This is a genomic window from Actinomadura montaniterrae, assembly GCF_008923365.1.
In the GTDB taxonomy this organism is placed as follows: domain Bacteria; phylum Actinomycetota; class Actinomycetes; order Streptosporangiales; family Streptosporangiaceae; genus Spirillospora; species Spirillospora montaniterrae.
This window is the reverse complement of sequence record NZ_WBMR01000028.1, coordinates 1-55,486: the sequence shown is the minus strand read 5'-3', so window position 1 is coordinate 55,486 and position 55,486 is coordinate 1. Positions and strand designations below refer to the sequence as shown.

The window sequence follows — 55,486 nt, the reverse complement described above, 5'->3', positions numbered from 1 at the left end:
TTCCATGTCAGAGCTCCTTCGCGGCGGCGCCCAGTCGCCGGTCGGCCATCGTGCGGTGGGCGGCGCCCACGGCCAGCTGGTCGAGGCCGGACACGATCGCCCAGGGGAGGGCGAACCCGAACCGGGTGAAGGACATCCGGCGCAGGGCCGGCGCGATCCCGGGGGCGGTGGATGAGGTTAAGGCGGTCACAACGATCCCTTCGAGTAATCAGTGGACAGAGAATTGATGCGGTACTGTCTCCGGCGCTTCAGCGGCGGGCACCACAAACCCGGACCGGCCCGGCGCACGGCCGGGGGCCGGCTGGGTGCCTCGGCGCCGCTTCCTGCGGCATCGGCGTCAGTCGCGCCGTGCCGCGACAAGGACGGGTCCTCCCGGCACTGTGGGGAATTGCCGTGCATCCCGCAGTCCGTGCATGGTGAGGGTCTTCGTCATCCGGTCCGCGCCGTAGGCGTTGCCGCCGTTGCGTGTGGCGTGCCAGCCCGCGACGGCCCGGCGCAAGGGGTCGGGGGCCGCCGGGTTGGTGCCGACGACGATCCAGGCGCCCGGCTTCAGAGCTTCGATCAGCCGTGGCAAGGCCCGGGTCAGGGCGGCCTCCGCCAGAAAGGGCGCGGGCAGCCAGACCATGTCGTAGGCGGCTTGCTCCGCCACGTCCACGGCGTGGGCGTGACGCAGGGTGATACGGCCGGCAGCCTCGGTGCCCGCGCCGGCCAGTTCCTTGCGGGCAAGTCCCAGCACGCGCTCCATGACGTCAATGCCGACGACCTCGGCGCGGGGGAACGCCTCCGCCAGGGCCAGCGCCAGAGCCCCGATCCCGGTGCCGATGTCCAGGATGCGGCTGCCCCGCCCCTCCAGCCGCTCCGCGAGACCGGGCAGCGCGGGGACGACCTTGCCGGCTATGGCGCGGCCGGTGCCTGCGGACGCGCGACCTTGATTGCGCAGCACCTCGTCGTCCTGGTCCGCCCAGCCGCCGGCCTCGCCAGGCTCCCCCGCAGCCGCCGCCACTGCTTGCCGCAGCGAACTCAGACGCGCCTGCGCCGCGCTGCGGTTCGTCGGGCCGTCGGGGTACTGGTACGACGAGTGCAGCATCAGTGTCTCGCCGTCTCGCTGTATCAGCCCTACCGCTTCCAGCACGGCTGTGCGCTGCGGGTCGGCCGCCAAGACGTCGGCCAGCGGCTTCGTTGCGGCATCGTCCAAGGTGGCGATCAGGGCCGCCAGTGCCCAGGTCGCGGCCTCCAGGCCGCCGGACGGGTCGTCGCTCAGATCCAGGGACAGAACCGAGGACGGAGATGGCTTGGACATGCGCGGTCCTTTGCTGATTGTGGGCTGCGAGGGAGGCCTTGGCCAGGACGGGGCCGGTGAGGTTCAGCGGTTCGCGGAGAAGGCAGTGCCGATTGCGCACGGCGCACCACCGTGATCGGCTAAAAGGTGGCGTCAGACCGTCGTCGAAGCGGTCCCCTGGGCGTCGTTGGGGAGCGGTGTGCCGACGAACACCGAGTCCGGGTCCATCGCGGATTTGATGGCGAGCAGGCGTTCGGTGTTAGGCCCGTAGGAGCGGGCGACCTGATCGGGGGTCTCCGGCCCGAGGAAGTTCACGTATCCACCCGGCAGCGAGAACGGCTCGAGCGCTGCATGCAACTGCTCGACCCAGCGTAGATGGCGTGCCTCGCCGTCGTCGTCGACAGTGATGTCGGCGTCCTTCTCCCACAATGAGATCAGCTCCGCCATCTGGTGCGGTTCGCGCCGGCCGAAGGCCGTCGCGTCGAGCGGTACCCGGGCGGCGGCCCCATGGAACTGGTGCAGCAGGATCGCGGAGAACGGTGAGGTGAACGCTTGAGCGCCCTGCACCAGAACATCGGTGATGGAGCCTGAAATCCTGGATATGTTGCGGGAGCGAATGGCGCCCATCCGCCCGACCGGGAACATGGCATCCGTCGCAGCCAGCCCGGCGGAACGAGTGGTCCGCCCGATGTCGACCAGCGATGGCGTGCCCAGCCGGGTCAGCGCGTACACCGGCCCGTTCTCGGCGGCTCCTTCGTCCAGGTTTCCCGACCACGTGGGCGCGACGTAGACCACAGGGGCTCCGTCCGCCCCGGGAAGAAGACCCACGTCCACCGTCAACTCGTCCGGGCAGCCCTGGAGGATCTCGGCGAGATCGGCAAGAACGCGAGGGGCCTGCGAAATCGGGTAGAGAATGGTTCCGGCCACGACGGTCGGTACGGGGTGCAGACGGATCCGCGCCGACGTCACGACACCGAAGTTGCCGCCCCCACCGCGCAACGCCCAGAACAGGTCGGATTCGTGCTCGGCGTCGGTGTCCATCCTGGAGCCGTCGGCGAGGACGACCTCGGCGCCGAGCAGATTGTCGGCCGCGAGCCCGAATCGCCCGGTCAGCGGCCCGTAGCCGCCGCCCAGCGTGAGTCCGACCATGCCCACGGCGCCGGCCGTCCCGGTGACGGCGGTCAGGCCCGCGCGCTCGGCGGCGGCCACGACGCCGGACGAGAGTGCGCCACCCTCCACCGTCGCAACGCGCCGGTCGGCGTCGACACGGACTCCGCGCATGTCGGCCAGATCGATGACCAGCCCCCCGGGGCGAAGCGCCCGCCCCCAGAAGTCGTGTCCGCCACCGCGTACCGACACCGGCACGCCGTGCTCGCGAGCCGCCCGTACAGCGGCCTGTACGTCGCCTGTGGTCCCGCACCGCACGACCACAGCGGGACGAATGTCGACCGCCCCGTTGAACAGCGTCACTGACCTGACATGGTCCGGGCCGTCGGCGAGCACGCGGTCTGAGGTGATCATGGAACGCAGGTCCGCCAACAGCGCGGCGCTCACTTCGTCGCTGCGATCGACATCGAGGCGTCGTGCCATGGTGACCTCCTATGTATGGAGCATTCGTTAAAACGGCGCCGCATGATTCCCACGCTCGCCCGGTAGTCAGGTCATGGGGGCGGCGCACACCGAGTGCACCGCCCGCCTGAGCGCTTGGCGGTGAAGGGCGTCCAACCGTTCCAGCACCGTGCCGGAACCGGCGGCCACAGCGAGTTGCACGGCGCATGCCGTCGGCTCGTCGCGCACTCCAACCGTGGCCTTGAGCTCGCGGAGCAGGTCCGCGGTCAACTGGTCGAGCCGCGTGCGGATCCGCCCGAGATCAGGACGGGTCGTCGGGGCTTCTCCGGGGTGCGCGGACCAGCGCGCGAACAACCCTTCCTGCACGAGCTTGCTCGCGGTGATCTGGTCCTGGAAGAAGGCCGTCGCCGACACCGGATCGAGTCCGAGTTCGCCGGCTCGGCTGCGCACTTGTTCCAGAACTTGCTGCTCGCGTGCGGGGTCGTCGATCGGTGAGCCGGTACCGAACTTGGACGCAGCCACGTCGTCGCTCACGCGGAGCCGCTGGATGACGAGACCGGTCAATTGGCCGAGCCCGCCGGGCGATCTGTCCGGGTCGAGGGCGTCATTCGAGGAGTCGGCGTCCATCGGTGCATTTGCAGCGTCGGCTTGGGGAAGGGGCACTTGCGCCGCGGCGAGCATCAGTGCGGTGACTGCGAGACCGCGCGCCGCGATCCTGCTCGAAATCACTGTCGGCCTTCCTCTCGATGTTTCGATCGTGACGCACCGGCCGTCTCGGATATGCCATGGCCGGCCGCCCGGACACGGTTCTGGATCAGCTGACGCTGTGTCGGCCGCCGTTCGCGGCCCGGCCGAGACGGATCGCTGAGATCAGGAAGAAGATGCCGCCGGGGATGGCGTAGCCGGCGGCGTTGGTCAGGGTCGGGTCGTCCGCGGAGGCGCCGATGATGAACGAGCCGCCGGCGAGCACGGAGATCGCACCGCTGATGATCATGGGCCACTGGCCGCCCATCGTGCGGCGGGTGACGCCCACGATCAGCTGGACCAGCCCGGCCACGATCGCCCAGGCGCCCCACACCCGCAGCACCGCCGGGATGCCGGACGCGCAGGCGGCGGCCACGCCGGCGGCGGTGAGCAGGCTGACCGCGATGTTCACGTACAGCAGCACGGGCGATCCGGTGGCGCGGGACGCGCGGGCGTCGATGACGGCGGCGGCCACGTCGAACAGCGGATACAACACGAGCAGGGTGACCGCGAGCGGACCCAGGTCCGAGGCCGTCGTGAACATCGCGAGGGCCCAGACGATGGCGAATCCGAAGCGGACGAAGTACAGCCGCCGCAGGCTGAAGGCGGTACCGGCGATGCCGCGCGAAGCGATGGTGGTCACGGTGGTCCCTTTCAATCAACGAAGAAGAACGAACGTTCTGTCTCGCTCAGCGTCGCAGCGCCACCGCACACCTGTCAAGACCGAACGTTCTACCTCTCGCTAGGATGTCCCTCATGAGGCAAGAACCCGCAGGCCGCCCCTCCGAGGCGCGCTCCCGCCTGCTCGCCACGGCGACCCGGATCTTCTACACAGAGGGGATCCACTCGGTCGGAATCGACCGGATCGTCGCCGAGGCCCACGTGACGCGGGCCACCCTCTACCGGCACTTCTCCAGCAAGGAGGACCTCGTCCTCGCCTATCTGGCCGAAGTCGACCAGGCCACCCGCGCCCAGGTGGACGATGCCGTCACCCGCAGGCTGGCGGCGACCGACACCGTCCGGGCCCTCGGCGAATCCATCGCGCAAGGCATCCGCTCCCCCGGCTTCCGGGGATGCGCGTTCCTCAACGCCGCCGCCGAATACCCCGACCCCGATCACCCGGTGCACAAGGCCGTCCTCGCCCACCGGCAATGGTTCCTGGACACCGTGACCGAGCTGCTGGCACGCGTCGGGGAGGCGCCCGCCGAACCCGCCGCCCGGCACTTCGTGATGCTGCGCGACGGCGCCATGGCCGCCGGCTGCCTCTTCGACCCGGAACTGATCTGCGAGACCTTCCTGCGAGGCGTCGACGGCCTGCTGGATGCTCATGCGGCAGCGGGCAGTGTCAGGCCGGCCTGAGACAGAAGGGATATCCGGCCGGGCTGGAGTACACCAGGGAGCCTTGCCGGGCGGAGACGTTGACATCGTCGGACGGTCGCAGCCGGCGGCCGCCGGCGTCGAGTACGCGTTTGTCCGCGCTCACCGGATCGTCCGTGGCGAGGTCGAAGTGCATCTGCCGTGAGGCACCGTCGGGCCACTGCGGCGATACGTGCCCGGTCGCATGCTGGAGCACGATCACGGGAAAGCCGCCGATCCGCGGGAAGTGGTGCATCGCCGTCTGTGACGCGTTCTTGCCTGCCTTGATGGCCAGCTTGCGGGCGATCTCGGAGACCGGGACGCCTTTGTCCTTCAGCGCGCTTGCGAAGATGGGCATGTCGTCGCCGATGGCCTTCAGCCGGCCGCCGTGGTTGCTCTTGGCAGCTCCAGCCTGCTGGCCCACCAGTGAGCTCTTTCCAACTTCAGTTGGCGTGATGGTGCAGGGTGAGGATCGCCTGGACGATGGCGGTCAGCCGGGCCGGTGAGCAGCGTGCATGGCGCGGGATGTGCCAGCGTTTGAGGGTGGCGGCGCCCTGCTCGCCCCGTGCTCGAACCTTGGCGTGGTGCCGGTTGAACAGCTTCTTGCGCCGGCCGAGTTCGCGGCCCTTGCCGCGGCGGTAGGGCGTGCCGGCCGCAACACCGGCGCCGATGTAACCCTTGTCGGCGTAACAGGCGATCGCCCATCGGGTGCCGTGGACGCGGGCCGGCGGTCAGGTCGTGGGTGGAGCCGGGCAGCGCCGCCGACGCCCAGATCAGGCGGCCGTGCGGGTCGGTGAGGAACTGGACGTTCACGCCGTGCCGACGATGTTTGCCGGAGTAGAACAGCCGGTCGTCGGTGCCCGAGAGCCGGTCGATCGACACCAGCGTGCCATCTAGAATCACATAGGCCTTCCGGGCCGCGATGCGCATGGCCGCGCGCAGGTCGGGCGCCTGTTCAGCGAGTAGCTCGATCACCTCGGTGAGGTAGCGGTGGGCCGCGGCCAGGCCGACGCCGAACGCGGCGGCCAGGGCCGGAAAGGTCTCGTTGCGGCGCACGTGCACCAGGACCAGCGGGGCTCGGCGTCCGGCGGGCAGCGCCCGACATCGCGGCCGATCCGGCGGCGATGGTCGCGGACGAGACCGGCCACATATCTACGGGACGCGGGCGACAAAATCCAGCACAGCGCGACCAGGTGCAGGACGCGGATCGACTCCGTGACACCGGTCCCGGTTTTCGGGATGGCATGGGCCTTGTCTGCAGGACGGCCTCGGCAGCAGCGTAGGAGTCCAGCGGATCAGCCTTCCCCTTGGCCCTGCGCTGGCGCCGGTCAGGTCGGTTGACCTCGACCACCCGGACCTTCTGGCAGGCCAGGCCTGCTCGGGCTCGGCTTTCTCCGGCGCCGAGACCGCGTACGGTTCACACGGCCAAGGCCTCGCGGCGCACGGAGGACGGTGCCCTGGGCTTCGGTGAGCTTGAGGTACTGCGCGGCACCGGTTGTCTTCCGGCTCCCGGAACGCGGTGAACAGGTCGTCCAGGGCCGCGCGGGTCGAACGCGCCCTGGCGTTCATCGGCACTGATGACGTGCGCGTGGTGGTAGCCGGCCAGGGCGGGTCGGTGTGCACCGGCGAAGCGGCCTCCGCCGATTCCGGCTCCGGGTGCAGCTCGGGGAACGGCCCGGGAATCCACGGCTAGCAGGTGGGCGCCGTGGCCGTCGGGGCTCGGCGGCCACGACGGCGGCGAGGTGGCCCAGCGCCTGGGCCAGCACGGCCCACGCCGGGTACAGCTCGCCGCCGGCGGCCAGCGTCTGGTCCAGGGGTGTCCAGGTCGGCGAAGGGGAACCGGGGCGTGCCGGTGGCGTCGTCGCCGGCGACGACTTTGACGGGGCGGGGGCAGCCGGGACAGGCCCGCGGTGGTGGCGGTCCAGGCGTGGTCGGTCTCGCGCGGGTCGTCGAAGTGCAGGCGCGCCAGGACCACCGGCTCGGCCTCGACGAGGTCGGCGCCGGCCCCGGCGACCACGATCGCGTCGGCGGCGGCGTTCTCGCCCCACTGGCCGAGGTCGCGGTCGGCGCCCTCGCAACGATGCACGCTGCTCCCTGAGCAGATACGCGGTGAGGTAGCACGCTTTGGGAGAAGGGCGCCTATCCGGGCTTATGGCCGAATGGACTGGCGGGGCAGCTGATTCACGCAGGCGGCCTGGTCCCTGCCGGGGCGGGCGAGAACGTCCGGTAATGCCCCTGCCGCGGGACGATCTGCACCCGCTGGCTCATCTCCCCAGCCCGTTCGAACCGTAGCTTCAGCGTCGTGTACGCACCACCGTGCACGGCCTTCCGTAGACCCTTCAGCACGACCTTGGAACCGCTCCCGGTGTTCAGCGACACGCCCTCACCGGCCGGCAGCGCGATCGTCCCGCCTTTGACGTCGGTGACGCCCGCGAAGTCCGGTGACGCCACCGCGACCAACTTGTCGCCGGGCCCACCCATCCGCGCGATCAGCGTTCCGTACACCGGCGCGTCCGCCCCGGCCGCGAGCTCAGCCGGCGGCTCCGGCCCCAGCACGATCAAGTTCCGGATCTTCACCTGCGGCGTCCGGTCCGGGCTCGGCACCGAGGTCGTGACCACCCGCGACTCCACCCGTCGTCCGGGCGCGCCGCCCGAGCACCCCGCAAGCAGCACCCCGCCGGCGGTCAGGGCCACGACCCACCAGAAACGCTGAAAGATCACCTCAGCGACCTACCCCCGCCCCCGCCCGCCCACGATCAAGCCACTCTCATCTCCTCCCCATGTCCTTCGCCCATGGGTCAGTCTGGACCCACGACCCACGACCCACGACCCACGTCCCTCACTCCCGACCGGTCACGCTCGGTCACCGTGACATCCTCCACCTGGGATCGGCCGCGGCCGCCTGTCTTACCCGCGCGCCGAGCTCCTGTTCAAGACCGCCACCGCCGCCCTGGACCCGCACGGGCAAGGCTGGACACTCCATCAACTCCGGCATTCCGCATTACAACCCCTGGCCGCCGGTAAGCGCTTCGCCGCCAAGCCGTAGGCCGGTCCCGCCACCAGCACCTGGCGGCCTCGGGCATTACATCCGTCTCGGCGAAGCCGCCTCCACCCGCATCCGCGCGACCACGACCCCGCCTGCTGGATCGCCATCATCTGACCAGGAACAGCCGCCCGATCCCGCGGTGATGTCGTACGTTCCCTCATGGTGTGCCGACTGTGGGTCCAAGATCCCCAGTACCACACGACCATCCGCGCGGACGATCGAGGCGATCCGCGTCGTCCCGAACACGCCGACAGCAGCAAAGACCAGCTCCGCTTGCGGCAGGAAGCGCTCACATCCACCGTCGGCGGCGACACCGGAGCCGACGTCGTGACGTTGTGCAACCGAGGGTTAACCTCAAGCTGAGAGCAGGGACTCGCCCGGTTGGGGGCCTGTCCGGGCGCTGGCCGAGGTGTCCCCGCCGGTCGTCTGTTTCGTTCCGCTGGGTTCGGGCATCGCCGATGAGCCCTGCCCGGTCGCGCTCTCCCCGGTGGCTTTGGTGCGTTGGAGGCGGGGTTGTGGATGCGTCGGCGCCGCGTGCTCTCCCGCCAGACCCATGACAGTTCGGGGTCGTCGGGTCCGCTCCAGCTCACGCCCACCATGGCGTCCTGGTGGTCGGGCCGGTCAGGATTGGGGCGATTCGCTTGGCGGCCTGATAGGTCTCATCGATCGGGCAGAGGGGCTGGAGTTCGGGTGAGCCGTGCCGGGCGCCGTCCCACCAGACCCAGTGCCACCATAGGGCTCCGCCTGGTCTGCGGACGCAGCGGACTTCACTACCTGCGCAACCTGCTCACCCGCGTGCCCAAGTCGGCTGCTTGATGATCAGAACCAGCAGACCGCGTCCATCTTGTGACCAGCATCCCAGGATGGAAACGGCTCAGTGTCTTCTCCCGGATGTAGTCGCGATCGAGTTGGGCGGCGACGCCAGGACCGTGAACAGCATCGCGCCGGCCCGAGTCATCAGTCCGGCGGCGTTGCGGACCAAGGGCTTCATCTCGTGCGTGGTCACGATGACCGCCTGCTCCGGCGCGGCGTCTCTGATGTCGTGGTACAGCGCCGGGGCTTCCTCCAGCTCGGGCCGGAGCTTGATCCCGGTGGATATCTCTCCGAAAGGGGGCGCTTGGGGCGCCGATGGCGTTCGACGGCGGCCGTGGCCTGCTCGGGGGTCAGCTCAACGCGGCAATCCTCGCAGAACCCTCTGTCAAAACCCGGGGGTTGTGAGAGGAGTTCTGCGAATCGCTACCTGGGCGGACGCGCCTGGCGGATGCCGTCTCGCGGGCCTGTCACAACTGGTCATGTATGCGGGTGGCGGACCGCGCGGGCAGGACTGATTTCAAGGGCCTGCATCGTCAGGCCGGTGGCCAGTTCCGCAATGCTGCGTCGGCCACCTGTTGCAGGTCCTCGCATGTCGCGCCGCCGGCTGCCTGTACGGCGACGCCGTTCGCGATCGTCATGACGTAGCGGGCGATCTTTCCCGGATCAGCGTCGGCGGGCAGGTCTCCCACCTGGACGGCTTGCCGGAACCGGTCCCGGAGCAGCGTCTGGCCGTGGGCACGCCACTCGGCCAGGGTGTCGCGGGCGACTCGTCCGGTCTCACCGGCGGCCAGTGCGCCCTGGACGCCGAGGCAGCCGGCGGGGAGTCCGGGCAGTGTGTTGGCGCGGGCCGCGCCGACCAGGAAGGCCATGGCGACCTCGCGGGCGGTGGGTGCTTGCAGCGCCTCGGTGACGTAGGCGCCCGGCCCTTCCGCGTAGCGCTGCAATGCCTTGCGGAACAGGTCCTCTTTGTTGCCGTAGGCCGCGTACAGGCTCTTGCGGGAGATGCCCATGGCCTCGGTCAGGTCGGTGAGGCTGGCGCCTTCGTAGCCCTGCGCCCAGAAGACCATCATCGCCTTCTCTAGCGCCGCCTCGGGGTCGAACGCCCGTGGGCGGCCGATTCGTGACGTGTGCACCGCCACATCCTACCCCTTCTGCACCGATCGATGCTGAAGTGGTACGGTCTCATTCTGCACCGATCGGTGCAGAAATTTGATCAGCTCAGAGCCGCTCTTGACGGCACGGGAAAGAGGAACGCCATGACCGAGAGTGATCTGCGTGACTGGTACATGCGCTACGCCGAGGCGCTCAACGCCCACGAGTTCGACCGCATGGACGAGTTCATCAACGATCAGGTGCTGCTCGGCGACCAGCCCGGCACCCGCGACGACGTCGTCAAGGTGCTGAAGGGGATCGTCGACGCCGTTCCGGACATTCACTGGGAGGTCGACGAACTGCTGTTCGACCGGGACGGCATCGCCGTCCGCGCCATCAACACCGGCACCCCGGTGAAGGAGTGGCTCGGCGTCCCAGCCTCCGGCGCCTCGTTCAAGATCGTCGAGTACGCCATCTACAAGGTCCGTGACGGCCGCTTCGTCCAGATGACCAACCTGCACGACTCGGCCGAGATGCTCCGGCAGCTGACCGCCTGACCGCCGGGAGGCTCTGGCTGATCCGCCGACCGGCCAGAGCCCCTCCGAGCGGTCAGTAGTCGTCGTAGGCCGTCCTGGCCGGTCAGCTGTTCATCGGTTCCCACAGCGGCCGGTAACCGTCCGCATCGAGCTGGGCGAGGTGCGGCCTGCAAGAGCGTGGCGCACGGTCGCGCACCTTGGGCCGACGATGGCAGGGTGAGCGAGGCGGGCAACCAGCACGCGCCGGACGGTGAAGGCGCAGACCAGGGTGGGTCGCGCGGGCTAGCGAGCGGGGTGGCGATGGCCCGTTAGGAGGTGCTGGCGCCGCGCCTGCACGAGGCGGTCCCGCCGGCGCTCCAGCGACCCGCGCGAGCGCCGCCAAGATCCACCGGGGCGCCGCCAGCGTCGCCGCTGGGCGGTCCCCTGCTACTGGACGGTCCACCGCATCGTGACCGGCGTGGACCCAGCGCTGTGCGCCCTCGCCCACGACGGCCCACCAAGTACCGCGACACCTACGACCTGGTGCACCGCCGGGAAGCCAAAGGCCTTAACGAGATCTGGCAGGCCGACCACACCGAGCTGGACATCTGGGTGATCGACGACACGGGAACGTCCTGCTGGAGGCACATGCCGCGGCCGGCGGGGTCAGACCGGCCTGAGACAGAAGGGGTGACCGGCCGGGCTGGCGTACACCAGGGAGCCTTGCCGGGGGGACGTGTTGACATCACCGGACGGTCGTAGCCGGCGGCCGCCGGCGTCGAGCACGCGTTTGTCCGCGCTCACCGGATCGTCCGTGGCGAGGTCGAAGTGCATCTGCTGTGCGGCGCCGTCGGGCCACTGCGGCGACAGGTGCCCGGGAGCATGCTGGATCACGATCACGGGAAAGCCGTCGATCCGCAGGAAGTGGTGCGTCGCCGTCCTCGTGATCGAGCCGCCGAGCAGCCGGTGCCAGAAGGAGCTTTCGCTCTCCAAGTCCGCGGCGTCCAGGATCAGTGATGTCAGGCTGAAGGTCATGCTGTCTCTCCTCGCATCGGGTGTCGGGGCGCGGCTCAGACCACGGGGATGATGCCGCCGTCGACCCGGAACTGGGCGCCGGTGAGCCACTTGGCACGGCCGGAGGCAAGGAACGCGATCATCTCGGCGACGTCCTCGGGTTCGCCCGGGCGCCCCAGCGGCACCTTCAACTCGTCCACGATCTGCTGCTTGACGGCCTCGACGCCTATGCCCTGGCCGTCGGCGATGTGCTGGAGGTGGGCGGCCGCTCCTTCGGTGAAGATGAAGCCCGGCAGGACGCACACCACGCGCACGCCGTGCCGTCCCACCTCCGTCGCCAACTGGCGGCTGTAGGCGTTGAGCGCCGCCTTCGAGGCGTCGTAGGAGGCCTCGGCGGGCTGGGGAAGGCGGCTGGAGATGGAGGAGACGTGCACCACGACGCCGGAGCCGCGCTCGACCATCCCGGGCACCAGGGCCCGGTCCAGGCGGACCGCGCTGAGCAGATTCATCTCCAGGTCGGCGAGCCAGGTCGCATCCGAGCGCTCCAGGGTCGGCATCGGACCGGTCGCGGGAGCGGCCGCGTTGTCGACCAGGACGTCGACGCCACCGACGGCGTCCACCACCCGGCGGCCGAGTTCCGCCACCCCCTCCTCCGTCCCCAGGTCGGCGGGAATGAAGGTGGCGGGCAGGTCTTCCGGAGGAGCGGTTCGCGAGGCCGTCAGCACGGTGGCGCCGGCTGCGGCGAAACGGCGGGCCGTCGCCGCCCCGAGTCCCCGGCTTCCGCCGGTCACCAGCACTCGCAGGCCAGCGAGCCCTTCGTGCTCCTGTGTCATGGCGTGCCCCCTCAGTAACATGAACCTGGCTCCGGAAACTCTACAACAACCTGAGCCCGACTCATCTTATGGAGGACCGTTGCCGTCATCACGTCCGCTGCGCGCCGATGCCCGCCGCAACCGCGACGCACTCGTGGTCGCGGCGCGGGAGGCGTTCCTCGCCGGTGACGCCGCCCATGTGGAGGACATCGCCCGCCGGGCCGGCGTGGCCGTCGGCACCCTCTACCGCCACTTCGAGACGCGCGAAGCACTCGTCGAGGAGGTGTACCGCCAGGAAGTCGCCGAACTCTGCCAGACCCCCGCCCGGCTGCTCGCCCAGCACGCCCCGGACGAAGCACTGCGCACCTTCCTGCTGTTGCTCGTCGAGCATGCGGCAGTGGGCAGAGGGATGGGCGAAGCGCTGGAGAGCATCATGGCGACCGATTCGCCGGTCTTCGACGACGCACGCGTCGAGATGGCCCGCGCCCTCGACGAACTCCTCGCCGCAGGCGTTGCGGCCGGGCTCGTCCGCGATGACGTCGAGGGACGCGTCGTGCTTCGCGCCCTCGGCGGCATTTGCGGGATGCGCGCCAAAGGCTGGAAAGACGATGCGATACAGGTCGTCACGCTGCTGTACGACGGGTTGCGCTACGGCGCGGCCAACCACGGCAAGTGAAACCATCCCATTGGCCAGAGGGCCTGCGACGTCCTTCGAAACCTCCGTACTCTGAAGATCACTCGCAGGCCGGCGTGCCGCGGCCCCAGCTCAGAGCCAGTTCCGGTAGTCGTCGTTCGGGAGCGGACGGTCAACGGGGACGACACGGGAGTGGACCGCGGTCAGGCAGCCGGGGCAGAAGAGCTGCCAGAAGACGACCACCGCGTCGACGTACTCCGACGGGTCGTGCCAGATGTGCGGACCCGCTTCGGTCGGGCGCGCGTCGCGACGCGCCAGCGCCGCGAAGAACGCGCCGCCGGACAGCGGCCCGATCCGCGTGCCGCAGTGGACGCACACGACCGTCTCGCCTTCCACCGTCTCCAGAACGGCGAGGTTGTCGCCGAGCCGGCGCACCCCGGCCAGATCCGGCGCGCCGATCGGCGTGGGCTCCGTGTGGGGCACTCCGGCACCGGGCGCGCGCCGGTGCCTGATCTTGACCTGGGGGTCAGGTGCCCCACGGCTGCGGACAGCAAAGTCTCACACGGGGCCGGCCGCAATACGCGCGCCAGGGGCAGCGCCAGGACGCCGAGCAGAAAGAACGGTGGCTCCGTCCGGTCCCCTCAGCGCTGTCTTCGCCGCTCAATGCATCAAGCCGCTCAATGCATCAACACGACGCGCGCCGGAACTCCGGTCACATACTCGGAGCGGCTATCCGCAGCTGATAGGAACACGAGTGCTTTCGAACACGACGACGAAACTCGCGAGCACGAGCGTTCCGGCGCCGCCAGGTACGCCCTCTCCGCCCCGGCACGGCGCTGGAACCTCAAGCGACGTGGCCACGCAGGCGCTGCGGGATGTCAACCGCCCCTCCCCTGGACAGATGCACCTCAGCATGATCAGCAGGCATGCTCGGGGCTGATCCGAGGTGTCCTGAGGTTCCGTGAACACGGGTATTCGGGATCGACCACGCCTGGGCGCCTGCGTTTCCCAGTCCGGCTTGGTTCGATGGGTCAGTCCATCAGTGCGGTTACGTAGGCATCCAGCCGTTGCTCTACGGCCCGCGTCGTCAGGTCGGTCCTCCCGGCCTCACGCCAGGTCTGCGCCACCAACTGCATTTCTTCTGAGGATGCCAGCGCGTCCCGGATTAGCCAGTACAGTCGCTCGCTCGCGTCCGCGGCCAGCACCCGCCGGCCCGCTCATACGCAACGTGTGGATCGCCACGAGCTGACGGGCCAGTTGAGGGATGCGCCTCCCCAATCCCTCGTCGTCGAGGACCGTCCGGCCCGGAAGGTGTGTCATGAGAAGCGATGGATATTCGCAATGCGCGGCGGTCGGATCAACCGCGACCAATCTAGGAGCCGGCCCACCCACGCCAGGGTCAACGGTCGGACAGTCGCCGCCTCGATGTGGTTGGTCACCAGGCCACCTCATCGGACGGCCGGCTACCCGCACGAACTCTTTACGGGTAGGCCGAGGGCCGTGCGGCTCCGTCGAGCATGACCAGGTGCCGGGCCCCTGCGACGTTGGCGCATCCCCCGGCGGCAGGCGGATTCCCTCCTTTATTGCCAGCGAGTAGGGACACCCCTTGTGGCGAGAGCGGTGTGGTGTTGGGGCTCTCGCTCGCTCCCCCTGTAGCCGATCAGGGTGAGCGTGAGGCGGTCTTCGTCCATGGCGGCCAGTGGGTCGCGGTCTGGGTACGTGGTGTGGGGGGAACGGCTGCTGCGGTGAGCGTGCGACCTCGCCGATGCGGGAGCGAACTTCGGCGCGTTGGCCGACCACTCCTCCCGGATCGGGTTGGCGGGGTAGCAGCCGTTGGCCAGGCGCGGCCGGGTACACCAAGGCGAGGGTGCGGGCGTTTGGTGTGTCCAAGGAGACGTTCGTCGGCTGGTCGGGGGCGGGCTGGGCATGGGGCGGTGGGTGGGGTGGGCGATTGCGGCGTGTTTTGGGGTGGGGGGTGGCACCGTGGGGGCGTGACCACTTATGCGTTCGATGAGGGTCGGCATGCGATCGTTGCGGTTTGGGAGACCGGGTCGGGCTGCGTTGCCTCTGGTTTCGCTGAGCTTGCGGGGGAGGTTTCCGGGGGTGCGGCTCAGCATCTGGCTCAGGCCATGACCCGGTTGTCCGCTCAGGCTTGGCGTGCGTATACGCGGCCTGCGGAACACTCCTTCGCGAACGTGGTGCGGGCTTTGAGCGAGCCGAACCTGCCTTCTGACGGCATGCTCGATGTGTCGTACGACCCCCTTGAGGAGTGCGCGCATCGGGTCGGCCGCGTCTTGTACGAGGTCGGGGACGCGGAGCTGAGCAGGCGCGTCGAGGTCGAGGTGCGGGCCGAGCTGGACGCGATCGAGCAGGCGGGGCTCGGCGATCTGACGGGGCGTGCCCGGCAGGCCCTGGCGCTCACCCGCGCCGACGCGTCGCCCGTCCAGGTGCAGGCCGCGGACAGGATCTTGAACCGGGACCCGCTCGGCGGCGCGAGCCTGTTCACCGAGGTCGAGCCCGCGGCGGCCGCGATCGCGGCGGCGCACTGGCTCCAGGCCGCCGCCGACGTGACGTCCGAGACGACCGGCTATGAGACCACCCAGATCCTCCAGGAGGCGGACGGCATCGAGGCCCTCGCCCACGAGACTCCGACCCTCGTGCTGGAGCGGCTCGAACTGGGCCTCAGCCCGTACGAGACGGTCACTGGTTTGATCCGGGGGGCGATGGTCGTGGCGGAGGGGCGGATCCCCGATCTCGACGAGCTGCTCGAGCATGTGTCCCAGGCCGAGACGCTCGCGCGTTTCCATGATGATCCGGGGTTCCGGAGCGCGCTGCTCAAGGAGCTGCGCACCACTCCCCTGGACCCCGAGCGGCCTGCGCACGACCTTCTGGAGGACCTTCTCGGCGGCATCCGCGGGTGCTGGCTCATTTATCAGGAGGACGCCTCGGAGGACGACGGCGACTTCGCCGAGGAGGTGCGTGCGGAGGCCAACGCGCGTCGGGAGCGGCTCACCTGAACGGTCTCACTGCGAGTCGCTGAGCCCCAGGTTGAGGTGCTCGACGTGGTAGAGGGCCTGGTCGAGGAGTTCGGCGACGTGGTCGTCGTACAGGGCGTACACGACCGAACGGCCCTGGCGGGTGCCGACGACCAGGCCGAGGTTGCGCAGTAGGCGGAGCTGGTGGGAGCAGGCCGACTGCTCCATGCCGACCTCGGCGGCCAGTTCGGTGGCCGGCAGGGGGCCTTCGCGCAGGCGCGCCAGGATCAGCAGCCGCGAGGGGGTGGCCAGCGCCTGCAGGGTGGTGGCGACCCGGGCCGCGGAGGCGGGGTCCAGCCGCGCGCGGGGGGCGGCGTCCACGGACGGCTTCGGCGCTCCATGACCCATGGCGCCATGCTACGCCGACCATGAAGGAATGAATTGTTGTTCATATGTTCCTGCTACGGTGGTCGTCGTCGGAGCCGCACATGAAGGGTCTCTTCCTTGTCTTCCACGCTGGTCACCGGACGGAGCCGCACCAGGGTCACGGCGTTGCCCGAGGCACGGTGGGCGGCGGCAGCGCTCGGGCTCTTCCTGGCCGGGTTGCCCGTTTATCTGCTGGACGGTCCGGCCTGGGCGTGGGGTGCGCTGTTCGCGGCGGCCTACGTCAGCGGCGGGTGGGAGCCGGGCTGGGTGGGTCTGCGGGCGCTGCGCGGCGGGACGCTGGACGTGGATCTGCTGATGGTGGTGGCGGCGCTGGGCGCGGCGGCGATCGGGCAGGTGCTGGACGGGGCGCTGCTGATCGTCATCTTCGCCACGTCCGGCGCGCTGGAGGCGGTCGCCACCGCCCGCACCGCCGACTCGGTCCGCGGACTGCTCGACCTGGCCCCCGCGACGGCCACCCGGCTCGCCGACGACGGCACCGAGGAGCTCGTCCCGACCGACCGGTTCAGTCCGGGCGAGGTCGTCCTCGTGCGGCCGGGCGAGCGGGTCGGCGCCGACGGGCGCGTCCTGGACGGGGCGAGCGAGGTCGACCAGGCCACCATCACCGGCGAGCCGCTGCCGGTGGCCAAGCGGGCCGGGGACGAGGTGTTCGCCGGCACCCTGAACGGGACCGGCGCGCTGCGGGTGAAGGTCGAGCGCGAGCCGTCCGACTCGGTGATCGCGCGGATCGTGGCGATGGTGGAGGAGGCTTCGGCGACCAAGGCCCCGACGCAGTTGTTCATCGAGAAGGTCGAGCAGCGCTACAGCGTGGGGATGGTGGCGGCGACGCTGGCGGTGTTCGCGGTGCCGCTGGCGTTCGGCGCCGAGCCGGCCGGGGCGCTGCTGCGCGCGATGACCTTCATGATCGTCGCGTCGCCGTGCGCGGTGGTGCTGGCGACCATGCCTCCGCTGCTGTCGGCCATCGCCAACGCCGGACGGCACGGCGTGCTAGTGAAGTCGGCGGTGGTGATGGAGCGGCTCGGGCAGGTCGACCAGGTCGCCTTCGACAAAACGGGCACCCTCACCGAAGGCGTCCCGCAGGTGGACGAGGTGCGCCTGCTCGCGGGCTCGAGCCTGACCGGGGACGAGCTGCTGGCGCTCGCGGCCGCCGCCGAGCGTCCGAGCGAGCATCCCCTCGCCGGCGCCATCGTCGGGGCCGCGCGCGCTCGGGGCCTGGCCGTCCCGGCGGCGGCCGACTTCACGTCCGAACCGGGGACCGGCGTCGCGGCCACCGTCGGCGGGCGCCGCGTCGCGGTCGGCGCCCCCGCCCGGCTCGCCGGGGACCGCGGTGCCGCCCTGGCCGAGCGGTTGGAGGAGCAGGGCCGCACTGCGGTGCTGGTCGAGGTGGACGGCGCGCCGGCCGGCGTGCTGGGCATCACCGACCGGGTCCGTCCCGGCGCCGCCGCGACCGTCGCCGCCCTGACCGCCCTCACGGGCACCGCCCCGGTCCTGCTGACCGGCGACAATCCGCGCGCCGCCGGGCGGCTGGCCGGAGAGGTCGGCATCGGCGACGTCCGCGCCGGCCTGCTCCCCCAGGACAAGGTCGCCGCCGTCCGGGCGATGGACGGACGCGTACTGGTCGTCGGCGACGGGGTCAACGACGCGCCCGCGCTGGCCGCCGCGCACACCGGCATCGCTATGGGACGCGCCGGTTCCGACCTGGCCCTGGAGACCGCCGACGCCGTCGTCGTCCGCGACGAGCTGGCCGCCGTCCCCGCCGTCATCGATCTGTCGCGGCGGGCCCGGCGGCTGGTGGTGCAGAACCTGGCCATCGCCGCGGCGTTCATCACCGGCCTGGTGATCTGGGACCTCGCCGGCACCCTGCCACTGCCCCTCGGCGTCGCGGGCCACGAGGGCTCCACCGTCATCGTCGGGCTCAACGGGCTCCGGCTGCTCGCGGGCAGCGCGTGGCGCGGCGGGCGGCACGGCCAGTAAGGGCGCGGCGGGCGGCGCGCATCTGCCTCGCGGTCGGCGCCGCGCACCTCTACTCGCAGATCGCCCGGCTCCCCGCCGAGGTCATCAGCGTCGACCGGCGGCAGCCGCTGGACGCCGCCCGCGCGGTCTTGCCGGACAAGGCGCTGCAAGGGAATCTGGACCAGACCGGTCATGCTGGCCGACGACGGCACGATGCTCGCCGCGGCACGCGAGGTGATCAGAGCCGGGGCGGGCGGCGCGCACGTCGTCGTCCTCGGCCACGGCGTCCTGCAGGGCACGCCGCCGGACGACGTGGCCCGTCTCGTCGACCTGGTTCACCAGACCCCCGCGAGGAGGCCGCGGCATGAGTCACGCCGAGTCCGTCACCGAGATGCTCCGGCGGCACCAGGACCGCCTGGTCGCCGCGTTCGAGGACCAGGACGGCGGGGCCCGCTTCCGGACGGCGCGGTGGACCCGCGACGGCCTCGGCGGCGGCCGCGCGCGGATCCTGGAGGGCGGCCGGGTCTTCGAGCGGGCCGGCGTGAACGTCTCGCTCGTCGCGGGCGACAGGGTCCCCTCGGCCGTCAGCCGGACCCGCCCGCAGCTGGCCGACCGGGGGTTCCGCGCGACCGGCATCTCGATGGTGCTGCATCCGCTGAACCCGTACGCGCCGTCCTTCCACGCCAATTTCCGCTACTTCGAGATCGACGGCGGCGAATGGTGGTTCGGCGGCGGAATGGACCTCACCCCGATGTACGGGTTCGACGAGGACGCCGTCCATTTCCACCGCACCGTCAAGGAGTGGTGCGGGCGGCACGAGATCGCGTGTTACGAGGAGTGGAAGGCGACGTGCGACGAGTACTTCTACATCAAGCACCGTAAGGAGATGCGCGGAATAGGCGGGGTCTTCTTCGACCGGATCGCCGCCGACGCTCCGCGGCCGCCCGCAGCGTACGGCGCGTTCGTGGAGGACGGGCTCGGCGCGGTCCTCGACGCCTACCAGCCGATCGTCGCGCGCCGCGCCCCGATGCCGTACGGCGACCGGGAGCGCGACTGGCAGCTGGCGCGGCGCGGCCGGTACGCGGAGTTCAACCTCGTCTACGACCGCGGCACGCTGTTCGGCCTGCAGACCAACGCCAACATCGAGGCCGTCCTGATGTCGATGCCGCCGCTGGCCCGCTGGGGCTTCGACATCACGCCGGAACCGGGCAGCCCGGAGAGCGACGTGGCGCGGTTCCTCCAGCCGCGCGACTGGGCGGCCCACAAGCCTTCGCCGCTGCTGCCCGCGCGCTGACGGCCCTGACCGCGACGGCCACCATCTCCCGGCGCTCCGCGTTCGGAAACGGCCGCGGCCAGCCATCGCGAGGAGCGTTCTTGCCGCTTCGGCTCACACTTGAAAGGGTTCTACCGACGGCACGCAGGGCCGGTTCCTGCGGCGTTCCGGCGATTCTCCGACCGCGGTCAAGGGGCAGTGGTGCGACATTCCTCCGGTGAACAGGCGCTCGACCCCGTCGGCTACGACGCCGAACTGCGGCGGCATCACGAGGTGCTGCGCCGGGCCTGGGGCGTCGGGCTTCACGACCACGTCCTCGACATCGGATGCGGCACCGGGCGGACGACCCGGGACGCCGCGCGCACGGCCCGCGCGGGCGGCGCGCTCGGGGTCGACGTCTCCGCGCCCGCCATCGAGCGCGCCCGCGAACTGGCCCGGGCGGACGGGCTCGGGAACGTCGCCTTCGAGCAGGGGGACGCGCAGCGCCACCGCTTTCCGGAGGAGCGTTTCGATCTGGTGACCAGCCGGTTCGGCACCATGTTCTTCGCCGACCCGGGCGCCGCCTTCGCCAACGTCAGGCGGGCGCTGCGCCCGGACGGGCGCCTGGTGATGATGGTCTGGCAGTCCGCCGAGCGCAACGAATGGGAAGTCGCCATCCGCGAAGCGCTCGCGGGATCCGACGCGCCGCCGCCCGCCGCCGAGGGCCCGGATCCGTTCTCGCTCGGCGACCCGCCGGCCGTCACGCGGATCCTGGACGACGCGGGGTTCGCCGACATCGCCTTCACCGACGTGCAGGAGCCGGTCTACTACGGTCCGGGCGTCGCCGCCGCCCTCGGCTGGGTCCGCGGCTTCACATCCACCAGGGTGGCACTGGAGCGGCTGGACTCCGCCGCCGCGGCGCGTGCGGTCGAGCGCCTGCGCGAAACGTTCCACGCCCATCTGTCCGGCGACGGCGTCCGGTTCGACTCCCGCGCCTGGATCGTCACCGCCCGCCGTCCCGGCTGACACCGCGCTGCGGCCGCCCTATGCCGTGCCGGCCATGCGCCGGCGGGTCCGTTCGGGAGCGGTCGCCGGCAGGGTGGCGAGGACGTCGGCGAGCGAGGTGGCGGCGAGGCTGCTCCGCCACGCCTCGTGCGCCTCGGCCATCTTCGCGGCGAGGACGCAGGTCTCCCGGCAGTCCTCGGGACGCAGCGCACCGCGGCCCTGCTGCCGGATCTCGCGGCACTCGTAGGGCGAGGCCCCGCCGTCGACCGCCTCGACGATCTGCAGCAGCGTGATCTCGGCGGCGGGACGGCCGAGCCGGAACCCGCCCCGGGGGCCCGTGGTCGCCGCGAGGACGCCGCTGCGCACCAGCGCCTGGAGCTGCTTGGCGAGGTAGGGCGCCGGCAGGTCGTAGTACTGCGCGAGCTGGGCCGCCGACGCGGTGGCGCCCGGGTCGAGCTGGGCCAGCGTCGTGGCGCAGTGCAGGAGCCATTCGGTGCTCACGGGCAGCTTCATGGCCCCGATCCTATCGGAGATATTGCGGATCCATTTAGTCCGAGATAGGGTCGTGACCGGTCCAGAGACGAGGAGAGATCATCATGCGGATCGCCGTTGCGGGTGCGACAGGGAACATCGGCGCGCTGACCGTCACCGCCCTCCAGAAGGCCGGGCACGACGTCGTGCGCATCAGCCGCTCGCTCGGCGTCGACCTCGTCACCGGCGAGGGGCTCGACGCGGCCCTGACCGGCGTCGACGCCGTCGTCGACGCCACGAACGCGACGGCCGCCGACCCGGCGGAGACGGTGGCCTTCTTCGGCGCCGTCACCCGGAACCTGCTCGCGGCCGAGGAGCGCGCCGGGGTCCGCCACCACGTTCTGCTGTCGATCGCCGGGGTCGACCGCGTCGAGGGCAACGCGCACTACGCCGGCAAGCGGGAGCAGGAGCGGCTGGTCACCGCCGGGACGGTGCCGTGGTCGATCGTCCCGGCCACCCAGTTCCACGACTTCGCCGCGATGCTCGCCGGCTGGACGGAGCAGGACGGCGTGGCCACGATCCCGCCGCTGCTCGTCCAGCCGGTCGCGCCCGCGGACGTCGCCGGCGTCCTCGCCGAGGTCGCCGCGGGCACGCCGCAGGGCCGCTGCCCCGACCTCGCCGGGCCGGAGCCGCAGGACCTGGTCGACATGGCCCGCCGCACCTACCAGGCACGCGGCCGCACGGTGAAGCTCGTGCCGACCTGGGCGGGGCTGTTCGGCCCCGAAATGGCGGGGAACGCGCTCCTGCCCGGCGAGGGCGCCCGCATCGCGCCGACCACGTTCGACGAATGGCTCGCGACGGCCTGAGCGATGGCCTGAGGCACGGCCTGAGCGATGGCCTGAGGCACGGCCTGAGCGACGCGGGCGCGGCTCCTCACTTGGACTCGACCCGTCCCAGCGGATCGTCGCTCTCCAGCAGCGCCTCGCACGCCGCCCGCCAGCCGGGGCCGTCGATGCCGAGCGCGTGGCGGAGGTAGGCCAGCGTGAGCCGCTGGACGAGGGCGAGCCGTTCCGGGTTCTCGTCCGTGGTCTCCCTGGCCTCGTAGCCGGGGATCCCGCCGAGCGAGTGCTCCGCCCCGAACACGGTGAGCAGGCTCTTGGGGCCCGGGCTCAGGTGGTAGGGGTCGGCCGTCCAGTCCGGCCCGCGGACGGTCAGCGGGAGGTCGTCCCGGTCCCCCATGACCACGAGGGCGGGCGTGGTCATGTACGCGAAGCTCGGGTTCATGAACGGATAGTGCTCGGCGGCGAACGGGGTGAGGTCGGCTCCGCCGCGCCCGGCCGTGGCGAGCAGGACGCCCGCCTTGACCCGGGAGTCGGAGAGGTCCTCCTCCTCGCCGGTCACGGGGTCGATGACGCGCAGGCCCAGCAGGTTGCCCGCCGTCTGGCCGCCGAACGAGTGCCCGGCCGCGGCGATGCGGCCGCGGTCGAGGCGCCCGCCGAGGCCGGGAAGGGCGGCCTCCAGGAGGTCGAGGTGGTCGAGGACGCGCTTCAGGTCCTCGACGCGGAAGCGCCAGATCCGAGGCGCCCGCGGGTCGTCCTCGGGAAGGCCGACCGTCCGCGAGTCGAGGTGGGTGGGCTGGATCACCGCGAAACCGCGGGCGGCCCAGTAGTCGGCGAGGGGGCCGTAGCCGTCCAGCGACGAGCCGAAGCCGTGCGAGAACACGATGATCGGCAGTCCGGTCCCGGTCGCCGGCGCGGAGACGCGCACGCGCAGGTCCTCGCCGCGGCCCGGCGCGGGGAGCACCACCGGCTTCACCGAGACGACGGGGGCGGGCGCCGCGGTGCCGGGGGCCGGCGTTTCCGTTGCAGTCATGGCTCTTCCTTCGTCAACCGCTTCAGCGGAGGGGTGCGAGTTCGCGGCTACGCTAAAAGCTGACGCTGACGTCAGAGGCAAGTAGCGTGGCCGGAGTCACACCGGGAGGCATGATGCGCATCGGCGAGCTCGCCGCCAGGACGGGCGTGAGCGTCCGCGCCCTGCGGTACTACGAGGAGCAGGACCTGCTCGCCGCGGAGCGCAGCCCGAGCGGGCAGCGGCACTACGCGGACGCCGCGGTCGACCGCGTCGGGCTGATCCAGCGGCTGTACGCCGCGGGCCTGTCGAGCCGGTCGATCCTGGAACTGCTGCCCTGCGTGGTGGACGGCGAGGCCACGCCGGAACTCCTCGACCGGCTCGCCGCGGAGCGCGACCGCATCGACCGGCGGATCAGCGACCTGTCCGGCACCCGGGACCGGCTCGACACCGTCATCTCCGCCGCCACCGCGAACCTGCGGACAGGCCAGCACTGCCAGACCCCCCGCCCGACCTGACCCCACCGGCGGACGAGCACGCCCGGCACCGGCCGGCACCGGACACTCTCGTCCGCCGTAGGGACCTCAGAAGGGCGGCGCCAGGGCCGCCACCACCGACTTCACGCGCGTGTACGTGCGGTGCGCCTCGTCGCCGTTCTCGCGGCCGAATCCGGAGTCGCCGTTCCCGCCGAACGGGACCTGGTCGCTGAGGACGCGGTAGGTGTTCAGCCAGACGACGCCCGCCCGCAGGTCGCGGGCGAGCCGGTGGGCGCGGGCGCCGTCCCGCGTCCACACGCCGGCGGCGAGGCCGTAGCGGGTGTCGTGCGCCTTGGCGAGCGCGTCGGCCTCGTCGGTGAACGGCGCCGCGGCCAGCACGGGCCCGAACACCTCCTCGCGCATGAGGTCCGAGTCCGCGCCGGCGCCGCCGAACAGGGTGGGCGGGGTGTAGTAGCCGCCCGCGAGGCGCGGATCGTCCGGGACGGGCGCCTCGGCCAGCAGGCGGGCGCCGTCGGCGCGGGCCCGGTCGATCGCGGCGAGGGTCTTGTCCCGCTGGACCGCGGTGATCTGCGGGCCGAGGTCGACGCCCGGCTCGCGCGGGTCGCCGACCTTGATGGCCGCGACGCGCTCCGCCAGCCGTTCCACGAAGGCACCGTAGACGTCCCGCTGGACGTAGAGGCGCGACCCGGCGACGCACATCTGCCCGGTGGTGGTGTAGAGGCCCGCGAGGACGCCCTCGACGGCCTGGTCCAGGTCGGCGTCCGCGAAGACGAGCTGGGGCGACTTGCCGCCCAGCTCCAGGACGACCGGGGTCAGCCGTTCGCCGGCGGCGGCCGCGATCCTGCGGCCGTTCAGGGTGCTGCCGGTGAAGCTGATCAGATCGGTGCCCGGATGCGCGACCAGCGCCTTCCCCAGGTCGGCGCCGCCGAGCGCGACCTGCACGACGCCCTCGGGGACGCCCGCGGCGTGCAGCGCGTCCAGGAGCCGGAGGGTGGTGAGGGGCGTCTCGGGGGCCGGTTTGAGGATGCAGGCGTTGCCGAAGGCGATGGCCTGCGCGGCCTTCTTCGCCGCCATCCGCAGCCCGACGTTCCACGGCGTGATGCCGAGGACGACGCCGTGCGGTTCGCGGACCGTGTAGGCGAGCAGGTCGCCGGAGACGGGGACGGTCGTGCCGGTGGCCTTGTCGGCCCAGCCGCCGTAGTACGCGAGGGCGGACGCGCTGCGCCGCACCTCGTTGCGCGTGATCGACGGCAGCTTGCCGGTGTTGTCGGTCTCCAGCTCGGTGAGCGCGTCGGCGTCGGCGGCGAACAGGCGGCCCGCCTCGGCGAGGACCCGGCCGCGCTCGGGCGCCGGGGTGCGCGCCCATTCCCGCTGCGCGGCGCGGGCCGTCGCGAACATCGCGTCGAGGTCGTCCGGCAGGGTCTCCGGCAGCTCGGCGAGGGGGTCTCCGGTGATGGGCGAGTGGACGGTGAGCATCGTCAGTCCCCCTCGTCGAGCCGGGTCGCGGTGCCGGCGAGGAGGCCGCCGTCGATGACCAGCTCGCTGCCGGTCATGTACGACGACTCGTCGGAGGCGAGGTAGACGACGCCGGGCGAGATGTCGGCGGGCGTGGCGATCCGGCCCATCGGGTAGTCCCGGACGCGCTTGGCGAGCCCGCCGGTGGCACGGGCGCGCGCGAGGAAGTCGGTGTCGACCATCGGCAGGATCAGGCAGTTGACCCGGATGCCGTCCTTGACCAGCGCCATCGCCGCGTTGCGGGTCAGCGCGCGCACGGCGCCCTTCGCCGCCGCGTACGCGACGCCGTGCGCGGGCGGCCGGACGCCGAACGTCGACGCGACGTTGATGATCGAGCCGCCGCCGGAGCGGCGCATCGCGGGGATCGCCGCGCGCATCCCGAGCCACTGGCCCTTCTGGTTGACGGCGACGACGTGGTCCCAGTTGTCCTCGGTCTCCTCGGCCACGTCGCCGGGCGTCATCATCCCGGCGTTGTTGACCAGGACGTCGAGCCGCCCGTGGCGCTCCTCGGTGAGCCGGACGGCGGCGTCCCAGTCGGCGGCGAGCCGGACGTCGAGGTGCGCGTAGTGCACTGGCAGGCCCTCGCCGCGCAGCCGCTCCGCGGTCGCCTCGCCCGCGTCGTCGAGGATGTCGCCGATGACGACGCTCGCCCCCTCGCGGGCCAGCATCTCGGCGTGCGCGGCGCCCTGCCCGCGCGCTCCGCCGCTGATGAGCGCCACCTTGCCGGTCAGGCGCATGCGTCCCCCTTCGATCTTCTGCGAGGCGCCCGGCGCGCCGCGATGCCCCGCGTCACTTGGCGTAGTCCGGGGTGTAGCCGGCGATGTCCTTGCTCTCGTGGCGGGTCTCGCTGATGGCCTTCACGCCGCCGGGGACGCTCGCGTCCGGGCGCAGCAGCAGCGACTCGGTCGCGGGCGCGTGGCCCTTGACGGAGTAGTCGAGCGGCGGGAGCAGGCCCTCGGTGTCGACGTTCTTCAACTGGCCGACCGCCTTCAGCACCCCTTCGCGCGTCAGGTCCTTGTCGGCGCAGGCCTGCTGGAGCACCTTGGCGTACACGACCGCGGACGACTGCCCGAGCGTGACGTTCCCGTCGAGCTTCGTGTTCGGGTACTTCTTCTGGTAGGCGGCGACGAAGTTCTCGACGACCGGCAGCTTCATCGACGGGACGGCCCACGACTGCGCGACGGTGACCCGGTCGAGGACGGGCTTGCGGGACGCGCCCTCCAGCAGGTCGCCGCTCCATCCCGCGCCGTTGACGACGATCGGGACGCGCAGCCCGGCGGACTCGCTCGCGACCGCGACGGAGCCGAGCTGCTTCGGCGACGCGCTGACCAGGATCGCCTTCGCGCCGGCGTTCTTGATCCCGGCGATCTGCGAGGTCAGGTCGGTGTCGGTCGGCTTGATCTTGACCTCCGTCAGCTTCAGCCCGTGCTTGCGCGCCATGTAGCGGCTGCCGCTGATGGCCGTCCCGCCGTAGTCGCCCTCCAGGTAGACGTGCGCGATGGTGTCGCCCTGCTTGACCGTCCCCTCCTGCAGCCACGCGTCCAGCGCGTTGATGATCTCGTAATCGTAGGTGGAGCCGGCGCCGAGGATGTTCTCGCTCTTCAGCAGCGGCCCGGCGCCGCTCGCCGGGTAGACGAGGACCTTGTCGCCGGCGTACTTGTCGATGAGCGCGGCGTTGACGCCGGAGCCGAAGACCTGGCTGAAGCCGAGGACCTTGCGGGCGAGGTCGGAGTACAGGGTCGTGGCCTTCTGCACGTCGTAGCCGTGGTCGACGACGTCCAGCCGCACCTTGCGGCCGCACACGCCGCCCTTCTCGTTCAGCTGGGAGAAGTACAGCTGGTGCGCGTTGGTGATCTTGGTGTCGTTGGCGGCGAACGGCCCGGTCAGGTCGGCCATCTCGCCGAGCGTGATGGTGCCGGCCGTGACGCCGGGGCCGGTCCTGACGCCGTCGGAGCCGACGGAGTCCTCCTTGACGGCCTTGGAGCTGCAGCCGGCGGCGAGCAGGGCCAGCGCGGCCAGGCCGGCGAGGGTGCGCGTGCGGTTCATGGTCGTCCTCCGCGGGGGTGGGGTGAGGTGGATGGGCTCGTCCGGACGGCGGGGGGCGCGGGGAGCAGGGCGCGGACGCGGCGGGCCACGGCGGCCAGCCCGTCCGGCTCGAAGATCATCAGCACGATGACCAGGGCGCCGTAGAGGTAGCGGGCGAACGAGGACGGGTCGACGCCGCCCGATCCCGGCTCGGCCAGCAGCGGCAGCGCGTCCACGTAGCGGCCGAGCAGCAGCGGCAGCCCGGTGACGATCGCGGCGCCGACGGCCGAGCCGCCGACCACGCCCATCCCGCCGAGGACCACCATCGCGAGGTAGTCGATGGACATCGTGAGGCCGAACGAGTCGGGGACGACCCGTCCGACGATCAGCGCGTACAGCACGCCGGCGACGCCCGCGTACACCGACGACAGCACGAACGCGGAGGTCTTGGCGCGCCGCACCGCGACGCCCATGGCGGCGGCGGGGACCTCCCCGTCCCGGACGGCCTGCAGGCCGCGCCCGGGACGTCCGGCGACGACGCCGCGGGCGAACCACCAGGCGAGCACGGCGAGCGCGACGCCGAGGTACCAGAGCAGCTCGTACTGCCCGAGCGGGACGTTGAGCACCGTGATGCCGGAGTCGTCGCCGAACTTCAGGCCGAACAGCGACAGCGGCGGGGTGGGGCGCCCGTCGTAGCCGCCGGTGAGGCCGGTCGCGCTGTAGAGGACGTGCTGGCCGATGTAGACCAGCGCGAGCGTCGCGACGCCGAGGTACAGGCCCCGCAGCCGCGACGAGATCGGGCTGAACGCCAGCCCGGCGAGCCCGGCGAGCGCGGGCGCGAGGAGCGCCGCGAGCCAGGTCGGCAGGCCGAGCCCGGCCCGGTCGTCGGTCCCGGCCAGCGCGACGTACCCGTACGCGCCGACCGCGAGGAAGAACGCGTGCCCGAGCGAGAGCTGCCCGGCGACGCCGCTGAGCAGGTTCAGGCCGATCGCGCCGATCGTGGCGGCGCAGACGAACAGCCCCATCTGCAGCAGCGAGGTGTCGGCGTAGAACGGGACGACCGCGAGGACGACGGCCGCGGCGGCGGCCAGGACGCGCCTAGACACGGGCGGCCGCCTTCGTCCCGAACAGCCCGGACGGCTTGACCAGCAGGACGAGCAGCATCACCACCCACGGCATGACGGAGCCGAAGCCCTGCCCGAGGAAGGAGAGCTGCTCCTGGTAGCCGGACGCGAGGCTCTCCGCCAGGCCCATGATCACGCCGCCGGCCAGCGCGCCGGTCATCGAGTCGAGCCCGCCGACGACCGCGGCGGGGAACGCCTTGAGCGCGGTCTGCCCGGTCGCGGCGTCCATGCCGGGCGACGGGGAGGCGGTCAGGAACACGCTGGCGACGGCGGCGAGCGCGCCGGCGATCGCCCACGCGCTGAGCGTCACCCGGTTGTGCCGGACGCCGGACAGCATGGCGGCCTCGGTGTCCTCGGCGGTGGCGCGCATCGCCACGCCCCAGCCGGTCCGCTGGAACGCGAGCCCGAACAGGCCGATCAGGACGAGGGCGGTGAGCATCGCGGCGACGCGGGTCTGCGCGATGGTGACCGGCCCGACGTTCACGACCGCGTTGCCCCACGGGTCGCCGAGGTGCAGCATGTCGGAGCCGATCCGGCGGGTGAGGTCGGTGAGCAGGACGACGTCCAGCCCGATGGTGACGATCGCGGCGACGTCGTGGCGGGCGCCGCGCTGGCGCAGCGGCCGGATCAGCAGCCGGTCGACGAGCATCGCGAACGCGGCGGTCGCGGCGACGCCCGCGAGCACGGCGAGCCAGAACCCGGTGTGCGGGGACAGCCGGGCGATGACGTAGCCGCCGCCGAGCAGCGTCGACCCCTGCGCGAAGTTGATCACGTCGGTGCTGCGGAACACCACGACGAACCCGACGGAGATCAGCGCGTACAGCATGCCGAGCGACACGCCGTTGACCAGCAGCTCGATCAGCTTGGTCACTTGTCCTCCTGGTGGTGGTCGTGGTCGCGGCCCTCGCCGCCGGCCGTGTCGCCGGGCTCGCCGCCCGGGTCGTCGCCGAGCGCGCCGCCGAGGTAGGCGCGCAGCACCTCGGGGTGGCGGCGCACCTCGGCGGGGGTGCCGTCGGCGACGAGCCGGCCGAAGTCGAGGACGGTCACCCGGTCGGAGACGTCCATGACGAGGGACATGTCGTGCTCGATGAGCAGGACGGACACGCCGGTGCGGTCGCGGACGTCCCGGATGACCCCGGCGGTGCGGGCGGTCTCCTCGTCGTTCATGCCGGCGACGGGCTCGTCCAGCAGCAGCACCGACGGCTCCATCGCCAGCGCCCGCGCCAGTTCGAGGCGTTTCTTGTCGCCGTAGGACAGTCCCCCGGCGGGGCGGTCGAGCAGCGGCGCCATCCCGACCAGCTCGGCGATCTCGGCGGCCTTCGCGCGCCCCTCGCGGGCCTCGCGGCGGGCGGCCGGCAGCCGCAGCCCGGACGCGATCACCCCGGCCCGGGTCAGCACGTGCCGGCCGAGCAGGATGTTCTCCAGCACGGTCTGCCGTCCCGACAGGGCGATGTTCTGGAACGCGCGGCCGATGCCGAGCCGCGCGATGCGGTGCGGCGGGAGGCCGGTCAGCCGGTTCCCGCCGAGCGTCACGCCGCCGCGGTCGGGGGTGTAGACGCCGCAGATGACGTTGAAGGTGCTGGTCTTGCCGGCGCCGTTCGGGCCGATGACGGCGTGCACGGTGCTGGGCTCGACGCGGAACGACACCCCGTCCAGGGCGGTGACCCCGGCGAAGCTCAGCGCGACGTCCTCGACGGCCAGGGCCCCGGTCACGGCTTCACCCCCATGTAGAGCTCGCGGACGCGGGCCGCGTCGATCTCCTCGCCGACCCGGCCGGACAGCGAGACCCGGCCGACGTCCAGGACGTAGGCGGTGGCGGCGAGGCTGAGCGCCATCGCCGAGTTCTGCTCGACCAGCAGCACCCCGGTGCCCTGCCGGTTGATCTCGTGCACGGCCTCGGCGATCCCGGCGATGATCTTCGGTGCGAGGCCGAGGGACGGCTCGTCCAGCAGGAGCAGCCGCGGCCGCGCCATGAGCGCGCGGCCGATCGCGAGCATCTGCTGCTCGCCGCCCGAGAGCATCCCGGCGCGCGTGCCGAGCTTCCTGGTGAGCGCGGGGAAGAGGGCGAGCACCCGCTCCCGCTCCCGCGCGCGCTCGCCGCGGTTCTTCAGCGCGCTGCCGCCGACCCGCAGGTTCTCCTCGACGGTCAGGCGGCCGAACACGTGCCGCCCCTCGGGCACCTGCACGACCCCGCGGCGGACGATGTCGGCCGCGTCGCGGCCGGTCACGGGCTTGCCGTCCCAGCTGATCGATCCCTGCCGGACAGCGCCGCGGTGCAGCCGCAGCGTGGCCGAGATCGCGCGCAGGACGGTGCTCTTGCCGGCGCCGTTGTTGCCGAGCAGCGCGACGACGGATCCGGCGGGCACCCGCAGCGACACGCCCTTCAGCACGCGTCCGGCGCCGCCGTACTCGACGTGCAGGTCCTCGACGACGAGGGCGGGCCCGCCGGTCATGAGGCCCGCTCCTCGCGCAGCCGCTTCTTGAGGATCTTGCCCATCGCGTTGCGGGGCAGGTCGTCGACGAACTCGACGGAGCGGGGCCGCTTGTAGCCGGCGACCCTGCCCTCGGTGAACGCGACGAGGCCGTCCTCGGTGACGTCGGCGCCCGCGACGCGCTCCACCACCGCGTGGACGCGTTCGCCCAGGTCGGCGTCCGGGACCCCGATCACCGCGACGTCGGCGACGGCCGGGTGGGCGCGCAGGGCCTCCTCGATCTCGGCGGGGTAGATGTTCACCCCGCCCGCGATGATCATGTCGGTGCGGCGGCCGGTGACGTACAGGTATCCGTCGGCGTCGAGGTGGCCGAGGTCGCCGGTGCGGAAGAAGCCGTCGGCGTCCAGGACGTCGGGGCCGAGCGGCCCCCGGCCCAGGTACTCGGGGATCATCCGCGGGGTCCGGACGAGGATCTCGCCGGTCTCCCCCTCCGGCAGCGGCGCGCCGCCGTCGCCGACGATCTTCACCTTGACGTGCCGGAACGGGCGGCCCGCCGCGCCCGGCTTGCGGCGGTGCTCCTCCGGCCGCATCCCGGCGATCATGCTGGCCTCGGTGCAGCCGTAGCCCTCGTAGAGCAGGCCCTCGCCGAAGTACTCGAAGACCCGCTCCTTCAGCACGTACGGGACGGGCGCGGCGCCGACGCTGACCTTGCGCAGGCTCGACACGTCGTACTTCGCGCGGACCTCGGCCGGCAGCGCGAAGATGCGCTGCAGCATGGTCGGGACGGCGTGCCAGTGCGTGACCCGGTGCTCCTCGATCAGCCGCAGCGTCTCCTCGGCGTCGAAGCGGCGCTGCAGGACGGCGACACCGCCGTTGCTCAGGCACGCGTTGGCGTGGTTCGGTCCGGCCGCGTGGTGCATCGGCATGTTCAGCAGCGCACGGCGGTCGTCGCCGGAGGAGAAGTCGTCGAACCGGGTGGAGTCGATGTAGCAGCTGAGGATGTCGGGGTCGGCCGTCGGGGTCTGGCGGAACGCGCCCTTCGGGCGGCCCGTCGTGCCGGACGTGTAGACGATCAGCTGCGCCTGGTTCCGCGCGACGCGCGGCTCCGCGGCGGCGTGCTCGCCGATCAGGTCGTCGAGGCCGAGGCGGCCGTCGGACGGGTCGACGTGCGCGACGAGCCCGGCGCCCGCGGCTCGCAGCGCGTCCTCCACCGGGCCCGGTTCGCGGACGTCCAGGAAGGCCGCTTCGGTGCGGCTGTCCCCGGCGATGTAGGCCAGCTCCGCCGGAGTGAGGCGCAGGTTCATCGCCACCTGGATCGCGCCGAGCTTGGCGAGCGCCGCGTTGACGACGAACCACTCGATCCGCGGCCGGACGGCCACGCCGATCCGGGAGCCGGCGCCGAAGCCGCGGGCGGCGAGCGCCGCCGCGAGCCGGTCGGCGCGCTCGTTCCAGGCCGACCACGTCAGGCTCCGCGCGCCCTCGACGAGGGCGACGGCGTCCGGCCGGGTGCGGGCGAAATGCTCGGGTCCGGCTGTCGCTTGTGCGTTCAGCTCCGCCTCCTCAGATGGTGCACACGGCGCTGACCTGCGCAGATCGGGCCCAGTGCTGTGTCGTCGATCACAATGGCGAGGACGATAACAAACTTCTTGGACATTCAGCAAGGATTCCTCCATGCTGGGCCCATGGCTGAACCCCACCCCGCGGCCCGCCGGGCCGTCATCGCCGACCGGCGCCCCTCCGGCCCGCCCGACCTGCGCGGCATCCGCTGCACGGCCTGCGGGCGGGCCGCCTTCCCCGCCCAGGACCTCGGCTGCGAGCGGTGCGGCGCCGACGGCGCCGCGCTGCGTCCGGCCGCCCTCGCCGGCGCCGGGACCGTCAGCGCCGCCGCCATCGTCCACCGCCACGACGGCCCGGGCATCGGCGCCCCGTTCACGGCGCTCGCGATCGTCCTGGACGACGGGCCCTTCGTGCACGCGCTGCTGGACGGGGACGGGAGCCCGGCGCCGGGCACGCGAGTCGAGGCCGTCGCGGCCGGGACGGACGATGACGGCGGCGTCGTCGAGGTGCGGTTCGCCCTCGCCGAACGCGCCGCGGGAGGCGCCGAGTGAAGCTGCGCGAGATGCGTCCCGTGTACGTGATCGGCATCGGCCTGCACCGTTACCGGCCGCTCAGCGACACCCCCTACGTCCGGCTCGGGCTCACCGCCGTGCGGGCCGCCCTCGACGACGCCGGCATCGCCTGGCGCGACGTGCAGGGCGCCTACACCGGGGTGACGCGGCTCGGCATGGCGGTGTCGCGGCCTATGCTCCGCCACCTCGGAGCCACCGGCATCCCCATGACGCAGGTGGAGAACGCCTCGGCGTCGGGATCGTCGGCCTTCCGGCTGGCCTGCATGGAGGTGGCCGCCGGGGTGTCGGACGTCGTCCTCGCGATGGGCGTGGACAAGCCCGCGCCCGTGCAGCGCGCCGAGTCGCTGGCCGGGCTGCCGAGCCTCGCGGGCGGGCACATCGTCCCGTTCACCAAGTACGCGCTGCTCGCCGACGAGTACATGGCCAGGTACGGCGCCTCCCCCGCCGACATCGCCGCCGTCGCGGTGAAGAACCACCGCAACGGCGCGCGGAACCCCTTCGCGCACCGGCGGAAGGAGCGCACGCCGGAGGAGGTGCTCGGTGACCGGCCGATCGCCGGCCACCTCACCCGGCTGCAGTGCTGCCCGGTCGGCGAGGGCGCCGCCGCGGTCATCGTCGCGTCCGGCGAGGCCGTCGACCGGCTCGGCGCCGACCGCGCCCGGTGCGTCCGGGTGACCGCGTCGGCGCAGCGCAGCGAGGAGCTGTACGGGCCGAAGAGCTTCGACGCCGAGCTGACCCGCGAGACGACCGCCGCCGCGCTCGCCGACGCCGGCGTCGCCCCGTCCGGCGTCGACGTCGTCGAGCTGCACGACGCGTTCTCGATCGAGGAGCTCCAGTACGTCGAGGCCATGGGCCTGTGCGGTGAGGGCGAGGCCGCCGGACGGCTCCGGGCCGGCGAGTTCGACATCGGCGGCCGGTGCGCGGTGAGCCCGTCCGGCGGGCTGCTCGCCATGGGCCACCCGGTCGGCCCGACCGGAGTCGGGCAGATCGCCGAGGTCACCCGGCAGCTGCGCGGCGAGGCCGGCGACCGGCAGCAGCCGGGCGCCCGCACCGGCATCGCGCACATGGTCGGCGTCGGCGCAGTGTGCATCGTCCACGTGCTCGAAGCCGCCGTGCGGGACGGCGCGGCCCGGTGAAGGTCGACGCGCGCCTGCCGCAGGGCCTCGCGCTCGACGACGTGGCCCGCACCGCGCGCCGCTGCGAGGACGCCGGGTACGACGGGCTGTGGGCGCGCGAGTCCGCCCACGACCCGTTCGTCCCGCTCGGCGTCGCGGCCGAGCACACCACGGCGCTGCGGCTCGGCACGTCCATCGCCGTCGCGTTCGCGCGCAACCCGATGAACCTCGCCCATCTGGGGCACGACCTGGCCTTCTACAGCCGGGGCCGGTTCGCGCTCGGCCTCGGCAGCCAGGTCCGGGCGCACGTCGAACGCCGCTACTCGATGCCCTGGAGCGCGCCCGCGCGGCGGATGGCGGAGCTGATCGCGGCCGTCCGCGAGATCTGGCGGTGCTGGGAGACGGGCGAGCGGCTGGCGTTCGAGGGCGACTTCTACCGGCACACGCTGATGACCCCGGCGTTCACACCGGCACCCCACCCGTACGGGGCGCCGCCGATCCTGCTCGCCGCCGTCGGCGAGCGGATGACCGAGGTCGCCGGCGCGGCGGCGGACGGGCTGCTCGTCCACGGCTTCACCACCCCGCGCTACCTGCGCGAGGTCACGCTCCCGACGCTCGGGCGCGGGCTCGCCGCGGCGGGCCGCGACCGCGAACGCGTCGAGGTGAGCGCCCCGGTGCTGCTCGCCACGGGCGCGACCGAGGAGGCCATGGCGGCGTCGGTGCGGGCCGTCCGCAAGCAGGTCGCGTTCTACGGCAGCACCCCGGCGTACCGTCCGGTCCTGGAGCTGCACGGATGGGCCGATCTGGCCGACGAGCTGCACGGGCTGTCGCGGGCGAGGGAGTGGGACGCGATGGCCGGGCTCGTCGGCGACGACGTCCTGCGCACGTTCGCGGTCGTCGCCGAGCCGGACCGGGTGGCCGGCGAGGTCCGGCGGCGCATGGCCGGCCTGGCCGACCGGATCAGCTTCTACACCGTCGCCGAGACCGATCCCGGGATCCTGGCACGGGCCGCGCGGGAGCTGGCCGGCGGCCGTTAGCGGCCCTCGCCCCTGGGTGACGGGCTCTTGCCCGGGGGCGAAGCGCGGGAGGGCGCGCTACGGGCGCAGGCCGTTCACGACCGACGAGACCGCGGCCTTACGCGCCGCGTCCAGGTCGAAGCCGTCCGGGTCGACGAGGAACTGCAGAGTGACGCCACGGAGGATCCCGCCCAGGTAGACGGCCGTCCCCTTCGGATCGGCGTCGCCGCGGATCGTCCCGTCCTCGATGCCGCGGACGATCCACTCCTCGAACTCGCCGCGCATCTCCGCCAGCCGCGTCGCCATGGCCTGGCGCAGCTCGGCGAGGTCGCCGACCGACTCCAGCGCCAGGACCAGCACCACCTTCGCCGGCACCGGATCGCGCCCGAGCCGGGACAGGTACGAGTCGAGCATCAGCTCGATCGCCTCCAGGCCCGGCAGGTCCCGCTCCTTCCGCTGCAGCACCTGGCTGATGTAGGAGTCGCGGATCGTCGTCAGGACCGCCTCCATCAGCCCCTGCTTGGAGCCGAAGTGGTAGCCGACGAGGCCGCGGCTGACCCCGGCCTCCTCCTGGATCCGCGCGACGGTGGTGCTGCGGTACCCCTCGTCGGCGATGATCCGCATCGTGGCGTCGACGAGGGCGCGCTTCGAGGCGTCGCTGCGTTCTCCCTGTGTGAGCTGCCGGCCCGCCACGGGTCCCCCTGCACGAATTCCCATTGGTGACCCGGTCACATTACCGGGGCGCCGCGTCACTTCCGCCAGGACGGCGCGCGTCCCTCGCCGAAGGCTTTGAGCCCCTCGTCGCGGTCGGGCGACTCCAGCGCGGGCTGCGCGACGGCCATCTGCGCGTCGAACGCCTCGTCCTCGCCGCCCCACTCGAACGCGCGCCGGACGATCTCCTTCGTGGCGCGCACCGCGAGCGGCCCGCCGAGCATGATCCGTCCGGCCAGCTCGAGCGCGGCGTCCACCGCGTGCCCGGGCTCGGCGAGCCGTCCGACGACGCCCCACCGCTCCAGGTCATCGGCGCCGTACCGGTCGCCGGTGAGCGCCATCATCATCGCCGCGTGGTACGGCATCCGGCGCGGCAGCCGGATCAGGCCGCCGCCCACCGCGACGAGGCTGTGCCGGACCTCGGGCAGCCCGAAGACGGCGTCGCGGGCCGCCACGATCAGGTCGCAGCTGAGGGCCAGCTCGAACCCGCCGGCGAGCGCGTAGCCCTCGACGGCCGCGATCACCGGCTTGCCGACCGACCGCCGCGTGAACGCGCCGACCTGCGCCTGCCTGCTCCGGTAGCTCGGCTCGCCGCGGCGCGCCGCCTTCAGGTCGCGGCCGGAGCAGAAGTTGCCGCCCGCCCCGGTGAGGACCGCGACGGACGCCGCGTCGTCGGCGTCGAACCGCTCGAACGCCTCCTGCATCGCCTCCCGCAGCTCCAGGTCGATCGCGTTGTACACCCGCGGGCGGTTCAACGTGATGATCTCGACGGCGCCGCGGCGCTCGGTCTGCACGACACTCATCTGGTCCTCCTCAGAGCGCGAACGAGTAGCCGCCGTTGACCGGGACGGTCTGCCCGGTGATCCACGACGCGGCGTCGGAGGCCAGGAACAGCACGAGGTTCGCCGCGTCCTCGGGCTCCCCGGCGCGCCGGATCACGTACTTGGCCATGATCTTCTTGAAGCGCTCCCGGTCGGCGAACCGGTCCTCGGTGCGCGGCGTCCGGGTCGCGGCGAGCGAGATGCAGTTGGCGGTGATCCCGAAGCGGCCGGTGCTCGCGGCCACGGACCGCATGAACCCGGCCGCGCCGCCCTTGGCCGCCGAGTACGCCTCGCGGCCCGGCTCCCCGACCCTCCCGGCGTCGGAGATGACGGTGACGATCCGGCCGTAGCCCTTCTCGATCATGCCGGGGAGGACGGCGTGCACGTTGTTGAGCACGCCGAACAGGTTCGTGCCGAGGTATCCGTGCCATTCGGTCGGCGTCTGCTTCCAGAACGGCCGGGTCATCTCCTCGGTGGGCTGCGGCCCGGCGTTCCCGGCGTTGTTCACGAGGATCCCGATCGGCCCGAACTCCGCGGCGGCCGCGGCCACCGCCGCCTTCACCGCGTCCAGGTCGCCGACGTCGCCCGCCACGGGCAGTGCCTTCACGCCGAGCGCGCGCACCTCGGCCGCGACCCTCTCGGCCCTCTCGGCCCGGAAGTCGTTGACCACGACCGCGCCGGCGCCGTGCTCGGCGAAGTGCAGGGCCACCCGGCGGCCGACGCCCTGCCCCGCGCCGGTGACCAGCGCCGTCCGCCCCTTGAGGTCAAGGATGTCCGCCATCGCTACCGCCTCTCACGCAACTTGTTTGCTGATCGTACAGCATAAAAAATCGCGACGGCGGTGCCGGGCGCCGCCGGCGGTGCGGCGGCACCCGGGGCGGGTCAGAGCAGGGCGTACATGCGGATGTGGACGGTCTCGGGCTCCAGGGCGCGGGCTAGGCCGACGAAGACGGTGCGGGCGAGCCAGCGGTGCGCCGGGGCGTCGGTGCGGAAGACCGGCGACGTTCGGTAGTAGTGGCCCGGCCAGGACACCTGGAGGTCGCCGTCGAACTGCTCCGGGCAGTCGGTCCCCTCGTGGTAGTAGCCGCGGTTGACGATGTCGATGACCGCGCCGTCCTCGGCCCGGAGCAGGTAGCGGGCGTCGAGCTGGCAGACGTCACCGCGGGTGTTCGACCAGTCGCCGCCGCCCGGCAGGACGGTCCCGCGCAGCAGCGGGCCGTCGACCGTGCCGCCGGTGATGGGGGTGAACTCGGTCTTCTCCCCGTCGCCGTGGCCGACGTGCAGGGTCGGGGCGAGGTCGGCGCGGATCTCGAAGGCGAAGGTCAGGGCGGGCGCGAAGGCGGGCTGAGTGTCGGGCATGGCGGCAGGTTAGCGGGGCTCCGGCCGATATACAACAGCGTTGTACATCAATGTTGTATCTCGTCCGGGCCGGCCATCGCCGCGAGGCGGCGGGCGAGGCGGGCCGCCGCCTCCCGCAGCTCCGGCGGCTCCAGCACCTCCGCCTCGAAGCCCAGCCGGACGACCCGCATCGCGAGCCAGTCCAGGTCGTCGCCGCCGACGACGAGCACGCACCACCCGTCGCGGTCGTCCTCGACGCGCCCCACCTGGGGCGGGATCAGCTCGAGCACCTCGGCGGGACGGGCGCGCATCCGGATCCGCGCGAGGTACCGGTAGGGCGCCTCGGTCACCGACCGCCGCACGTAGTCGACCGGGTCCGGATGCTCCCTCGCCGGGAAGCGCCAGGTCGTCGCCGCCGGCTCGCGCATGCGGTCCAGCCGGAAGGTCCGCCAGCCGTCGCGGTCGACGTCCCAGGCCATCAGGTACCAGCGGCGGCCGGTGGCGACCATCCGGACCGGCTCCACCGTGCGCTCGCGCTCGTCGCCGCCGCGCGCCGCGTACCGGAACCGCACCCGCAGCGCGTCGCGGCAAGCGCGCGCGAGCGTCACCAGCACATCGGCGTCGACCACGGCCCCGGGCCCGACGAGGGTCTCGGTGGCGCCGTGCACCGCTCGCACTTCAGCGCGCAGCCGCGGCGGCATCACCTGGTCGAGCTTCGCGAGCGCGCGCAGCGCCGCCTCCCCCGCCCCGGCGACCGTGCCGCCCGCCGCCAGCCGCAGCGACACCGCCGTCGCGATCGCCTCCGCGTCGTCGAGGAGCAGCGGCGGCAGCCGGGTGCCCGCGCCGAGCCGGTAGCCGCCGCCGGCGCCCGGAACGGCGTGGACGGGGTAGCCGAGCGCGCGCAGCCGCTCCACGTCCCGGCGCACCGAGCGGTCGGTGACGCCCAGTTCGGCGGCGAGTTCGGCGGCGGTCCAGGACGGCCGGCGCTGGAGCAGCCCCAGCAGCCGCAGGACCCGCTCGGTGGTCGCCTCGACGGTCACGCGCTCATCGTTCCACGTGCCGCGGAACGCCCCCGGCCGCCGGTCCCCGCCGGGTCAGAGGCACTGCGCGGCGGGGACGATCTTGGCGCGCATGTTCAGGTCCATCATGCGGAGCGCGGCGAAGCCGAGGTCGGGGTGGATGTGCGCGACCGCGTCCCGGACGACCTTGATCTTGAAGTGCCGGACGTAGGCGTCCAGGGCGCTGTAGAGCACGCACTGCTCGGTGACCTGCCCGGCGAGGATGACCTCCTCCACGCCCTCGCGGGAGAGCAGGTACTCCAGCGCGGTCCCGTAGAAGGCGCTGTGGCGGACTTTGGCCAGGAAGTCGCAGTCGTCCGGCGGCAGGATCGGCTCCACCAGGTCGGGGCGCTCGCCGTCCATCGCCCGCCGGACCAGGTCGTCCCGGTCGGCGGTGAAGTCGCCGTAGTTGTCGTTGACGTAGAGCAGGCGCACGTCGTCGCGTTCGCGGGCGCGTTCCAGCAGCCGCCGCAGCGGCTCGATGGTCCGTTCCACGCTCGCGGTGAGCAGTCCCGCGTCCTGGTGGCCGTACGGGTTCAGCATGTCGACGACGATCAGCGCACTGGTGCTCACGGCCCGTGCTCTGCCCGGCCAGAGCCGTCGCACACCTGGTCCGGGCGGCGCGGCGCAAGGACGCGGGTTGCCAAAGGTCGGCCGCCAGGATCGGGGATTCTCACCGGCCCCGGCCCGGCGCGGCGGGCTTATGGTTGCGGGTCGTCTCACTTGGTCGCCTTGGAAGGACGTGCGATGGACGAACCGCAGGGCCCTGCGCCGCGCTGGTGTTCATGTCGGGTGCCGGACGACGCGGGCGGCGGTCCCCGGGACCACCGGCACGGCCTCAGCCGCCGGCAGGCGCTGGGCGGGCTGACGGCGGCGGGCGCGCTGGCCCTCGCGGGATGGCCCGGGTCGGCCGAGGCCGCGACGCCGGCGAAGCGCGCCGGACGCGACGTGACGATCACCGTCATGGGCACGTCCGACATCCACAGCCACGCGGTGAACTGGGACTACTACAAGGACGCCGCGTACAGCGACAGCGCGGGGAACGTGGTCGGGCTCGCGCGGGTGTCGAGCCTGGTGAAGCAGATCCGCCGCGCGCGCGGGCGGGAGCGCACGCTGCTCTTCGACGCCGGCGACACCATCCAGGGCACCCCGCTGGGCTTCTACTACGCGACCGTGGAGCCCATCACCAGAACGGGCCAGACGCACCCGATGGCGTCGCAGATGAACGCCATCGGATTCGACGCGGTGGCGCTCGGCAACCACGAGTTCAACTACGGGCTGCCGTTCCTGAACAAGTGGATCAGCCAGATGGACGCGCCGGTGCTGGCGGCCAACGCGGTACACGCGGGCACGGACCGTCCGGCTTTCCGGCCGTACATCATCAAGCGGATGCACGTCCCGGGGCAGCCGCCGATCCGGGTCGGGCTGCTCGGTCTGACGAATCCGGGCGTCGCGATCTGGGACAAGGCGAACGTGTCCGGGAAGCTCGATTTCCTGGACCTGGTCGAGACGGCCAAGAAATGGGTCCCGATCGTGCGGGCTCAGGGCGTCGACGTCATGGTCGTCAGCGCGCACGCGGGCGACAGCGGATTGTCGTCGTACACGGGCGACATTCCGGTGGAGAACGCGTCGGCGATGGTCGCGCAGCAGGTTCCCGGAATCGACGCGATCCTTTTCGGGCACGCGCACATCGACGTCCCGGAGCGGTTCGTCACCAATGACGCGACCGGCGAGACGGTGGTGATGAGCGAGCCGAAGTGCTGGGGCGAGCGGCTGTCGGTGTTCGACCTCACGCTGCGGCGCGAGCGGGGCCGGTGGAAGGTCGTCGGGAAGTCGGCGACGACGGTGAACACCAACACCGTGCAGGAGGACCCGGCGCTCGTCGGACTCGTCAAGAAGCAGCACGACGCCGTGGTCGCCTACGTGAACCAGGTCGTGGCGACGTCCACCGAGGAGATGTCGGCGGCGGAGTCGTGCTGGAAGGACACCGCGATCCTCGACTACGTCAACGCGGTGCAGACCGCGAAGGTCACCGAGGCCGTGGCGGGCACCGAATACGCGTCCCTTCCGGTGGTGTCGATCGCGGCGCCGTTCAGCCGCAGCGCGACCTTTCCCGCCGGGCAGGTCACCATCAAGGACATCGCGGGGCTCTACATCTACGACAACACCCTGCTCGGCAGCGTCCTGACGGGCGCGCAGATCAAGGACTACCTCGAATACTCGGCGCGCTATTACAAGCAGGTCGCCGCCGGCGATCCCGTCGATCCGGCGTCGTGGACGAACGCCCACGACCTTCCCGACTACAACTACGACCAGTTCTCCGGCGTCACCTACGACATCGACATCGCCCAGGCGGAAGGGTCGCGGATCCGCAATCTCGCCTTCAACGGGACGGCGGTCGCGGACGACCAGAAATTCGTCGTCGCGGTGAACAACTACCGCCAGTCCGGCGGCGGGGGCTTCCCGCACATCACGACGGCGCCGGTGGTCTACAACGCCCAGGTCGCGATCCGGGAGGCGATCGTGGCGTACGCGTCCGCCGCCGGGACGATCGACCCGAAGACGTTCCACGTGGAGAACTGGAGGCTGGTCCGGGACGGCACGCCCGTCTTCTAGGTGCGGCCGCGCGCGGTGCGTGGGACCCTGGTGCCGTGACCTCGGAAGGCGGCACGGACGGCCCCCAGCGGGCCATGGGCAGGCCGCGCGCGACCTCGCCGGCCGTCCTGGAGCGGCTGGCGTTCGAGCTGTTCGCCCGCAAGGGGTTCGACGAGACCACCGTCGACGACATCGCCGCTGCGGCGGGGATCGCGCGGCGGACGTTCTTCCGCTACTTCTCGTCCAAGAACGACCTGGTGTGGGGCGACTTCGAGGGGCAGTTGCGGAGGCTGCGGGCGCTGCTCGACGAGGCGGACCCGCACGCCCCGATGATGGACGCGGTGCGCAGCGCCGTGGTCGAGTTCAACCGGTTCGACCCGCAGGACGTGCCGTGGCACCGGCAGCGGATGCAGCTGATCCTCGGGGTGCCGACCCTGCAGGCGGACGCGACGCTGCGGTACGCGTCGTGGCGGCCGGTGATCACCGCGTTCGTGGCGGAGCGCACCGGCGCGCCGGTGTCGGCGCTGGTGCCGCGGCTCGCCGGGAACGTCGTGCTGTCCGCCTGCGTCTCCGCGTACGAGTTCTGGCTGGCGTCGGGCGAGGAGACGATGCTGGCGGACGTGCTGGACGAGGCGCTGCGGCAGGTGAGCGCGGGCCTCTCGGCGGTGCTGGACGGCGCCGGCTCGGTGTCCGCGTAAGCCCTGCGGCGCGGCGGCCCCGCGGATGTCAGCCGCCCGCGCGGACGGCCCCGGCGATCACCTCGCCGATGAGGACGGCCGTGGCGGCGGGCCCGCGCAGCGGCGCGTCCGGGAGGATCGAGGTGTCGGCGACGCGGAGCCCGGTCAGGCCGTGTACGCGGCCGTGGCCGTCGACAGCGGCGCCCATCGGCACGGTCCCGCAGGTGTGCTGGGACGTGCCGAGCCGGGCGAGGATCCACGCGTCGAGCAGCGCGTCGTCGTCGAGCGGTCCGGGCGCGGGTTCGGCGGGGCCGGCGGAGACCTCGCCGAGCGCGCCGATCACGGCGGCCGCCGCGCGCACCGCCTCGCGCATCCGGCGCCGGTCGGCCTCGGTCTCCAGGTAGCCGTAGGCGATCCGCGGCGGGACGTCGGGGTCGGCGGAGACGGTGCGGACCGACCCGTTCGTGCGGGGCGCCAGCACGGACACGAGGAAGGGCAGGGGCGCGCCGGGGACCGCCGCCTTCCCGCCGACCAGGCCCATGACCGGCACGAGGGACTGGAGGATCTCCAGGTCGCCCGCCGCGGCGCCGCCGGTGGACGGCAGGTGGAGGGCGCCGCCGAGCCAGGTGCCGGACGGCGGCGGCAACGGGCGCCGCGGGGTCCATTCGACGGTGACCTGGGGATGGTCGCTGAGCGCGGCGCCGACGGCGGGCAGGTCGTGGACGGCGGGGATGCCGTGCGCGGCGAGGTCGTCGGCCGGGCCGATGCCGGACAGGTGCAGCAGGTGGGGCGAGGAGAGCGAGCCGGCGCACAGGACGATCTCGCCCGCGTCCAGCAGCGTGCGCCGCCCGCCGCGGTCGAGCACGGCCCCCGTCGCCCGGCCGCGGCGGACCACGACGGACCGCACCGCGCAGTCGCCGAGGACGGTGAGGTTGGGGCGGCGGGCCGCCTCGCCGAGGAGGTAGGCGATCCCGGTGTTGATCCGCCGGCCGTCCACGGTGTTCGACGGCACGGGCCCGAAACCGGGCGCGGCCTGCGCGTTCTTGTCGGGATCGTCGGGATGTCCGAGGGCGCGGGCGGCGTCCCGGAACGCGGCGGCGGCGGGATGGCTCAGGTCGGTGCGGCGGACCGGGATCGGGCCGTCGCCGCCGTGCAGGGCGGTGGCGCCGAAGTCGAGGTCGCTCTCCAGCGCCCGCATGGCCGGCAGCACCCGGTCGTAGGACCACAGGTCGCCGTGGGCGGACCAGCGGTCGAAGTCCTCGCGCCGCGCCCGGACGAAGTAGCCGCCGTTGACGGTGGTGGACCCGCCGAGGAACCGCCCGCGCGCCGCCGCGTAGGGCAGGCCGGGCGCGAGGAGGGCCGGGAACGTCCGGACGGCCGGGTTCCCTGGTTGCGCGCCGGGGACGAGGCGGGCGTCCAGCAGCCCGCCGGGGAAGTCCGCGCGCGCGGGCGGGACGGGCCCGGCCTCGGCGAGCAGCACCTCGCAGCCGGGGTCCTCGCTGAGCCGGGCCGCGAGGACGGCCCCGCTGCCGCCCGCCCCCACCACGAGGACGTCGGGCCGGCGCGGGACGGGCGTGCTCACCCGGGATTCCGGCGGATCATGGGGCGGGACCTTCCTTTATGGCACTCGATGCATTTAGTATCCGTCCAGGACCGATGGTACGAGCCGCACCGCGCGCCGGGGCGGCCGGGCCGTCGCACGCCGCACGAAGGAGGACCCATGGAGAGCAACGCTCCGGAGAACCAGGCCGCGGAGGCCGACGACCGCGCCCAGGACGTCGACGTCGCGGAGTCGCTGATCGAGGAGGTCTCGATCGACGGCATGTGCGGCGTCTACTAGGCCGCACGCCATGACCCAGCCCGTGCCGGACCTCGACCTCGACCGCGCCTGGGACCTGCACCCGCAGGTCTCGGTGCGGCCCGAGCCCTTCGGCGCGCTCCTCTACCACTTCGGGACGCGCAAGCTGTCGTTCCTGAAGGACCGCCGGCTGCTGGAGGTCGTCCGGTCCCTCGGGGAGGCGCCCACCGCCCGGGAGGCGTGCGCGCGCGCCGGAGTGCCCGCGGCGGACCTGCCGAGGTTCGGCGCGGCGCTCGGCGCCCTCGCCGGCTCCTCCATGCTCGTGGAAAGGACCCCATGACGCTCGCCCCGCACAACCCCGCGCAGCGGTCCGGGACGCGGCTGGTCGACCTGTTCGAGTACGGGCTCGACGCGCCGATCTGCCTGACCTGGGAGCTCACCTACGCCTGCAACCTGTCGTGCGCGCACTGCCTGTCCAGCTCGGGGCGGCGCGACCCGCGCGAGCTGAGCACCGAGGAGTGCAAGGCGGTCATCGACGAGCTGGAGGCCATGCAGGTCTTCTACGTCAACATCGGCGGCGGCGAGCCGACCGTCCGGCCGGACTTCTGGGAGCTGCTGGACTACGCCACCGCGCACCACGTGGGCGTGAAGTTCTCCACCAACGGCGTCCGGATCACCCCGGAGGTCGCCGAGCGGCTCGCCGCCAACGACTACGTGGACGTGCAGATCTCGCTGGACGGCGCGACGCCCGAGGTCAACGACGCGGTCCGCGGTCCCGGGTCCTACGACACCGCGATCCGCGCGATGCGGAACCTGCGCGACGCGGGGATGAAGAACTTCAAGCTGTCGGTGGTGTGCACGCGGCACAACATCCCGCAGATGGACGCGTTCAAGGCGATCGCGGACGAGTACGGCGCGCAGCTGCGGCTGACGCGGCTGCGCCCGTCCGGCCGCGGCGCGGACGTGTGGGACGAGCTGCACCCGCGCCAGGAGCAGCAGCGCGAGCTGTACGACTGGCTGGTCGCGCACGGCGACAGCGTGCTGACCGGCGACTCGTTCTTCCACCTGTCCGCCTACGGCAAGGCGCTGCCGGGCCTGAACCTGTGCGGCGCCGGACGCGTCGTCTGCCTGATCGACCCGGTCGGCGACGTGTACGCGTGCCCGTTCGCGATCCACGACGAGTTCCTCGCGGGCAGCATCCGGCAGCCCGGCGGGTTCACCCGCGTCTGGCGCGAGTCGGACCTGTTCCAGAACCTGCGCGAGCCGCAGACCGGCGGGGCGTGCGCGTCCTGCGGCTTCTACGACACGTGCAAGGGCGGCTGCATGGCCGCCAAGTTCTTCACCGGCCTGCCGCTGGACGGCCCCGACCCCGAGTGCGTGCAGGGGCACGGCGAGAAGCTGCTAGCGCAGCGTCCCGAGGACCGGGCCGGGATCCCGAAGCCGTCCGCCGACCACTCGCACCGCACCTCGCCGCCGCGCCGCCGTCCCGTGCCGGTCACGCTGCTGACCAGCCGCCCGGAGCGCCCGCCGGTGAGCGCCTGCGAGGAGAACCCGCTGGCCGGGCTGCGGCTGACCTAGCGGTTCCCCGGCGGCCGGCCGGCGGCCCGCCCACCCATCCAGGAGACATCGAGATGTTCAAGAACCCGTGGTTCGAGACCGTGGCCGAGGCGCAGCGCCGGGCCAAGAGGCGGCTGCCGCACATGGTCTACGGGGCGCTGGTCGCGGGCTCGGAGCGCGGCCGGACGATCGACGCCAACACGAAGGCGTTCGGCGACCTCGGCTTCGCGCCCCGCGTCGTCGGGCACAAGGCGGAGCGCGACCTGTCCACCACCGTGATGGGCGTGGAGACCTCCATGCCGGTGCTCATCTCCCCCACCGGCGTGCAGGCCGTGCATCCGGACGGGGAGGTGGCGGTGGCGCGCGCCGCCGCGAACCGGGGCGTCATCATGGGGCTCAGCTCGTTCGCGAGCAAGCCCGTGGAGGAGGTCGCGGAGGCCAACCCGAACGTCTTCTTCCAGATGTACTGGAGCGGCGACCGCGACGCGATGGTGCAGCGCCTCGACCGCGCGAAGAAGGCGGGCGCGAAGGCGCTGATCGCCACGCTCGACTGGTCGTTCTCCAACGGCCGGGACTGGGGCAGCCCCATGATCCCGGAGAAGATCGACTTCAGGACGGCGGCGAAGCTCGCGCCCGGCGTGCTGCCGCACCCGGGCTGGCTGTGGAAGTTCGCCAAGGAGGGCCGGATCCCCGACCTCACCACCCCGAACCTCAAGCCGCCGAACGGGCCCGCGCCGACGTTCTTCGGCGCGTACGGCGAGTGGATGCAGACGCCGCCTCCCACCTGGGAGGACGTCGCGTGGCTGCGGGAGGAGTGGGGCGGGCCGTTCCTGCTCAAGGGCGTCACCCGCGTCGACGACGCCAAGCGCGCGGTGGACGCCGGCGTGACGGCGCTGTCGGTGTCCAACCACGGCGGCAACAACCTCGACACCACGCCCGCCACGATCCGGGTGCTGCCGTCCATCGCGGAGGCGGTCGGCGACCAGATCGAGGTGCTGCTGGACGGCGGCGTCCGGCGCGGCGGCGACGTCGCCAAGGCCCTCGCGCTCGGTGCCCGAGCGGTGCTGATCGGCCGCGCCTATCTGTGGGGCCTGGCCGCGAACGGGCAGGCGGGGGTGGAGAACGTCCTGGACATCATGCGCGGCGGCCTCGACTCCGCCGTCCTCGGGCTCGGGCACTCGTCCGTCGACGAGCTGAACCCCGACGACCTCGTCATCCCGCCCGGCTTCGCGCTGACGCTCGGCGGCGGTTCTGCGGGCTGACGTGGCCGGTGCCGGAGACCTGCGCGGTTCCGACGACCTGGCGGGGGCCGCCTGGACGGACGTCCGGGCGGCCCCGCTCGTCCTGGTGCCGGTCGGGTCGACCGAGCAGCACGGCCCGCACCTGCCGCTGTCGACCGACACGGTGATCGCCGAGGCGGTCGCCGGCCGCGCGGCCGGCGCCCTGCGCCCGGACGCGGAAGGGCAGGTGCTCGTCGCGCCCGCGATCGCGTTCGGGGCGAGCGGCGAGCACGCCGGCTTCCCCGGGACGGTCTCGATCGGGCACGAGGCGCTGAAGGCGGTGCTCGTGGAGACCGTGCGGTCGCTCGCGCTGTGGGCGGGACGCGTCGTCTTCGTCAACGGGCACGGCGGCAACGTCCCGACCCTCGACGCCGCCACCGGGCAGATGCGGGCGGAGGGGCACGACGCCGCCTGGGTCGGCTGCGGCGTGCCCGGCGGCGACGCGCACGCCGGGTTCACCGAGACGTCCGCGATGCTGCACCTGGCCCCTGACCTGGTGCGGCCGTTCGACGCCGTCACCGGGGACGCCCGCCCGCTGGCCGCGATCATGCCGGACCTGGTCGCGGGCGGTGTCCGCGCCGTCTCGCCGTCCGGCGTGCTCGGCGACCCCGCCGGGGCCTCCGCCGAGCGGGGCCGCGAGATCGTGGCGGCCATGGTCGCGTCGGCCGTCCGCCGGATCGCGGGCGGGCGCGCGGACGAGCGCGGGCGGCTCCTCGACCCGGCGGTGCCCCGGACATGAGCGGGCCGAAGGACCGGTTCCGGCTGCCTGACGGCCTGCCCGTCGCGCTGGCCCGCGACACCTCTCTCTGGTCGGGCGGGCGCGTGGCCACCGGCGGCGCGCCCTGGAAGGTGGTCCGGCTGGCGGACGCGGCGCGCCCCCACCTGGCGGCGCTGCGCCGGGCGGGCCGCGCCGGGCTCGCCGACGCCTCGCCGCTCGGGCGGGCGCTCGCCCGCAAGCTCCTCGACCTCGGCATGGCCGACCCGCTTCCGGCGCCGCGTCCCGGGCCGCACGACGTGACGGTGGTGATCCCCGCCTACGAGCGGGCCGACGAGCTGGAACGGTCCCTGGCCGCCGTCGGGGACGTACCGGTGGTCGTCGTGGACGACGCCTCCCCCGATCCCGAACCGCTGCGGCGGATCGCGGAGGCGTACGGGGCGCGGCTCGTCCGGCACTCCCGCAACCGGGGCCCCGCGGCGGCGCGCAACACCGGCCTGCGCCTGGTGGAGACCCGGCTCGCCGCGTTCGTCGACTCCGACTGCCGCCCGATGGCGGGCTGGCTCGACGTCCTCGTCCCGCACTTCGACGACCCGCGCGTCGCCGCCGTCGCCCCCCGGATCGTCCCGCTGTCGGACGACACCGGGCTGCTGGCCCGCTACGAGACCGCGCGGTCGGCGCTGGACATGGGCCTGCGGCCCGCGCTGGTCCGCCCCGGCGGGCGGCTCGGGTTCGTGCCGACCGCGACGCTGCTCGTGCGGGTCGCGGCCGTCCCGGACGGCCCGTTCGACGAGGACCTGCGGCTCGGCGAGGACGTCGACTTCGTGTGGCGGCTGGGCGACCAAGGGTGGAACGTCCGCTACGAGCCCGCCGCGCGCGTCGCGCACACGCCGAGGCTGCACCCGGCGGCCTGGGCGAAGCGGCGGCACGAGTACGGCACGTCCGCCGCCGACCTCGCGCGGCGCCATCCCGGCAGGCTCGCGCCGGCCCGGCCGTCGCTGTGGAACCTCGCGGTGCTCGCCCTGCTGGCGCGGGGACGTCCGGGCACGGCGGCCGGTGTCGCGGGTGTGGCGGCGGCGCTGCTGGCCAGGCGGCTGTCACGGCTGCCCGCCGACTGGAGCCTGGCCGCCGCGATCGTCGGGAAGGGCGTCGCCGCCGACGCCGCCGCGATCGGGCACGCGCTGCGCCGCGAGTGGTGGCCGCTCGGCCTGGTCGCGCTCGCCGCCTCCCGCCGCAGCCGTCTCGCCCGCGCCGCGGCCGTGGCCATGCTCGCGCCGATCGCGCTGGAATGGCTGCGGCAGCGTCCCGCCATCGACCCCGTCCGCTACACCGTCCTGCGTCTCGCGGAGGACGTCGCCTACGGGTCCGGGGTGACGGCGGCGTCCGCCCGCGCGCGCACGGCCGCCCCCCTGCTGCCGGACGTGCGGTTCCCCGAGTCGTTCCCGTCCGTCCGGGACCGGGCGCTCAAGGCCGCCGGACGGTGGATCGCGGCCGTCCGCCCGGCCGGCCGCGATCCGCGCTGAGCTCAGCGGTTCAGCGCACCGAGGTCCACGGGCAGCTGGGCGCCGGTGATGTACTTGCCCTCGTCGGACGCCAGGAACGCCACGATGTTCGCGATGTCCTCGGCCTCGACCATCTCGTAGGGCAGCGTCGGCATGTAGATGGGCGCGAGCATCGGGGCCTGCTCCAGCAGCTCGGTCATCTTCCCGGCGGTCATGCCGGTCCGCACCCCGTGCGGGTGGACGGTGTTGACCCGGATGTCGTGCTCGCCCAGCTCGTTGGCCAGCACCTTCGCCAGGCCCACGACACCGTGCTTGGACGAGGCGTAGTGGGCGAGGAACGGCAGCCCCTTCAGGCCGGCCACCGAGCTCGTGATGATGATCGAACCGCCCTGGCCCTGCTCGATGAGCGTCGGCACGGTGGCCTTGACCGTCTTCCACACCCCCGTGAGGTTGGTGTCGATGACGTCCTGCCACTGCTCCTCGTCGAGCTCCCAGGTGCGGCCGTAGTTCACGATCCCGGCGTTGGCCACCACGACGTCCAGCCGGCCGAGCTCGGCGACGCCCTCGCTGACGGCCGCCTGGAGCGCGGCGAGGTCGCGCACGTCCGCCTTGCGGGCCACCACTCGGCGTCCCCGCGCCTCCACCAGCTTGACGGTCTCGTCCAGGTCGGACTGGGCGGAGGGCTCGTAGGGGACGTACGAGCTGGCCGACCCCACGAGGTCGACGGCGATGATGTCGGCGCCCTCGGACGCGAGCCGGACGGCCTCCGCGCGCCCCTGCCCGCGCGCCGCGCCGGTGATGAAAGCGACCTTGCCTGCCAAACGCGCCATGGCTTCTTCCTCCACATGGGTCAAGACCCGGCGACGCAGGGTGGAAGGCCTTTTCGGGCGGACAACGGCTGCGCTGCCATCGGGCCGATAAGCGGTCGACAGCCATAGTGGCACTGAGTGTCAAAAGGGGCAAGGGTCCACTTGCCCCGCATCACCGCCGGTCACGAGCCCGTCACGGGCACGACGCGGGGGCGCCCCTGAGCGCGTCGCCGGCGCGGCCTTGAGCCCGCCACCGCCACCGGCGCCGACAGCACGGTGACGATGGCGGGGGCCGGGCCCCCGGCGGCCGGAGGTTCCCCCCGGATCCCCGGCCGCCGTCCGGCGGACCGCGCGGGAACACCGGTGGGGCGGCCCGCCCGGAGGCATCCGCCGTGCGACCGCGCGCGGCGCGTCGTCGCCCGTCCGGCCGGACGGCCCGTCACTCCCCATGCCGGGACGGCCCGTACCCCCGTGCGGCCGATGCCCATCCTGGCGGAGGCGGCGGCCTCCGCCATCGGTAGATGAACCGATTCCGGGTACCGATTCATGGTCGCCTTCCGTAGCACCGCGACTACACTTCAAAAGTCCCCTCTGGTTGCCGGGCGTCCGGCGGGAACTGACTCGGAGACGGCGTGGCGCTGAATGTGACGCTGGAACGGCAGACGGGAAGACTCCCCGCGGAGTTCACCAGCTTCGTCGGGCGGAAGGCGGAGCTCCACCAGGTCAGGCGGCTGATCGACGGGCACCGGCTGGTCACCCTGACCGGCCCGGGCGGGGTCGGCAAGACCAGGCTCGCGGTCCGCACCGCGACCCGCGCGCGCGACGCGTTCGACGGCGGCGTGTACTTCGTCGCCCTCTCCGGCCTCACCGAGCCGTCGCTGCTGGCCCAGGCGGTCTGCGACGCGCTCGGCCTCGTCGAGCAGGGCGGCGAGCCCGCCGCGTCCCGGCTCGCCGACCATCTCGCCGACCGGCGCGTCCTGATCGTCCTCGACACCTGCGAGCACCTCCTCGACGAGTGCGCCGCGCTGACCGAGGCGCTGCTGCGCAGCGCGCCCGGGCTGCGCGTGCTCGCGACCAGCCGCCAGCCTCTCGACGTGCTCGGCGAGCACACCATCGCGGTCGCGCCGCTCGGCCGGCCCGAGCCCGGCCGCGCCGATGCCGCGGACGGCGAGGAGTGCGACTCGGTCAAGCTGTTCGCCGAGCGCGCCGCCGCGGCCGTCCAGGGCTGGACGCTCACCCGCGGCAACCGCGACGCCGTCGTCCGGCTCTGCGACCGGCTCGACGGGATCCCGCTCGCCATCGAGCTGGCCGCGGTGCAGCTGCGGACGTTCTCGGCCGACCAGGTGCTGAAGCGGCTCGGCACCCGGCTGTTCCAGGCCCGCGGCGTGCGCACGAGCGTCCCGCGGCACCAGACGCTGCGCGCCGCGATCGACTGGAGCCACGCGCTGTGCTCGGCCGGCGAGCGGCTGCTGTGGGCGCGGCTGTCGGTGTTCGCCGGCGACTTCGAGCTCGACGCCGCCGAGCACGTCTGCTCCGGCGACGACCTGCCCGCCGAGCACGTCGTCGAGCTGCTCACCGGGCTGGTGGACAAGTCGATCGTGCAGCGCGCCGACCGCGGCGGCCAGGTGCGCTACCGGATGCTCGACAGCCTGCGGGAGTACGGCGTCGAGCGGCTCGCCGCGCAGGGCGGCGAGACGCTCCTCAGGAAGCGCTGCTTCGACTGGTACGCCGGGCGGCTCCGGACCGCCCGCGCCGAGCTTGCCGGCGCCGGGCAGGTCGGGTGGCTCGCCTGGTTCGGCAGCGAGCGCGCCAACATCCGCGCGCTGCTCGGCCACGTCCTGCCGACGGCGGAGACCGCGACGATCCGGGACGCGATGGAGGCGCTCGGCCGGCTCTGGATGCTGCACGGCATGGCGGGCGAGTGCCGGCACTGGATGGACCGGCTCCTGGAGACCCGCGACACCACCGGCGAGGGCTGGTCGGGCTTCCTCGGCGTCGCCGCCCTGACGATGGTCCTGCAGGACGACCTCGGCGCGGCCGGGGAGCTGCTCGACCGGGCGCTGGTGCAGGCGCGGGCGGAGGGGGACGACGACACGGCCGCCCTGATCGTCTCGTGCCAGGGGGTCGCGGCGCTGTTCGCCGGCGACGTCGACCTCGCGCTGCGGCTGCTCGGCGCCGCCGACGAGGTGCGCGGCGACGACGCCGCCGGCGACGTGCTGTTCCTGCTCGTCGAGGTCTTCCGCGGCGTCGCGTACCTGTTCAAGGGCGACTACCCGGCGGCCGTCGCGCACGCCGGGCAGGGCGCGCGGACCGGCGAGGAGCACGGGGAGCTGTGGGTGCGCTCCTACGGCATGCTCGTGTGCGGGCTGGCGCTGTGGCTCGCGGGCGACCTCGGCGCGTCCCTCGAACGGCTCTGCCGGTCGCTGCGGATCAAGCGCGACCTCGGCGACGAGCTCGGCATGACGCTCGGGCTGGAGGCGATCGCCGGGTGCCTGTGCAGCGGCGGCGAGTACGTCCGCGCGGTCCGGCTCCTCGGCGCCGCCGACCGGATGCGCGAGTCCACCCAGACCGCGTGGTTCGGCCCGCACCACGCGATGCTGCGCGAGATCCACACCGGCAAGGCCATGGAGGCGCTCGGCGAGCGGCGGTACCGCGCCGCGTTCGAGGAGGGCGGGCGGCTCGCGCCCGCGCACGCGATCCGGGACGCGCTCGGCGAACCCCCCGTCCCCGACGACCCCGCGGACGCGCCCGCGGCGGACGCCTGCCCGCTCACCGAGCGCGAGCTGCAGGTGGCGGCGCTGGTGGCGGAGGGGCTGTCGAACCGCGACATCGCCGAGCGGCTGACGATCGCCAAGCGCACCGCCGACTCGCACATCGAGCACATCCTGTCCAAGCTCGGCTTCTCCTCGCGCGCGCAGATCGCCGTCTGGATCACCGAGCAGGAGTCCTGACCCGGACGAGCGGCGGTTCACCCCCCGGCCCCGGTGCGTGTGCTCTCGATCACGGAGGGTAGGGCCTGGTCAGCACGTCGATGCCGATCGGGGGGTCAGCGGTGATGACGACGGTTCGGGCGGCCGCGCGCAGCCGGACGGGCAGGACGCGCGGGACGGGCGCGGCGGGGCGGCGGGCCTGACGTGCAGGGGTTCTCCACCGCGACGGTCTACGAGGGGCCGCTGTCGGAGGTCCCGCCGGACGGGCTGCGCAAGATCTGGCTCTGGGCCGTCCTGATCGCGGTCGGCGGGTTCCTGTTCGGCTTCGACACCGGCGTGATCTCCGGGGCGCTGCTCTACATCAAGACCGACTTCGGGCTGAACTCGTTCGAGCAGTCCAGCGTGGTCAGCGTGCTGGTGCTGGGCGCGATGGCGGGCGCGATGGGGTCGGGCCGCATCGCCGACCGGATCGGGCGCCGGAAGATCCTCGGTTTGGAGGGGCTGGTGTTCCTGGTCGGGACGGTCATCGCCGTCCTGTCCACCGGCTACGCGATGCTGGTGCTCGGCCGGCTCGTCCTCGGCCTCGCGGTCGGCGGCGCGTCGGCGACCGTGCCGGTGTACCTGTCGGAGATCTCCCCCAAGGAGATCAGGGGCCGCACCCTGACCCTCAACCAGCTGCTCATCACGATCGGCATCCTGGTCGCCTACCTGACCAACCTCGCGTTCTCCGGGGCCGGCGACTGGCGGGCCATGATCGGCGTCGGCGCGGTGCCCGCCGCGGTGATCGTCGTCGCGTCGCTGTGGGTGCTGCCGGAGTCGGCCGCCTGGCTCGCCGCGCGCGGCGAACGCGACGAGGCGCGCCGGCTGGTCGCGTCCGTCACCAACGAGGCCACCGCCGACCGGCTCCTCGACCGCTACGACCGGAACCGGGCGCGGCAGGACGACGACCGGACCGGGTGGCGGTCCCTGCTCGCCGCCGACGTCCGGCCCGCGCTCGTCGTCGGGCTGGCGCTGGCGGCCGTGCAGCAGTTCGGCGGCATCAACACGATCATCTACTACGCCCCGACGATCATCGAGGAGACCGGGCTGACCGCGTCCAACTCGATCGTCTACTCCATCGCCATCGGCGTCATCAACCTGGTGATGACACTGGTCGCGATCCGCGTCATCGACCGGGCGGGGCGCCGCCCGCTGCTGCTGTTCTCGCTCGGCGCGATGACGGTGATGATGGCGCTGCTCGGGCTGTCGTTCGTCGCGGGCTGGTCGTCCGGGCTGTCGCTGGTGTTCATGGTGCTGTACATCGCCGGCTACGCGGTCGGGACCGGGCCGGTGTTCTGGACGCTGATCGGCGAGATCTTCCCGCCGCGCGCCCGCGCCGCCGGGTCCAGCGCGTCCACCGCGGTGAACTGGCTCGCGAACTTCGTCGTCAGCCTGGTCTTCCTGCCGATCGCGGGCGTCCTCGGGCAGGGCGAGACGTTCTGGATCTTCGCGGTGATCGCGGGGCTCGGCTGGGTCTTCGTGAGCCGCTTCGTCCCGGAGACCAAGGAGCGCGACTTCACCGAGGTCGACGCCGACCTGCGGTCCCGGTTCGGGGAGCGCGCCCCCGCCTGAGGCGGCGCCGTCAGCGGGTGAGCCGCTCCCAGTGGCGCCGGACGTCGTCCCAGGGGAAGCGCGGGCCGGGGTCGATGCGCCGCCGCACCAGGACCTCCGGGTCGTCGGACGCGGGGATCAGCTCCCGGTCCAGATCGCTGTGGCGCACCAGGCGCGCGACCGAGGGATGCGTCTCCGTGAGGACGGTCAGCAGCGCCATGAGCGCCGCCGTCTGCTCCGGCGGGAAGTCCTCGGAAGGGACCTGCGACCGCGAATGGAAATGGTCGGGATGGCGGCCGGTGTTGACCAGCTCGATCCCGATCGACGGGGTGTTGTGCCCCGCGGCGTGCGCGGCGACCCGGTCGAGCGGCACGAAGCGGTGGCAGCTCCCGTCGCGGTCCACGTAGAGGTGGCCGCACACCCCGGTCCCGTCGTCCTTCCCGTCCGCGCTCCGCTCGGCGTAGTCCCAGGCCTCCGACAGCGTCGGGATCTCCGTGGCGTGCAGGACGACGGTCGTGATGGACTCCGGCGACCGCCGCTCCAGCGACCCCCACCAGGAGACGAGCCGGTCGTCCACGGGCGGACCTGCGGGCGCGGTCATGATCCCCATGCTAACGAGCCCGGCCGGTCACGCGTCCGGCTCGGCCGAACCGTCCGCGTCCTCGTCCTCGGCGTCGGCGGAGTCGTCGTCGGCGCCGGTCAGGCGCGCGCTCAGGCGGTGCGAGACGCGGACGTCGCGGTAGGTGGTGTTCCGCTTCACGGGGCGGGGCAGGTTCCGCCGGTCGGTGCTCGCCCCCGACTCGCCCTCGGGGTCGGCGCCCGCCCGCTCCTCGACGTCCGGCGTATCGTGGATGACGAGTTCGTCCGCCTTCACCGAGGCACTGATCTCCACGTCCGGTTCGCGCATCGCTCCTCCTCACATCCCCGGCAGGCGCTTGAGGACGCCGCCGATCAGGTCCCGGCCGGCGCGGACGGACTTCCTGGTCAGCGCCGCCGCCAGCTCCCCCGCCGCCAGCTCGTCGGCCTTCTCCGGCCCGTCCCGCACCGCCCGCCGCTCCCGCTCGTTGCGCTGCTCGCGCGGGTCTCGCCGCTCGTGCTGGTCGCGCCGCTGCTGCGGGTCACGCCGGTCACGCTCGTCCCACCACTCGCGCTCGTCGCGCCACTCGTGCGAGTCGCGCTGCTCCCGCTCGTCCCGCCGCTCGCGCGGGTCGCGGCGCTCGCGGTCATCCCAGGGCTTGCGGGGGGTGCGTCGCTCCCGGCGGTCCTGTGGCTCGGGCTCGGGGTCGTCGTGGCGGGGCCGCGGGCCGGGGGCGGGCGGTGGCGGGGCAGGGCGCGGGCGTTCCGAGCCGGGTTCGCGCCCGACGTGCGGGCGGCGGGGCGGCCTCCGGGCATCGACCCCGTTCCGCGCGCGCCCTACGCCGCCGCCCGGG

The 55,486-nt window shown here is 72.8% G+C and carries 57 protein-coding genes and 3 pseudogenes (1 of these 60 cut by a window edge); 24 read left to right on the top strand and 36 right to left on the bottom strand.

Translation table 11 applies throughout. From position 1 onward, the window contains the following. The 6 genes from F9B16_RS13210 to F9B16_RS13190 form a co-directional block, all read right to left on the bottom strand. On the bottom strand, positions 1-6 hold the beginning of the coding sequence (locus tag F9B16_RS13210; RefSeq protein ID WP_151540322.1) for a dihydrolipoyl dehydrogenase family protein. It extends 1,434 nt beyond the left edge of the window; only the first 6 of its 1,440 coding nucleotides appear in the window; its start codon is at positions 4-6; the stop codon falls past the left edge of the window. 1 nt (position 7) lies between these two features. Further along, complete coding sequence (locus F9B16_RS53570; protein ID WP_264159699.1) at positions 8-136, bottom strand: hypothetical protein; 129 nt, start codon at positions 134-136, stop codon at positions 8-10. Positions 137-337: 201 nt separating this feature from the next. Beyond that, positions 338-1,300, bottom strand: a complete 963-nt coding sequence (locus tag F9B16_RS13205; protein ID WP_151540321.1) for a class I SAM-dependent methyltransferase — start codon at positions 1,298-1,300, stop codon at positions 338-340. Positions 1,301-1,432: 132 nt separating this feature from the next. Beyond that, positions 1,433-2,869, bottom strand: a complete 1,437-nt coding sequence (locus tag F9B16_RS13200; protein ID WP_151540320.1) for an FAD-binding oxidoreductase — start codon at positions 2,867-2,869, stop codon at positions 1,433-1,435. Positions 2,870-2,935: 66 nt separating this feature from the next. Next, a complete protein-coding gene (locus tag F9B16_RS13195) occupies positions 2,936-3,577 on the bottom strand; it encodes a chorismate mutase (RefSeq protein WP_225991596.1) in 642 nt (213 codons plus the stop codon). Between the two features lie 85 nt (positions 3,578-3,662). After that, positions 3,663-4,235 (bottom strand): hypothetical protein, encoded by a 573-nt coding sequence (locus tag F9B16_RS13190; protein WP_151540319.1) that lies wholly within the window; start codon positions 4,233-4,235, stop codon positions 3,663-3,665. A gap of 113 nt (positions 4,236-4,348) precedes the next feature. Between F9B16_RS13190 and F9B16_RS13185 the strand changes: the two genes are divergently transcribed. After that, entirely contained in the window at positions 4,349-4,951 is a 603-nt protein-coding gene (locus F9B16_RS13185) for a TetR/AcrR family transcriptional regulator (RefSeq protein ID WP_151540318.1), read from the top strand. Here F9B16_RS13185 and F9B16_RS13180 read toward each other — a convergent pair. After that, complete coding sequence (locus F9B16_RS13180; RefSeq protein ID WP_151540317.1) at positions 4,938-5,372, bottom strand: VOC family protein; 435 nt, start codon at positions 5,370-5,372, stop codon at positions 4,938-4,940. The genes F9B16_RS13185 and F9B16_RS13180 overlap by 14 nt on opposite strands. A 19-nt stretch (positions 5,373-5,391) precedes the next feature. Further along, positions 5,392-6,147: pseudogene (locus F9B16_RS13175) on the bottom strand (transposase family protein). A gap of 728 nt (positions 6,148-6,875) precedes the next feature. Here F9B16_RS13175 and F9B16_RS50850 point away from each other — a divergent pair. Then, the gene (locus tag F9B16_RS50850; RefSeq protein WP_192808764.1) at positions 6,876-7,046 is read left to right on the top strand and encodes a hypothetical protein; all 171 of its coding nucleotides are present in this window, start codon (positions 6,876-6,878) and stop codon (positions 7,044-7,046) included. Positions 7,047-7,129: 83 nt separating this feature from the next. Here F9B16_RS50850 and F9B16_RS13165 read toward each other — a convergent pair whose 3' ends face one another. After that, positions 7,130-7,642 (bottom strand): copper chaperone PCu(A)C, encoded by a 513-nt coding sequence (locus tag F9B16_RS13165; protein WP_151540316.1) that lies wholly within the window; start codon positions 7,640-7,642, stop codon positions 7,130-7,132. A 1,698-nt stretch (positions 7,643-9,340) separates the two neighbouring features. Then, positions 9,341-9,946 (bottom strand): TetR/AcrR family transcriptional regulator, encoded by a 606-nt coding sequence (locus F9B16_RS13155; protein ID WP_225991595.1) that lies wholly within the window; start codon positions 9,944-9,946, stop codon positions 9,341-9,343. Positions 9,947-10,063: 117 nt separating this feature from the next. On the opposite strand from F9B16_RS13155, the gene F9B16_RS13150 reads away from it, so the two are divergent. After that, positions 10,064-10,456 (top strand): ester cyclase, encoded by a 393-nt coding sequence (locus F9B16_RS13150; protein ID WP_151540315.1) that lies wholly within the window; start codon positions 10,064-10,066, stop codon positions 10,454-10,456. A 624-nt stretch (positions 10,457-11,080) separates the two neighbouring features. Here the strand turns inward: F9B16_RS13150 and F9B16_RS13140 are convergent. Together F9B16_RS13140 and F9B16_RS13135 are read right to left on the bottom strand one after the other, a co-directional pair. Continuing rightward, positions 11,081-11,449 (bottom strand): VOC family protein, encoded by a 369-nt coding sequence (locus tag F9B16_RS13140; protein ID WP_151540313.1) that lies wholly within the window; start codon positions 11,447-11,449, stop codon positions 11,081-11,083. Between the two features lie 35 nt (positions 11,450-11,484). After that, positions 11,485-12,261 carry an oxidoreductase gene (locus F9B16_RS13135; protein WP_151540312.1) on the bottom strand — a complete coding sequence of 259 codons (777 nt, stop codon included), beginning with the start codon at positions 12,259-12,261 and terminating at the stop codon, positions 11,485-11,487. Positions 12,262-12,280: 19 nt separating this feature from the next. Between F9B16_RS13135 and F9B16_RS13130 the strand changes: the two genes are divergently transcribed. After that, a complete protein-coding gene (locus F9B16_RS13130; RefSeq protein ID WP_192808763.1) occupies positions 12,281-12,916 on the top strand; it encodes a TetR/AcrR family transcriptional regulator in 636 nt (211 codons plus the stop codon). Positions 12,917-13,006: 90 nt separating this feature from the next. Here F9B16_RS13130 and F9B16_RS13125 read toward each other — a convergent pair whose 3' ends face one another. Both F9B16_RS13125 and F9B16_RS54130 read right to left on the bottom strand, forming a co-directional pair. Then, positions 13,007-13,357, bottom strand: coding sequence for a hypothetical protein (locus F9B16_RS13125; protein WP_151540311.1), 351 nt, complete (start codon positions 13,355-13,357; stop codon positions 13,007-13,009). A 624-nt stretch (positions 13,358-13,981) separates the two neighbouring features. Further along, positions 13,982-14,326, bottom strand: a complete 345-nt coding sequence (locus F9B16_RS54130) for a phosphotransferase (RefSeq protein ID WP_225991594.1) — start codon at positions 14,324-14,326, stop codon at positions 13,982-13,984. A 539-nt stretch (positions 14,327-14,865) separates the two neighbouring features. Here F9B16_RS54130 and F9B16_RS13115 point away from each other — a divergent pair. Further along, positions 14,866-15,891 carry a hypothetical protein gene (locus F9B16_RS13115; protein ID WP_151540310.1) on the top strand — a complete coding sequence of 342 codons (1,026 nt, stop codon included), beginning with the start codon at positions 14,866-14,868 and terminating at the stop codon, positions 15,889-15,891. 6 nt (positions 15,892-15,897) lie between these two features. On the opposite strand, the gene F9B16_RS13110 is transcribed toward F9B16_RS13115, so the two are convergent. Further along, complete coding sequence (locus F9B16_RS13110; protein WP_151540309.1) at positions 15,898-16,257, bottom strand: ArsR/SmtB family transcription factor; 360 nt, start codon at positions 16,255-16,257, stop codon at positions 15,898-15,900. 144 nt (positions 16,258-16,401) lie between these two features. Between F9B16_RS13110 and F9B16_RS13105 the strand changes: the two genes are divergently transcribed. From F9B16_RS13105 to F9B16_RS13085, 4 genes and pseudogenes are all read left to right on the top strand, one after another. Beyond that, positions 16,402-18,267, top strand: coding sequence for a heavy metal translocating P-type ATPase (locus F9B16_RS13105; RefSeq protein ID WP_318839229.1), 1,866 nt, complete (start codon positions 16,402-16,404; stop codon positions 18,265-18,267). A 171-nt stretch (positions 18,268-18,438) separates the two neighbouring features. Beyond that, positions 18,439-18,576: pseudogene (locus F9B16_RS54125) on the top strand (uroporphyrinogen decarboxylase family protein); the annotation flags it as partial. A 34-nt stretch (positions 18,577-18,610) separates the two neighbouring features. After that, positions 18,611-19,540 (top strand): oxygen-dependent coproporphyrinogen oxidase, encoded by a 930-nt coding sequence (hemF, locus tag F9B16_RS13090; protein ID WP_151540307.1) that lies wholly within the window; start codon positions 18,611-18,613, stop codon positions 19,538-19,540. A 180-nt stretch (positions 19,541-19,720) separates the two neighbouring features. Continuing rightward, a complete protein-coding gene (locus tag F9B16_RS13085; RefSeq protein WP_151540306.1) occupies positions 19,721-20,524 on the top strand; it encodes a class I SAM-dependent methyltransferase in 804 nt (267 codons plus the stop codon). A gap of 18 nt (positions 20,525-20,542) precedes the next feature. Here F9B16_RS13085 and F9B16_RS13080 read toward each other — a convergent pair whose 3' ends face one another. Further along, positions 20,543-21,016, bottom strand: coding sequence for an RrF2 family transcriptional regulator (locus F9B16_RS13080; RefSeq protein WP_151540305.1), 474 nt, complete (start codon positions 21,014-21,016; stop codon positions 20,543-20,545). Positions 21,017-21,099: 83 nt separating this feature from the next. On the opposite strand from F9B16_RS13080, the gene F9B16_RS13075 reads away from it, so the two are divergent. Beyond that, a complete protein-coding gene (locus F9B16_RS13075) occupies positions 21,100-21,840 on the top strand; it encodes an SDR family oxidoreductase (RefSeq protein WP_151540304.1) in 741 nt (246 codons plus the stop codon). A gap of 67 nt (positions 21,841-21,907) precedes the next feature. On the opposite strand, the gene F9B16_RS13070 is transcribed toward F9B16_RS13075, so the two are convergent. Then, positions 21,908-22,846: an alpha/beta hydrolase family protein gene (locus F9B16_RS13070; RefSeq protein ID WP_151540303.1), complete on the bottom strand. Its 939-nt coding sequence runs from the start codon at positions 22,844-22,846 to the stop codon at positions 21,908-21,910. A gap of 113 nt (positions 22,847-22,959) precedes the next feature. Between F9B16_RS13070 and F9B16_RS13065 the strand changes: the two genes are divergently transcribed. After that, a complete protein-coding gene (locus F9B16_RS13065) occupies positions 22,960-23,340 on the top strand; it encodes a MerR family transcriptional regulator (protein WP_151540335.1) in 381 nt (126 codons plus the stop codon). Positions 23,341-23,406: 66 nt separating this feature from the next. Here F9B16_RS13065 and F9B16_RS13060 read toward each other — a convergent pair whose 3' ends face one another. The 8 genes from F9B16_RS13060 to F9B16_RS13025 are packed head-to-tail and all read right to left on the bottom strand — an operon-like array spanning position 23,407 to position 32,076. Continuing rightward, positions 23,407-24,795: an aldehyde dehydrogenase family protein gene (locus F9B16_RS13060; RefSeq protein ID WP_151540302.1), complete on the bottom strand. Its 1,389-nt coding sequence runs from the start codon at positions 24,793-24,795 to the stop codon at positions 23,407-23,409. Between the two features lie 2 nt (positions 24,796-24,797). Beyond that, on the bottom strand, positions 24,798-25,571 hold the full coding sequence (locus F9B16_RS13055) for an SDR family NAD(P)-dependent oxidoreductase (protein WP_151540301.1): 774 nt from the start codon (positions 25,569-25,571) through the stop codon (positions 24,798-24,800). A 52-nt stretch (positions 25,572-25,623) separates the two neighbouring features. After that, positions 25,624-26,880, bottom strand: coding sequence for an ABC transporter substrate-binding protein (locus tag F9B16_RS13050; RefSeq protein WP_151540300.1), 1,257 nt, complete (start codon positions 26,878-26,880; stop codon positions 25,624-25,626). Beyond that, entirely contained in the window at positions 26,877-27,965 is a 1,089-nt protein-coding gene (locus F9B16_RS13045; RefSeq protein WP_225991593.1) for a branched-chain amino acid ABC transporter permease, read from the bottom strand. Before F9B16_RS13045 ends, F9B16_RS13050 begins: the two co-directional genes overlap by 4 nt. Further along, complete coding sequence (locus tag F9B16_RS13040; RefSeq protein WP_151540299.1) at positions 27,958-28,854, bottom strand: branched-chain amino acid ABC transporter permease; 897 nt, start codon at positions 28,852-28,854, stop codon at positions 27,958-27,960. Before F9B16_RS13040 ends, F9B16_RS13045 begins: the two co-directional genes overlap by 8 nt. Further along, the gene (locus F9B16_RS13035; protein WP_151540298.1) at positions 28,851-29,696 is read right to left on the bottom strand and encodes an ABC transporter ATP-binding protein; all 846 of its coding nucleotides are present in this window, start codon (positions 29,694-29,696) and stop codon (positions 28,851-28,853) included. The genes F9B16_RS13040 and F9B16_RS13035 overlap by 4 nt, the downstream gene beginning before the upstream one ends. Beyond that, positions 29,693-30,436, bottom strand: a complete 744-nt coding sequence (locus F9B16_RS13030; protein WP_151540297.1) for an ABC transporter ATP-binding protein — start codon at positions 30,434-30,436, stop codon at positions 29,693-29,695. The genes F9B16_RS13035 and F9B16_RS13030 overlap by 4 nt, the downstream gene beginning before the upstream one ends. Further along, the gene (locus F9B16_RS13025) at positions 30,433-32,076 is read right to left on the bottom strand and encodes a class I adenylate-forming enzyme family protein (protein WP_225991592.1); all 1,644 of its coding nucleotides are present in this window, start codon (positions 32,074-32,076) and stop codon (positions 30,433-30,435) included. Before F9B16_RS13025 ends, F9B16_RS13030 begins: the two co-directional genes overlap by 4 nt. Before the next feature lie 21 nt (positions 32,077-32,097). On the opposite strand from F9B16_RS13025, the gene F9B16_RS13020 reads away from it, so the two are divergent. Genes F9B16_RS13020 through F9B16_RS13010 form a run of 3 tightly spaced genes read left to right on the top strand, consistent with a single transcriptional unit; the run spans position 32,098 to position 34,696 of the window. Then, a complete protein-coding gene (locus F9B16_RS13020; protein WP_192808761.1) occupies positions 32,098-32,523 on the top strand; it encodes a Zn-ribbon domain-containing OB-fold protein in 426 nt (141 codons plus the stop codon). Beyond that, complete coding sequence (locus F9B16_RS13015) at positions 32,520-33,680, top strand: thiolase family protein (RefSeq protein WP_225991591.1); 1,161 nt, start codon at positions 32,520-32,522, stop codon at positions 33,678-33,680. Before F9B16_RS13020 ends, F9B16_RS13015 begins: the two co-directional genes overlap by 4 nt. Further along, positions 33,677-34,696, top strand: a complete 1,020-nt coding sequence (locus F9B16_RS13010; RefSeq protein WP_151540294.1) for a TIGR03617 family F420-dependent LLM class oxidoreductase — start codon at positions 33,677-33,679, stop codon at positions 34,694-34,696. The genes F9B16_RS13015 and F9B16_RS13010 overlap by 4 nt, the downstream gene beginning before the upstream one ends. 57 nt (positions 34,697-34,753) lie before the next feature. On the opposite strand, the gene F9B16_RS13005 is transcribed toward F9B16_RS13010, so the two are convergent. From F9B16_RS13005 to F9B16_RS12980, 6 genes are all read right to left on the bottom strand, one after another. Beyond that, positions 34,754-35,368: a TetR/AcrR family transcriptional regulator gene (locus tag F9B16_RS13005; protein ID WP_192808760.1), complete on the bottom strand. Its 615-nt coding sequence runs from the start codon at positions 35,366-35,368 to the stop codon at positions 34,754-34,756. Between the two features lie 56 nt (positions 35,369-35,424). After that, positions 35,425-36,189, bottom strand: a complete 765-nt coding sequence (locus F9B16_RS13000) for a crotonase/enoyl-CoA hydratase family protein (RefSeq protein ID WP_151540292.1) — start codon at positions 36,187-36,189, stop codon at positions 35,425-35,427. Between the two features lie 10 nt (positions 36,190-36,199). Then, positions 36,200-36,988 carry an SDR family NAD(P)-dependent oxidoreductase gene (locus F9B16_RS12995; RefSeq protein ID WP_151540291.1) on the bottom strand — a complete coding sequence of 263 codons (789 nt, stop codon included), beginning with the start codon at positions 36,986-36,988 and terminating at the stop codon, positions 36,200-36,202. Positions 36,989-37,089: 101 nt separating this feature from the next. Then, a complete protein-coding gene (locus tag F9B16_RS12990; RefSeq protein WP_151540290.1) occupies positions 37,090-37,566 on the bottom strand; it encodes a DUF3237 domain-containing protein in 477 nt (158 codons plus the stop codon). Between the two features lie 47 nt (positions 37,567-37,613). After that, positions 37,614-38,585, bottom strand: a complete 972-nt coding sequence (locus F9B16_RS12985; protein WP_151540289.1) for a helix-turn-helix transcriptional regulator — start codon at positions 38,583-38,585, stop codon at positions 37,614-37,616. Between the two features lie 54 nt (positions 38,586-38,639). Then, positions 38,640-39,176, bottom strand: coding sequence for a cysteine hydrolase family protein (locus F9B16_RS12980; protein WP_151540288.1), 537 nt, complete (start codon positions 39,174-39,176; stop codon positions 38,640-38,642). Positions 39,177-39,350: 174 nt separating this feature from the next. Between F9B16_RS12980 and F9B16_RS12975 the strand changes: the two genes are divergently transcribed. Continuing rightward, entirely contained in the window at positions 39,351-41,219 is a 1,869-nt protein-coding gene (locus F9B16_RS12975; RefSeq protein WP_151540287.1) for a bifunctional metallophosphatase/5'-nucleotidase, read from the top strand. 35 nt (positions 41,220-41,254) lie between these two features. Continuing rightward, the gene (mftR, locus tag F9B16_RS12970) at positions 41,255-41,896 is read left to right on the top strand and encodes a mycofactocin system transcriptional regulator (protein WP_225991590.1); all 642 of its coding nucleotides are present in this window, start codon (positions 41,255-41,257) and stop codon (positions 41,894-41,896) included. Positions 41,897-41,924: 28 nt separating this feature from the next. Here the strand turns inward: mftR and mftG are convergent, their stop codons facing one another. Then, on the bottom strand, positions 41,925-43,457 hold the full coding sequence (gene mftG / locus F9B16_RS12965; RefSeq protein ID WP_151540286.1) for a mycofactocin dehydrogenase MftG: 1,533 nt from the start codon (positions 43,455-43,457) through the stop codon (positions 41,925-41,927). 138 nt (positions 43,458-43,595) lie between these two features. Here mftG and mftA point away from each other — a divergent pair, with 138 nt between their 5' ends. The 6 genes from mftA to mftF are packed head-to-tail and all read left to right on the top strand — an operon-like array spanning position 43,596 to position 48,748. Further along, complete coding sequence (gene mftA / locus F9B16_RS50840; protein ID WP_192808759.1) at positions 43,596-43,715, top strand: mycofactocin precursor MftA; 120 nt, start codon at positions 43,596-43,598, stop codon at positions 43,713-43,715. Positions 43,716-43,725: 10 nt separating this feature from the next. Continuing rightward, entirely contained in the window at positions 43,726-44,013 is a 288-nt protein-coding gene (mftB, locus tag F9B16_RS12955) for a mycofactocin biosynthesis chaperone MftB (protein ID WP_151540284.1), read from the top strand. Continuing rightward, complete coding sequence (mftC, locus tag F9B16_RS12950) at positions 44,010-45,251, top strand: mycofactocin radical SAM maturase (RefSeq protein ID WP_151540283.1); 1,242 nt, start codon at positions 44,010-44,012, stop codon at positions 45,249-45,251. The genes mftB and mftC overlap by 4 nt, the downstream gene beginning before the upstream one ends. A 53-nt stretch (positions 45,252-45,304) precedes the next feature. Further along, positions 45,305-46,492 carry a pre-mycofactocin synthase MftD gene (gene mftD, locus F9B16_RS12945; protein WP_151540282.1) on the top strand — a complete coding sequence of 396 codons (1,188 nt, stop codon included), beginning with the start codon at positions 45,305-45,307 and terminating at the stop codon, positions 46,490-46,492. Position 46,493: 1 nt separating this feature from the next. Next, positions 46,494-47,249: a mycofactocin biosynthesis peptidyl-dipeptidase MftE gene (gene mftE, locus F9B16_RS12940; RefSeq protein ID WP_225991589.1), complete on the top strand. Its 756-nt coding sequence runs from the start codon at positions 46,494-46,496 to the stop codon at positions 47,247-47,249. Beyond that, a complete protein-coding gene (mftF, locus tag F9B16_RS12935; RefSeq protein WP_151540281.1) occupies positions 47,246-48,748 on the top strand; it encodes a mycofactocin biosynthesis glycosyltransferase MftF in 1,503 nt (500 codons plus the stop codon). Before mftE ends, mftF begins: the two co-directional genes overlap by 4 nt. Before the next feature lie 2 nt (positions 48,749-48,750). Here the strand turns inward: mftF and F9B16_RS12930 are convergent, their stop codons facing one another. Further along, positions 48,751-49,557, bottom strand: coding sequence for a mycofactocin-coupled SDR family oxidoreductase (locus F9B16_RS12930; protein WP_151540280.1), 807 nt, complete (start codon positions 49,555-49,557; stop codon positions 48,751-48,753). Between the two features lie 611 nt (positions 49,558-50,168). Between F9B16_RS12930 and F9B16_RS12925 the strand changes: the two genes are divergently transcribed. Both F9B16_RS12925 and F9B16_RS12920 read left to right on the top strand, forming a co-directional pair. After that, entirely contained in the window at positions 50,169-52,487 is a 2,319-nt protein-coding gene (locus tag F9B16_RS12925; protein WP_225991588.1) for an ATP-binding protein, read from the top strand. Positions 52,488-52,670: 183 nt separating this feature from the next. After that, positions 52,671-54,077, top strand: a complete 1,407-nt coding sequence (locus F9B16_RS12920; protein ID WP_151540279.1) for a sugar porter family MFS transporter — start codon at positions 52,671-52,673, stop codon at positions 54,075-54,077. Positions 54,078-54,087: 10 nt separating this feature from the next. Here the strand turns inward: F9B16_RS12920 and F9B16_RS12915 are convergent, their stop codons facing one another. The 3 genes and pseudogenes from F9B16_RS12915 to F9B16_RS50835 all read right to left on the bottom strand — a co-directional run. After that, positions 54,088-54,657 (bottom strand): N-acetylmuramoyl-L-alanine amidase, encoded by a 570-nt coding sequence (locus tag F9B16_RS12915; protein ID WP_151540278.1) that lies wholly within the window; start codon positions 54,655-54,657, stop codon positions 54,088-54,090. A 27-nt stretch (positions 54,658-54,684) separates the two neighbouring features. Further along, entirely contained in the window at positions 54,685-54,963 is a 279-nt protein-coding gene (locus F9B16_RS12910) for a hypothetical protein (protein ID WP_192808758.1), read from the bottom strand. A 9-nt stretch (positions 54,964-54,972) separates the two neighbouring features. Beyond that, a pseudogene (locus tag F9B16_RS50835) lies at positions 54,973-55,486 on the bottom strand (hypothetical protein); the annotation flags it as partial.

Excerpts from the sequence above, each read along its gene's own strand:
- mftA (WP_192808759.1), top strand. The coding sequence starts at position 43,596 with ATGGAGAGCAACGCTCCGGAGAACCAGGCCGCGGAGGCCGACGACCGC.
- F9B16_RS12975 (WP_151540287.1), top strand. The coding sequence starts at position 39,351 with ATGGACGAACCGCAGGGCCCTGCGCCGCGCTGGTGTTCATGTCGGGTG.
- F9B16_RS54130 (WP_225991594.1), bottom strand. The coding sequence starts at position 14,326 with ATGAGGTGGCCTGGTGACCAACCACATCGAGGCGGCGACTGTCCGACC.
- F9B16_RS13050 (WP_151540300.1), bottom strand. The coding sequence starts at position 26,880 with ATGAACCGCACGCGCACCCTCGCCGGCCTGGCCGCGCTGGCCCTGCTC.
- F9B16_RS13060 (WP_151540302.1), bottom strand. The coding sequence starts at position 24,795 with ATGCTCACCGTCCACTCGCCCATCACCGGAGACCCCCTCGCCGAGCTG.
- mftD (WP_151540282.1), top strand. The coding sequence starts at position 45,305 with ATGTTCAAGAACCCGTGGTTCGAGACCGTGGCCGAGGCGCAGCGCCGG.
- F9B16_RS12995 (WP_151540291.1), bottom strand. The coding sequence starts at position 36,988 with ATGGCGGACATCCTTGACCTCAAGGGGCGGACGGCGCTGGTCACCGGC.
- F9B16_RS12915 (WP_151540278.1), bottom strand. The coding sequence starts at position 54,657 with ATGACCGCGCCCGCAGGTCCGCCCGTGGACGACCGGCTCGTCTCCTGG.
- F9B16_RS13075 (WP_151540304.1), top strand. The coding sequence starts at position 21,100 with ATGCGGATCGCCGTTGCGGGTGCGACAGGGAACATCGGCGCGCTGACC.
- F9B16_RS13055 (WP_151540301.1), bottom strand. The coding sequence starts at position 25,571 with ATGCGCCTGACCGGCAAGGTGGCGCTCATCAGCGGCGGAGCGCGCGGG.
- F9B16_RS13080 (WP_151540305.1), bottom strand. The coding sequence starts at position 21,016 with ATGAAGCTGCCCGTGAGCACCGAATGGCTCCTGCACTGCGCCACGACG.
- F9B16_RS13130 (WP_192808763.1), top strand. The coding sequence starts at position 12,281 with ATGAACCTGGCTCCGGAAACTCTACAACAACCTGAGCCCGACTCATCT.
- mftB (WP_151540284.1), top strand. The coding sequence starts at position 43,726 with ATGACCCAGCCCGTGCCGGACCTCGACCTCGACCGCGCCTGGGACCTG.
- F9B16_RS13000 (WP_151540292.1), bottom strand. The coding sequence starts at position 36,189 with ATGAGTGTCGTGCAGACCGAGCGCCGCGGCGCCGTCGAGATCATCACG.
- hemF (WP_151540307.1), top strand. The coding sequence starts at position 18,611 with ATGAGTCACGCCGAGTCCGTCACCGAGATGCTCCGGCGGCACCAGGAC.
- F9B16_RS13065 (WP_151540335.1), top strand. The coding sequence starts at position 22,960 with ATGCGCATCGGCGAGCTCGCCGCCAGGACGGGCGTGAGCGTCCGCGCC.
- F9B16_RS13150 (WP_151540315.1), top strand. The coding sequence starts at position 10,064 with ATGACCGAGAGTGATCTGCGTGACTGGTACATGCGCTACGCCGAGGCG.
- F9B16_RS13205 (WP_151540321.1), bottom strand. The coding sequence starts at position 1,300 with ATGTCCAAGCCATCTCCGTCCTCGGTTCTGTCCCTGGATCTGAGCGAC.
- F9B16_RS13110 (WP_151540309.1), bottom strand. The coding sequence starts at position 16,257 with ATGGGTCATGGAGCGCCGAAGCCGTCCGTGGACGCCGCCCCCCGCGCG.
- F9B16_RS12930 (WP_151540280.1), bottom strand. The coding sequence starts at position 49,557 with ATGGCGCGTTTGGCAGGCAAGGTCGCTTTCATCACCGGCGCGGCGCGC.
- F9B16_RS53570 (WP_264159699.1), bottom strand. The coding sequence starts at position 136 with ATGTCCTTCACCCGGTTCGGGTTCGCCCTCCCCTGGGCGATCGTGTCC.
- mftF (WP_151540281.1), top strand. The coding sequence starts at position 47,246 with ATGAGCGGGCCGAAGGACCGGTTCCGGCTGCCTGACGGCCTGCCCGTC.
- F9B16_RS13185 (WP_151540318.1), top strand. The coding sequence starts at position 4,349 with ATGAGGCAAGAACCCGCAGGCCGCCCCTCCGAGGCGCGCTCCCGCCTG.
- F9B16_RS13020 (WP_192808761.1), top strand. The coding sequence starts at position 32,098 with ATGGCTGAACCCCACCCCGCGGCCCGCCGGGCCGTCATCGCCGACCGG.
- F9B16_RS13070 (WP_151540303.1), bottom strand. The coding sequence starts at position 22,846 with ATGACTGCAACGGAAACGCCGGCCCCCGGCACCGCGGCGCCCGCCCCC.
- F9B16_RS13140 (WP_151540313.1), bottom strand. The coding sequence starts at position 11,449 with ATGACCTTCAGCCTGACATCACTGATCCTGGACGCCGCGGACTTGGAG.
- F9B16_RS13030 (WP_151540297.1), bottom strand. The coding sequence starts at position 30,436 with ATGACCGGCGGGCCCGCCCTCGTCGTCGAGGACCTGCACGTCGAGTAC.
- mftC (WP_151540283.1), top strand. The coding sequence starts at position 44,010 with ATGACGCTCGCCCCGCACAACCCCGCGCAGCGGTCCGGGACGCGGCTG.
- F9B16_RS13135 (WP_151540312.1), bottom strand. The coding sequence starts at position 12,261 with ATGACACAGGAGCACGAAGGGCTCGCTGGCCTGCGAGTGCTGGTGACC.
- F9B16_RS13200 (WP_151540320.1), bottom strand. The coding sequence starts at position 2,869 with ATGGCACGACGCCTCGATGTCGATCGCAGCGACGAAGTGAGCGCCGCG.
- F9B16_RS12990 (WP_151540290.1), bottom strand. The coding sequence starts at position 37,566 with ATGCCCGACACTCAGCCCGCCTTCGCGCCCGCCCTGACCTTCGCCTTC.
- F9B16_RS12910 (WP_192808758.1), bottom strand. The coding sequence starts at position 54,963 with ATGCGCGAACCGGACGTGGAGATCAGTGCCTCGGTGAAGGCGGACGAA.